Here is a 56,897-nt window from a genome sequence, read left to right as displayed (position 1 = left end):
GATCGGTTTGAAAGCGTTTTCGTCAATCTCCACGTCTTTCATGGCTTTACCAACGCCAGGAATCATGCTCACCAGGTCTTTGATATCGCCCATTTTCTTGATCTGCTCCAGCTGCGAAAGGAAGTCATCGAAATTGAACTGGTTTTTGCGGATCTTCTGGTTAATGCGGCGGGCTTCATCTTCATCAAACGTCTGCTGCGCGCGCTCAACCAAGGAAATTACGTCGCCCATACCCAGAATACGCTGTGCCATCCGGTCAGGATAGAACAGATCCAGGGCTTCCATTTTTTCACCGGTCGAAATAAATTTGATCGGTTTCTCAACTACTGCCCGGATAGAAAGTGCCGCACCACCACGGGAGTCACCGTCTAATTTGGTAAGCACCACGCCATCGAAATTGATGCGTTCATTGAAGGTTTTCGCCGTATTCACCGCATCCTGACCGGTCATGGAGTCAACCACGAACAAGGTCTCAGTTGGGTTAATAGCACGTTTGATCTCGGCAATTTCGTTCATCATCGCTTCATCCACCGCAAGACGGCCGGCGGTATCGATGATCACTACTTTTTTATGGTTTTGTTTTGCGTAAGCAATGGCTTCCTGCGCAATTTTTACCGGGTTCTTTTCTTCGAGATTTGAATAAACATCTACACCAACCTGGCCAGCCAAAACTTTCAGCTGATCGATCGCCGCCGGACGATACACGTCGCAGGCTGCCACCATTACCTGGCGGTTTTGTTTTTTCAGGAAGTTGGCCAGTTTACCGGTGAAAGTAGTTTTACCCGAACCCTGCAGACCAGCTATCAGAATAATCGCCGGATCGCCTTTAATATTAATATCCTGCTTTTCGCCGCCCATCAGTTCGGTCAGCTCTTCGTGCACGATCTTCACCATCAGCTGCCCCGGGCTTACCGCGATCAGTACGTCGCGTCCCATGGCTTCGTCTTTGATCTTATCGGTAACGGTTTTGGCAACTTTATAGTTAACGTCGGCATCTACGAGCGCGCGGCGCACCTCTTTAATAGTTTGCGCAACGTTAATTTCCGTAATGCTGCCCTGCCCTTTCAGGGTTTTAAAGGCGCGGTCTAACTTGGTACTTAAATTATCGAACATCGTGTATAAATCAGTTTAAAGAACAAAAATAAGCATAAAACCGGAAATTTCCTGCAATTTTTAATTAAGCTGCGTATATTCGTTCCTGAATATATGCTACAGAAATTTCCACAGAAAGAAGACCTCGCGCCGGAACCTGAAAAGTCCGCCCAGCCCTTGCTTAAAGTGCTGTTCATCACCTATTACTGGCCTCCATCAGGCGGCGCCGGGGTACAACGCTGTCTGAAATTTGTAAAGCATCTTCCCGAATTCGGCATTGAACCAACCGTGATCACGGTAGACGAAAACGAAGGGTCTTACCCGCTTTTCGACCAGAGCCTGGTTTCTGAGATCCCGGCCGGCGTGCGCGTTTTTCGCACTTCCACTTCTGAGCCTTTCGAATATTATAAAAAGCTTACCGGTAAAAAAGAAATTCCTTACGGCGGCTTTGCCAACGAAAAGAAAACCGGCTTTGTGCAGAAATTGTTCAAGTTTCTGCGCGGCAATCTGTTTATTCCGGATGCGCGCGTGGGCTGGAATAAACACGCGCTGAAAAAGTGCGCTGAACTCCTGAAAACCGAAAAATTCGACGCCGTAATTACCACCAGTCCGCCGCATTCTACGCAGCTTATTGGTTTAGAGCTGCAAAAAAAATATAGCCTGCACTGGATTGCCGACTTGCGCGATCCCTGGACGGATATTTACTATTACAAAGACCTGGCCCACACGTTGCTGGCTAAAAAACTAGACGAAAAATACGAACGGGAGGTGATCGAAAAATCTGATGCGATGCTGGTTACCAGCGCCGACACCAAACGCCTTTTTCTGAACAAATCGCCTAAAGCCGACCCGCATAAAGTACACGTATTACCCAACGGTTACGATGAGGCTGATTTTCATTTCGATTCGGAACCACCGCAGGATATGTTTTGTCTGACGTACACCGGCACCATCACGGACACTTACAACATCAGCACTTTTTTACAAGCTTTTGCCGAAAATGCGCGCCGCCATTCTGATATAAATTTCCGGCTTCGGTTTGTGGGCAAAGTTTCGGCAGAAGTGCATAAACAGATCGAAGAAGCCAACTTACTTTTCTGCACCGAATTCATAGCGTTTGTACCGCACCGCGAATCCATTCAGTATTTAATGCGCGCAACAGCATTGCTGATGGCTATTCCGGACGTGGAAAATAATTTCTGCATTCTGCCAGGCAAACTTTTCGAATACCTGGCTTCCAACAAACAGATCATTTGCATCGGCCCTGTTGCTTCTGATGCCGACGCCATTATTGATGAATGCGGCGCCGGAAGAACATTTACCTACGATGCCTACGACCTCATGCTCGACCACCTCGACACCATGAGCCGCAACTGGAAAGTAAACCCAAATCTGGACCTGCCTTATATTAACTACAGCCGATATTCGCGCCGGGCTTTAACCGGCAAACTAGCTGAACTTATTCGGAAAAATTAGGAAAAATGGTAGGGTTTCGGGGAGAAAAAGTCAATAATATTTAAACCTCACAGGTTTCAGAAAACTGTGAGGTTTTCTTTTAAACTAATTCTTGCAATTTCCGCTCAAACGCTGCCACCGGAATCCCAAAATCCAGCTTTTCATCTGCCTCGCTGCCAATTAAATAGTGGTAATTAAAATCAAGCCCTTTGCTCAATAAAAAGTAATGCGGCTTCACAGCGGTTGCAGGATGCAATTCTAAAACGGTAGCGTTTTGGGCAAAAAAAGTGTTGGTAAAACCGGCACCGTGTGGTCCGGCAATTACGCGGCTTTCATTAAATAACTGTACCTGCTCACGATAACTCAGTAGTTCCGGGTAAACAACTTCAAAACCGAATTTCTCTAAAACCAGCAGTAATTCCTTTTCATTTTTTATGCGGCGTTTGGTAGCCCGGCTCCGGCTGATGTAAATTTTCCGGGTCGGGTTTTTCGGTTCGATCCGATAGCCTTTCAATATTTTATTCCGCAAAAAGCTGCTGATATCCTTGGGCAAATAACCACTTACGTTATTGGCTACAAAAGAAGGCATCAGGAAATTTTCACATTCCCATTTTTCATTTTTTCTTATGTATGCCACGTCAATGTGGGGAAATTTTTTAAGCACGAAATTCAGAGTGTCGTACTGAAATTGCGGCATATTGGCGTTGGCAATAAACGTAAGCGGTTCTTTCACGGTTTTCCCCAGCACATATAAACGCGGCAGGCAATCGAAGAACCAGTGATAATTACTGGTTTCGGCCCATGGAAAATGAAAAATGGCAGCATACAACCCATTCTTTCGCTTTTTCAGCATAAATGCAGGCATACGCCAGGCGGAAGAAAGAGAAAGCCGACGTTGATCCAGCACGGATTCCACCACTACCCTTTCGTGCAGCACTAAAGCTCCGGAATTGCCTAAAAGTGTAGCATTTTTTAAAGTGGTTATGGAAATTTCTTTCTGCCACATTCCCCGCGAATAGTCGGGTTCATGATTAAAAGAAGCTGCGCATTGCTCTAAAAAAATCTGCTCGCTTTCCGGGAAAATTATCATTTCAGGCTCACGAAAAACTTTTTTACCCGGATGATGGAAAACCGAAACGGTACGGTAATAATAATTTACCGCCGAAAGTATTTTCAAGACCGATTTTCGCAGTAAAGCCATAGCAACCTGTTCTGATAGATGAAATTGAAAATGTAAAATTAGGGAATTTATGCGGGCCTGTTATTCAATTTTCAGGTTTTTGAGTAACTTGCTCTCTTAATCCGGCACGGGCAGTTTCTGAGGTCAGAACCATAGCGTTTTGGCAATAGAAAATCCCGGATTCCGGCCACCAACCAATAGAAATGAGCTTAAATCTTAACCAGAAATCCATATTAGTAACGGGCGGCACCGGCTCGTTCGGTAAAAAGTTTGTCGAAACAATCCTTACTAAATTCCCGGAGGTAAAACGATTGGTAATTTATTCGCGCGACGAACTGAAACAGTACGAAATGGCGCAGCAATTCCCGCACAGCAAATATAAGGCTATCCGCTATTTTATTGGCGATGTACGCGATGCGGAACGCCTGAAACGCGCCTGCGAAGGCATCGATATTATTGTGCACGCTGCTGCTATGAAACAAGTACCGGCGGCGGAGTACAACCCGATGGAATGCATTAAAACCAATATTTTCGGAGCAGAAAACGTAATTAATGCGGCTATGGACAACGGTATAACCGATGTGGTAGCCCTTTCTACTGACAAAGCCGCGGCACCGATTAACCTTTATGGTGCTACCAAACTTTGCTCCGATAAATTATTTGTAGCTGCCAATAACATGATCGGTCATCGCAACCTGAAATTCTCGGTAGTGCGTTACGGCAACGTAATTGGTTCGCGCGGATCTGTGGTTCCTTTTTTCATAGACAAGCGCAAAGATGGCGTTTTGCCGATCACGCATCCGGATATGACCCGCTTCAATATTTCGCTGGAAGAAGGCGTTGACCTGGTTTTACATGCTTTGGAACATGCCTGGGGCGGTGAAATATTTGTACCGAAAATTCCTTCTTACAAAATCACGGACGTTGCTACTGCTATCGGCCCGAACTGCGATCAGGAAATTGTAGGTATTCGTCCGGGTGAAAAACTGCACGAAGAAATGATCACCGAAACCGATTCTTTGAGCACCATTGAACTGGATAAATATTACGTGATCGTGCCAACTACCCCGCGCTGGTCGCCGAAAGAATACATGGAAGATTTTAAAGGCAGAATGGTGGAACCCGGCTTCAAATACAACTCCGGCACCAACGACGACTGGCTTACCCCGGAACAGATCCGCGAAGAAATTCGCCTGCACGTAGATCCGAACTTTACTATCTAGTGATTAGTGAATAGTGATTAGTTAATTTGTCTTAGAAAAACTGCTAAACCCCAAGAAATAATTAATCAATCCAAAAATCACTAATCATTATCTTCCTAACTAATCACTAATCATTCTTCACTAATCACTATCAAAATGAAACCCATTCCCTACGGCCGGCAGCACATCACCCAGGAAGACATTGATGCAGTAGTGGAAACTTTGCAATCGGATTTCCTTACGCAAGGCCCTAAGGTTCTGGAATTTGAGCAGAAATTTGCAGCATATGTAGGGGCGAAATATGCGGTGGCAGTAGCGAACGGAACGGCTGCTTTGCATTTGTGCGCGCTTGCTTTAGGTGTTGATGAAAATTCCCGCGTAATTACCACACCTATTACGTTTGCTGCTTCTGCAAATTGCGTGCGTTATTGCGACGGAACTGTAGATTTTGCTGACATAGATCCGGAAACCGGTTTGCTGGATATTGCAAAAGTGCGTCAGAAACTGGAAAGCCAGCCCAAAAGGTATTACAGCGGACTGATTCCTGTAGATTTTGCCGGCATGCCAGTTAATTTAGAGGAATTCCGGAAACTGGCTGATGAATTTGATTTGTGGATCATCGAAGATGCTTGTCACGCGCCGGGCGGTTATTTCATAGATTCTAACGGTGAAAAACAAATGTGCGGCAACGGAAATTATGCCGATCTCGCCATCTTTTCCTTCCATCCGGTAAAGCACATTGCTACCGGCGAAGGCGGCATGATTACCACCAACAACCCCGAACTGTACGAAAAACTGCTGACACTTCGCACGCACGGTATAACCCGCGACCCGGCCAAAATGCACGAAAACCATGGTGGCTGGTACATGGAAATGCAGGAACTCGGCTATAATTACCGGATGCCCGATATGCTTACGGCGCTGGGAATTTCGCAGTTAAAACGAGCCGATGCAGGTTTACAGCGCCGCCAGGAAATTGCCAAACGCTATGATGCTGCCTTCAAAAACGCTTCAAATCTTAAGATCCTGAATCCGGCAGCTTATAAAGAGGCAATTTCAGATAACGTTTTTCACGCCTACCACCTTTATGTAATTCAGGTTGAAAAACGGAAAGAGCTTTACGATTTTCTGCGCACCAAAAACATCTTCGCCCAGGTGCATTACATACCGGTGCATTTAATGCCGTATTACCAGGATCTGGGTTTCAAAAAAGACGATTTTCCACTGGCCGAAGCTTATTACGAAATGTGCTTAAGCCTGCCAATGTACCCAAGCCTGACAAACGAAGAACAGGATTATGTAATTGCGAGCGTGCAGGAGTTTTTGCAACATGCCTGAGATAAATTACCTGAAAAAGATCGCCCTCGGTACCGCGCAATTCGGCCTGAATTATGGCATTAGCAACCAGACCGGACAAAGCAGTTTCGATACCGTTTGCGAAGTGCTGAATAAAGCCCAAACGCTCGGAATTGAAACGCTCGATACCGCCGCTGCTTACGGAAATTCGGAAACCGTTTTAGGTGAAGCATTAACCAAAACCGGAACTAGTTTCAACATCATAACCAAGCTTTCCGGTAAAGAAGGTTCGGTTGAAAAAACGGTAGGAAATTCGCTCAAAAAACTCCAAAGCAAGTCGGTTTATGGCTGTTTATTTCACGATTACAATTCCTGGAAACAGGAACCGCAACTTTTAAATGAGCTGCAAAAACTGAAAGCTGAAGGCAAAATTCAGAAGCTCGGGTTTTCGCTTTATTATCCGCAACAGGCCGAAGAATTACTTGAAAAAAATATTGCTTTCGATCTGGTGCAGGTGCCTTACAGTTTGTTCGATCAGCGGTTCGAAACGGTATTCAAAAAGCTCAAAAAAGTCGGGGTAGAAATACATTCTCGCTCAGTTTTTTTTCAGGGACTTTTCTTTTTAGAACCAGGAAAAACCAGTCCGTATTTTCAGGAAATTCTTCCGCAAATTGCCGCTGTAAAAGCCTTTGCCGAGAAGCAAAATATCTCATTAAATTTACTTTTACTCGGTTTTGCAGTTCTTAATTCGGCTATCGACAAAATTGTAATCGGCGTAGAAAATGCCATGCAATTGGAACAGAATGCTGCGTTTATAAACTACCTGCCGCAAATCGAAAAACTGTATCCGGAATTGCAAAAGTTTGCGCTGGAAAAAGAAGAGTTTCTGTTACCTTTCAACTGGAAATTATAGAAACGCGAAGTTTTTAGTCCCCTTTGGAGGGGTTGGGGGAGGATTTTCACAGTATCAGATTTTTTAATTGATCATGAAACGATTTCCTCCCCCTACCCCCTCCACAGGGGGACTAAGATCAAGCTTACTGAAAACAATTTCCGATTTTCACGTCCGCAAAAATCTTTCTACTTTTATCCTTCATCTTTCCTCTTATAAAAATGGCTGAATCAATTTTTTCCTTAACCGATAAAGTGGTAGCCATCACCGGCGGTTACGGCTACCTGGGCAAAGCCATTTGCGAAGGCCTGGTAGAATTTGGCGCCAGAGTTTACGTGCTCGGACGTTCGCAGGAAAAGTTTGAAGCCGCTTTCGATAAACCCGGAAATCTGCGTTTTCAGCCCTGCGACGTGGCCGATTCTGAAAGTATCCGTGCAGCGTTCGGCGAGATAATAAACCTGGAAGGCCACCTTGATGTGCTCATCAACAACGCTTTTTACAGCAAAGGACAGCACCCCGAAAAAATTACCGACGAAGAATGGGCTTTCGGAATTGACGGAAGTTTGAATTCGGTTTACCGCTGCATCCGCGAAATTATTCCGCATTTTAAAGCGCAAAATCATGGCAAGATCATCAACGTTTCTTCCATGTATGGTTTAGTTTCGCCCGATTTTAAGATCTACGAAGAAGCTCCGCAATCGCTGAATCCGCCGCATTACGGGGCCGCCAAAGCTGCTGTGGTACAACTTACCAAATATTACGCCTGCTATTTAGGGCCGCACAACATTCAGGTAAATGCCGTAACTCCAGGCCCGTTCCCGAGCAAAACCGTGCAGCAAAACGAAGCATTTGTTAACCAATTGAAAGCCAAGAATCCGTTGGGCAGAATTGGCAAACCCGAAGATCTGAAAGGTGCTTTTGTATTACTAAGTTCAAGTGCTTCCGATTATATTACCGGACATAATTTAGTGGTAGACGGCGGCTGGACAGCCTGGTAAATCAAGCTGCGCATTACCGATTTATTCAAAAAGAAAGACTTACATGAGTGTATATAATATTTTAGAAGTAGCCAATACGCACGGCGGCAGCAAAGAATATCTGCTTGCGCTGATCGAACAATTCAAAGAATTTGCCACCGATCACGGCATGAAATTCCAGCCTTTAAAAGCCGACGAAATTGCTACCAAAAGTTTCTCTGCCTACCCGATCTACGAAAAGTTGCATTTCACCGAAAATGAATGGCGCGAGATCCTGGCAAAAGCTGCAGAAACAAAAGAAATCTGGATCGACGTTTTCGACCTGTACGGCATTCGCATCATTGAGCAAAACCTTGAACTGGTTACTGGTATTAAACTCCAGGCATCTGTGTTGCAAAACCAGATCGTGCTGGAAGCTTTGGCAAAACTGAACCTGACCAATAAGCTTCTGATCATCAATATTTCAGCTTATTCTCTCGAAGAAATTCAGGCATTTATTCAAACATTTACCTCGCGCTTAAACCCGAAAGAATTGCTGCTGGAGGTTGGGTTTCAGGCCTACCCTACCGAGCTGCAGGATTCCGGGATCAGCAAGCTTCAAACCTTAAAAGAGTATTTCAGCAACCGCATCGTTTTTGCCGATCATATTGCCGGCACGCACGAAGATGCGCGCTGGCTGCCGGTTATGGCTACCATGCTTGGCGCAGATTTCATCGAAAAGCACATTATGCACGATAGCTTACCGACCGAATACGACCATTTTTCGAGCATGACGGTAGACAATTACCGGTTGTATCTGGAAGCACAAAAACGCTATGCAAATCTCACGAAAAAGTCATTCATCAACCAGCGCGAAATCGAATACCTGGAAAAAACGATCCAGATCCCGCTGACCAGCAAGCAATTAGCAGCTGGAAGTTTGGTAAGCGAAAACCAGGATCTGGTTTTTAAACGCAGCGGCGAAACGGGAATGAATGCGAACCAGATCAAAAAGCTGCAGCAAAATCTGCATGTATTGGCCGTAGCAAAAGCACCCGAAACAACTTTCCAGCCCGAAGATTTTAAGAAAGCTACCATCGGAACCGTTATTGCCTGCCGCCTGAAATCAACCCGCTTAACTTCCAAAGCGTTGCTGAAAATCGGCGAGCTGACTTCGGTGGAATATTGCATTAAAAACTGCCTGAAACTGGAACAGGTAAACCACACCATTCTGGCTACCTCTACGGTAGAGCAGGATGCGCCGCTGGAAAATTATACCTATCGTTCGGACGTTAAATTTTTCCGCGGCCATCCTGACGATGTGATCCAGCGGTACCTGGGCGTTGCCGAAAAATACAACCTCGACGTGATCATCCGGGTAACGGCCGATATGCCTTTCGTTTCAAATGAAATTCTGCAGATCCTGTTAAAGTCGCATTTCGAAACAGGGGCAGATTATACTGTTGGAAAAGATGCGGCGGTGGGCACAAACCTCGAAATTATTAACGTGGCCGCGCTTAAATATGTAAAACAATTCTTCCCGAACGCCGATTATTCAGAATACATGACCTGGTATTTCCAGAATAACGCGGAGCATTTCAAACTGAATTTCGTGGAATTGCCATCGGAACTCGTGCGCGATTACCGCTTAACCCTGGATTTTCAGGAAGACCTCGAAATGTTCAATCTGGTAGAAAAGCATTTTCAGGAAACCAAACAACCATTTGCCTTAAAAACACTATTTAATTTCCTCGATCAAAACCCGGAAGTAGCTAAACTAAACCATAACATTCAGCAGAAATACAAATCGGACCCAGAACTGATCGCAACCCTGAACAAAGTAACGAAAATCACAGAACTTGCATCGTAATAAGATCATTTTTCGTGCCGATGGCAATAGCCGGATCGGTTTGGGTCACGTGGTGCGTTCGCTGGCTTTGGCAGAATTGTTACGCGAAGATTTTTCCTGTTCATTTGCTATTCAGGAACCTTCTGAAGCTTTACAAACCCAGATCAGAACGGTGTGCCAGGAAATTCTATGCCTGCCCGAAAATCAAAATGAAGAACTTTCTACTGAAGCACAAAACCTGGTAGAAACGTTATCCGGTCAGGAAATAATAGTGCTGGACGGGTACCAGTTTCCTGCCGAATATCAACAGATTCTAAAGCAAAAAAACAATATTCTGGTTTGTCTCGACGATTTGCACGACCGTCCTTTTGTTGCCGATGCTATTATTAATATTGCCGGCGGCGTGAAACCTGAAGATTACGAGGCAGCGGCATACACCAAATTTTGCCTGGGCCCGGAATACGCATTGCTCAGAAAACCATTCCGCGAAGCCCAAAAAACGGTAGCTAAAACGCCGGAAAAAGTCACTAGAATACTGATCTGTTTTGGTGGCGCCGATCCGGAAAACTATACGCTAAACTTCGCACAGAAACTCCATAAATTAATCCCGGAACTACAGCTCGAAATTGTAACCGGCAGTGCTTATCTGCATGCAGAAACCTTGCAGCATTTTATGAGCGGAAAACGCTATGCAAAATGGCACCAAAACCTGAACGCCGAAGAAATGTGCGCTTTGATGCAATATTGCAAAGCAGCAGTTTGCTCGGCTAGTTCGGTTGCCTATGAGTATTGCGCGGTAAACGGTATGCTTTACATCGAGAAAACTGCCGAAAACCAATCAGACCTTTACAGTTATTTAATTTCAGCACAATTAGCTTTACCAGCCGAAAAACTTCCTGTTTTTTTAAGCGAAAAAACGGTAGCCTTTCAACCGCAAAAACTCATAGAACAACAACGCGCCATTTTCAACGGACAAGCGGAAGAAAACCTGCGTAAATTATTCCGGCAACTTGCTTTACAGGCACAGCTTTCTTTCCGGAAAGTTGCGGAAGCAGATGCTAGGTTGCTTTTCGATTGGGCTAACGATCCGGTTGTCCGTCAGTTTTCTTTTAATGCAGCACCCATTCCATTCGAAACCCACATTAATTGGCTGAACAATAAACTGAATAGTCCGAATTCCCTGCTGCTCCTGGCAGAAATTCAGGATGAAGCTGTTGCTTTGCTCCGCTTCGATGTAGAAAACCGATCTGCTTTGATCAGTTACCAGATCGGGGCAACTTTCCGGGGAAAAGGCTTGGGGCATCGCGTGCTACAACTTGGTTTACAGGAACTTAAAAAGTATTTTCCGGAAGTTACGCAAGCCATTGGCTATGTGCAGCCGGTTAATATTCCATCGGTAAAGGCTTTTGAAAAAGCGGAATTCGAAAACCTGGGAATTGAAGAAAAACACCAGGCTTATAAATTTACAAAAGTGGTTTAAAACGGCTTAAGAGCTGCCTGTTTAATCTTTCCCAAAATATTTCCTAACTTTGAATAAGCCAGCTTCAAAAATCTGGTTTACTGCTTTATGAATTCCTTCCAAATCGGAAACCATATCATCGGTCACGGCCAGAAACCCTTCATCATTGCCGAAATGTCGGGCAACCACAACCAGAGCCTGGATCGCGCTTTGGAAATTGTGGAAGCTGCCGCAAAAGCTGGGGCCCACGCCATAAAACTGCAAACCTATACCGCCGATACTATGACGCTGAAAGGTGCGCATACCATTCAGGATGAAAATTCGCTCTGGAAAGGCCGGGAACTTTACGATCTGTACCAGGAAGCTTACACACCTTGGGACTGGCACGAACCGATCTTCAAACGCGCCGCAGAACTGGGTTTAATTGCCTTCAGTTCGCCCTTCGATGAAACGGCGGTCGATTTTCTGGAAACGCTAAACGCTCCGCTTTACAAAATTGCCTCCTTCGAAAACACCGACTGGCCGTTATTGAAAAAAGTAGCGCAAACCGGTAAACCTGTGATCATGAGTACCGGCGTTGCCAATCTTTCGGAAATTGACGAAGCAGTTAGGATTTTGCGCGAAAACGGTTGCCAGGATCTGGTATTGTTAAAATGCACAAGCACTTATCCGGCAACGCCCGAAAACACAAATCTGCTCACCATCCCGCATCTCCAGCAAATGTTCAACTGTGCCGTGGGCCTTTCAGATCATACCATGGGCATCGGGGCCAGTGTAGCGGCGGTAGCTTTAGGCGCCTGTGTTATCGAAAAACATTTTACGTTAAGTCGCGCGGATGGAGGCGTAGATTCCGCTTTCAGCATGGAACCACAGGAAATGGCGGCTTTGGTAACGGAATCGGAACGGGCATTTTTAGCGTTGGGCCATATTCAATACGGCATACAGCAGGCCGAAACCAAAAGCCGCTTATTCAAACGCTCCATTTATGTGGCTCAGGATGTAGCCTCCGGCGAAGCATTTACCAAAGAAAACCTGAAAGTGATCCGTCCGGGCGATGGCCTGGCGCCGCGCTATTGGGAACAAGTGTTGGGCAAAACTGCCAAGCAAAACCTGAAAGCCGGCACGCCGCTTACCTGGGAAAATCTGTAAGGGATGTTTGAGAAAACTATTCAGCGTTATGCCAATATATTGCATTTGCGGTTCCAGCCGACGTTTGCAGCTATGCCGGCAGCCACGCTGAATAAAATTTCACCCGGCAGTTTTCCGAAGCGGCTGCTTAAAATTAACCTGTACACGCTCGGCCGGTTAATACCGAATATTTTCAGCCTTTCACAAAAAAATGAAGACCTGCACAGCAAAACCTGGTTGTACGTTGTAAGTCAGAACAATTACGATGCCCTGCATTTCCTGAAAGATCAACTAACCGGCACAGCTTTCGTAGCGGGTCAGAACAAACAGATCGGGCGTTACAACAAACAGGTTAACCGGCTTTCGCTGCGCTGGAAATTCCTGCACACGGCCCGTTATTTTCTCCCGGTTTTCTTCGGACTATATAAAAAGCACGGCAACAAGGCCATTCGTTTTTTCGACCTGATTTTCATTTCCATTGGCTACTACGAAGCGTATCTGAAACACCTTAAAAAGTACCAGCCAAAAGCCATCGTTTTTGCCAACGATCACAACGACGATTCGCGGGCTATGCTTCTGGCAGCTAATAAGTTGAACATTCCCACTGTTTACATTCAGCACGCCACGGTAAGCACCGCTTTTCCGCCGCTGGAATTCCGTTTAAGTTTGCTCGAAGGCCAGGATGCGCTGGATAAATACCGGCAATGCGGCCCGGTTCAGGGCAAAGTAAAACTGATCGGAATGCCGAAAGCCGATAAATTTATGCAGTTCCGGAATTTTAAAACTATGGTAAAAAAAGTTGGCATAGCCGGTAACCTAATGGACAATTACGAAGCTTTAAAAGCTACCATTCTGCAACTGGTTAAGCAATTTCCGGAGCTTCAATTCACTTTCCGTCCGCACCCCGGCGATGCCCGCGATTTTAGTTTTGTGCAACAGACCGGCCAAAACGCTATGTTTTCCAGCCCAAAAAGTGAAGGTGCTTTCGAATTTCTTAAAAACCAGGACCTAATTGTTGCCGCCGAATCTTCCATTCACCTCGAAGCAGCTTTGCTGAATATTCCGGGCATTTATTTCCGCTTTGGCGCCAGCAATTTTTATGATTATTATGGCTTCGTGAAAACCGGTTTAATTACCGAAGCTGCTACTTTGGAAGCACTTTTTGCGCTGGTGCAGCAATACCAGCAAACCAAGCCAAACGTTTACCAAAAAGCAGCTTATTACAATGCCACCATCGGTACCGAAAATGAAGGCAAAAGCGATGCATTAGCTGTACAATACTTACAGGAATTCCTGCAGAAAATGCTATCCTTTCCGGCTTAAAAACTGCCCACATGCTCAACGCTGAAATCATTTTCAAATACGTCTGGTCACACTTCTGTTCCCTTTATCCGAAGGCAAAAAACCTGCGCGTGGCTTACGGTGAAAATGAAAATGCGGCGGTAAAAATCTCGGCTTGCGGCCTTTCTTTTTTCAGTAAAAATCTACCATTTCCCAAAGATATTTGCTGGCAAAACTGGCATGAACAACGTATTCCATTTCTCTTTCAGACCAAACGAACCGAAGTAATTTCCGAAGCGGAGAACACGGTAATCATTAACGCCGATATAATTGCTGCTGCATTTTATTTTCTGAGCGGGTGGCAGGAAATTCATTCCTTAGAACGCGATCGTTTCGGCCGTTTCCCTTATAAAGCGAGTTTGCAGTTCCAGCACCAATTCGTTACGATTCCGGTAGTAAATTATTACTTCGATATTCTGAAAACGGCACTGGAAAAAGGCTATGGAATTTCACTCCAAAACCCGCAAAGCCAGTTCACGACTTTTCTTTCGCACGATGTGGACAGGTTGGAAAGCGCCTGGAAAATTGAAGGGGTAAAGCAACTAAAAAAAGGCAATCTGCTGCAAATCCCGAAGCTTGGCTGGCAAAAATTGATGCGACAAGATCATTGGAACAATCTGAAAACGGTAGCGAAAACAGTAAAAAAAATCGGTGGTGTTTCTACGTTTTTCTGGCTTGCTCAAAAAGGGAAATACCAAAACCAACCCAACGCCGACTACGATCTTACGGCTCCCAAATACCAGCAACAGATAAAATTCCTGGAAGCCGAAGGTTTTGAAAATGCGGTACACGGTAGTTTCGGAAGTTCAGAAAATACCCTGCAACTTAAAAATGAAGCGGCCAAAATTGGCAGTAATGTTTCCGGAAACCGCTTTCATTATTTGTGTTTCGATCCGGTGAAAACGCCGCAGGTTTTGGTTGAAGCCGGTATAAATTACGACAGCACACTGGGCTTTGCCGAACATTTTGGTTTCCGTAATGCGTATTGCTTTCCGTTCCAGCTTTTCGACTTTTCGAGCCTGAAACCCTACCCTTTTCTGGAAATTCCGCTTAACCTGATGGATGCTACCTTGTGGCACCCCAATTACCTGCAGATTACGCCGGAAAAAGTAGCCGAAATCATAAAACCTATGCTGCTGGAAATAAAGAAATTCGGCGGCGTATTTGGTTTGCTTTGGCACAACGAAAACTTTTCTGAACTCAACACGCAAAACGGTTTAACCGCATTCGGGAATATTTTGAATGAATTACAAAAACAAGGGTCGCATTTCAAAACCGGCTCGCAGTTATACCAGCAATTTTCCGAAAAACTGCAATAAAGCATTTTAGTGCTACAGGAATTATCGCAGTACATTACTAATCTCTTCGACAAGTTCCACAAAACCGATCCGGAAATTTGGTGTACTTTTGTGCCTCAAAAAATAAAGAATATACGTGGGTGTAATTAAAAAACAAGGCATTCAGAATACCATTGTTTCGTACCTTGGCATGGTGCTGGGTTTTGTGAACGTGATCTACCTGATGCCCAACTTTCTTTCCCCCGATCAGGTTGGTCTTACCAAGTTACTCATTTCGGTGTCGGCCATGTTTGCGCAATTTTCCGCGCTGGGCTTCGCCAACATGACCTTTAAATTCTTTCCTTATTACCGGAATAAAGAGCAGGAGCACCAGGGTTTCTTCTTCATGCTGCTGCTCATTCCCATGGCCGGTTTTCTGCTCCTCACGCTGCTGGTTATTATTTTTAAGCCTTGGGTGTTGCAATACTACAAAGCCGAAGATGCCGCGCTACTGCTCAAATATTACAACCATATTATTTTGCTGGCTTTTTTCACACTGCTTTACATTCTGCAGGATGCCTACCTGAAATCGCTTTACAAAACCGTGGTTTCTTCGTTTGTGCAGGATCTTTTGCTACGGGTTTTAACCTCGGTGCTGGTGGCACTTTACGCCTTCAATTGGGTCAATTTCGAAACGTTTGTGTACCTGTACATCGGTATAAACTGCGCTATCGCTCTGGTACTTTCTGCTTACATTATTTTCCTGAAACAATTCTTTATCCGCCCGAATTTTCAGGCTTTTAAGGTGCGGCCGTTTAAAGAAGTGCTGGGTTACGGCATGTTCTCTTTTATCGGCAACATTTCTTCAGTGATCATCAACAACATCGATTCGCTCATGATCCTGAATTACCTCACGCTCGATGCGGTAGGTATTTTCATGACGGCGAATTTCGTTACCAGCACCATTCGCATTCCGGCGCAATCTATTCTGAAGATCGTGGTGCCGCAGGTTTCCGATTATTGGCGCGATCATAATTTGCCGGCTTTAAAATCGCTTTACCAGCGGGTTACTTCTATAAACCTGGTTTTAGGCAGCTTGCTTTTCATAGGAATCTGGGCGAATATTGATAATATTTTTGCCATCATGCCGAAGGTTTATAACGAAGGTAAATACGTTTTCTTTTTCCTCGGTCTGGCCCGCCTTTTCGATATTGCCACCGGCCTGAACGGCGTGATTCTGCTTACTTCCGACAAATTCCGCTACGATCTGTTTTTCAATGCTTTACTGGCTATTATTACCATTGGCACCAATTATATTTTCATTCCGCTTTATGGTATAAACGGGGCGGCTTTTGCTTCTATGCTGGCCATCGTTTCCATTAACCTGGCGCGGCTGCTTTTTGTGTGGTATCATTTTAACATGCAGCCTTTTGTATGGCGCTCTTTAACCATTGTAGCCATTGCAGCGTTGGTATTTGGCGTTTCCGAATTGATTCCGGTACTCCCGAATAATTTCCTTGACATTGCGGTTCGCTCTGCTTTCATTTCCATGCTTTACGGCATATTAATTCTGGTATCGAATGCCTCTCCGGATGCAGCCAATTTCTGGAAAAACCTGCTGAAACGCATCCGTTAATAATAGTAGTTTTCGAGCCGAAAACGCTACCATTTTCGGCCTGAAAACTCTAGTTTTAATAGGTTCGGAAGCTGCATAATTGTACTCTTTTTATTTCCATTCTGAAACAAAGCCTTTCAACTTTCGTTACAAACCCCAATTCTGAAATATCAGGATTTTACAATTTAACTTAACGAAAGAACTATGAAACGTAATTTTCAGGGCCAGGCTTTTGCACTGCTCGTAACCGCCGGACTGATCTTCGGAAGTACTGCTTGTTCTAAATCTGAACGCGTAGAAACCGAAACAACTGTAGAAAATACCGGTACCGAAATTAAAAATGAAAGCGAAGAAGCTTACAATAATTTCAAAAACTGGATAGACGAAAAAGAACGCGATACGGCTTACGTGTACGACAGCGACCGCGACTGGACTGAAGAAATTTCTGACCGCGAAGAAGCCTACAACGAACGCGTAGCCGCCCTCGATAAAAATGCCAAATATTATGACGATGCCCGCCGCGCGGAGATCGAGGAAATGAAAACCCGTTACAATACCAGCTGGCAAACCCGCCGCGCTACGTACGCTTCTTACGGAAAAGCCGATTCTCTCCGTCCGGTGTACTTAACCACTCCGGAAAAAGCCGAGGATCTGAATGCCTTAACGCCGGCAAATATCCGGGCAGCTTACGAGAATTTTGTAGCCAAAGTACAGGAGAATAAAGAAACTTACACCAATGCCGACTGGCAGGTTGTAGACGCCATGTGGAGCGATCTGGACGACCGAAAAAACGCCATTCAGGAACAGCTTTCGGCTAAAGATAAATACGAGATCGGCAAGGCCAAAACCAAGTACCAGGCCATGAAAGCAGCCAGCAAAACCGGAAACACCGCTGAGAAAGTTGGTTCTAACGTAAAAGAAGGCGTAAAAACCGGAGCCGAAAAAACCGGCGATGCAGCCAAAGAAGGTGGTTCTAAAGTAGGCAACGCTGCCAGCAAAACCGGTTCCGCTATTAAAGACACTTACAAAAAGGCCGAAGATAAAGTAGACGGCACCAAAGATCGTAAATAAAAACGGTATGTTTTTAAAGCAAAAAACTCCGGCTCAGAAATGGGCCGGAGTTTTTTTTATGATTTCAAATACAGAAAATTAACTTTTCCCAAGCGCCTGACTCGTAAACAAATACAATTTATACAGATCGAAATATTTTAAATTCGGATTAGGTGAACGCAGGTTTTGCAGCATCATGCCGCGCATCGGCCGGAAAGCCAGTAAAAAGGCTTTTGCCATGCCCGTTTTTCGCAGCAATTCATAGCTTTTTATCAGTTTGCTATCCGAAATATTTGGTTGGGTTTGGTAAAGCTGGTACAGGTTTTTTATGGCTTGCCGCGTTTTTCTGAGAAAATCTACGGCCGGCTCCAGCCCCATGTGAATTACCGGGTTATTGATGTGTTTTACAGAAACGGCAGCCTTTTCAAGTTCCCAGCCAAATTTCGTATCCTCGTGGCCGTAACCTAAAAGATCGGTATTAAGCTGGTGCTTTAGATAAACTTCTTTCCTGATCAGCATATTATTCAGCGTCAGGCTCCGGTACGGATTTTTGTTACGAAGCGCGGCTTTCTTTTCTTCCCTCAATTTTCCGTAGTGCCAGCGCAGCATATACATATCCGAAGGCGCTTCCGGTTCGTAAACCGTGCCGCCAATAATCACATCGGCTTCTTCCGGACATTCCCAGTAACGTTTCACAAAATCTTCATCGGGCAAAGCGCTGTCGTTATCCAGGAAAAGCAGGTAACGGTAATTAGCATCCTGCGCCAGGCAATTCCGGATCGCGGCGCGGCCTACATTTTTGCGCATTTCCACGTAACGGATCTCGGGTTCTTCGTTCAGAAAACGGTGCTTATACCGGAATTTTTCTTCCGAAGCATCATCATAAAGCAGAATTTCGAAACGACTGGTAAGGTTGCGGCATTGCTCCAGCAGGCTTTGCACCAGTCTGGTTACATCCTGGTTATAGATCGGTATAAGAACGGATAACTCAGAAACCATTCCCGATCGTAAAATTTTCCTTCGCAGAATCGTGGATACGGCCGTTTTCGCATTTCAGAATGCGCTGCGGATTTTCGTTGATCAGTTCGTAATTATGCGTTGCCATTAAAACGGCGGTGCCCGAACTGTTTATTTCCTGGAATAATTTCAGAATGCCGCGCGTAACTTCCGGGTCGAGGTTACCGGTTGGTTCATCGGCAAACAGAATTATGGGCTCATTTAGCAAAGCGCGGGCAATTACAATGCGCTGCTGCTCGCCGCCCGAAAGCTGGTGTGGCATTTTATTGGCCGCAGCATCCAAGCCAACGCGCATCAAAACATCCGAAATGCGCTGCTTAATCTTCTTTTTATCTTTCCAACCGGTAGCTTTTAATACAAAAGAAAGATTCTCGGAAACGCTTCTATCGAAAAGCAACTGGAAATCCTGAAAAACGATGCCTACTTTTCTTCTTAAATAAGGCACTTTGTTGCGGGCAAGTTTCTGAAGATTATAACCCGCCACGCTCATTTGTCCGGCCGCCAACGGAAGATCGGCATAGAGCGTTTTCAGCAACGAGCTTTTACCGCTGCCGGTACGACCTACCAGGTAAACAAACTCACCCTTTTCAATTTCAAACGATACTTTTTCCAGCACTGTCTGTACGTCCTGCATTACCATTACGTCGCGCAGACTTACTACCGGGATCGCTGAAAATTCGTTGCTCATCAAAAAATATTAAAAACTTTGGAAATGTGAAGATATAAAATTTGTATTTCAGGTAAGGAATTCGGTTCAACTTTATTGCAAAAATACAAAAACAAAAAGTAAAAGTGCACCAGCTCCATGCTAACAACAAAATGCATTCTTTAAACGGAACGAAAAATGAATTTAAAGCCCGAAAAATGCTATGCTTTCAGCTTTAAAAAGTGCTGCTAATTTTTGCCGGAACTAACAAGGCTCTCCTACCGATCCAGCTTCAAAAAAAATGCGAAAACCGGAAAACCGATCTTCGCATTTAATAGGTAAGCATTATAATAAATTACAATTCCAGCTTCTGTAATTTACCAAAACTCAAACTCTCGATCAAAGCGGCTAAAGCTTCTTCCTTTCCATCCAGCCCGTAGCGGTCCAGGTTTTTAAGTGGCCTGTCGGCCCGGAAATACGCGATCAGCACAAAATGGTCGTCGCGCAACTGAATATAATCCGGAATTTTAGCCTTTCCTTTTACTTTGATGATATACATAACTTCAATTATGAATTAAAAATTAGAAATTCTCAGAAACGCCGGAAAATTTCAGGAAAGTAAAAAATCATTTCTAATTTTTAATTTCTAATTAAGGCTGCACCTTAAGCGTTTACTTTTTTGTGGTCGGCCAGGAATTTGGCTAAACCAGAATCCGTTAGCGGGTGGTTCAGCAATGAGGTAATTACGTTCAGCGGGCAGGTTACTACGTCAGCGCCGATTTCTGCGCACTGAATTAAGTGCATTACGTGGCGAACTGATGCGGCTAAAACCTGGGTCTGGTAACCGTAGTTGGCATAGATCGCTACAATCTGCTCGATCAGTTGCATACCGTCGGTAGCAATATCGTCTAAACGGCCCACAAACGGAGAAACGTAAGTAGCACCAGCTTTAGCAGCTAATAACGCCTGACCAGCCGAGAATACTAACGTGCAGTTCGTTTTGATACCTTTCTGGCTGAAATAACGGATCGCTTTTACGCCATCTTTCGTCATAGGTACTTTTACCACGATGTTCGGGTGAAGTTGCGCCAGGTTTTCGCCTTCATTGATCATGCCTTCGTAATCAGTAGCAATTACTTCCGCACTGATGTCGCCGTCCACAATTTCGCAGATCGCTTTGTAGTGAGCCATTACAGCATCGTAACCAGCAATGCCTTCTTTAGCCATCAGGCTTGGGTTGGTGGTTACGCCATCGAGTACGCCCAGATCATGAGCTTCGCGGATCTCGTTCAGGTTTGCGGTATCAACAAAAAATTTCATAAGATTGAAAATGAATGGTTTTTCCGGCCGCAAAGCTACGGTTTAATTTCAGGAAAACGGCAGAAAAAGGAAAGAATTTGCGCGAGGAAAACGCTATGGAAGGGGCAAAAAAAAGTGGCAAACCGAGAATCGCACCGCTACAACCGCCTACCCTTGCTACCTTCCGGTCCTGGGGGAGTTCAGCAGGAGCTGGTCGTTCCGATTTGCCGTTGCAAAGATACGCTAACTTTTAATTGAAATGCAAGAAAAACGGTAGGATTTTGTAAGAAAAAAGCACGATTTCATGCAAGGCGTTAAGAATGAATGGGTTTAGAAATTATTATTACAATACAAGCAAAACGTGTAGGATCTTATAAATTTTAAACCAAACCGTAGAGACGTTGCAATGCAACGTCTCTACACATTAATAATAATAAAACATTAGACTACTTTTGGCAAAAACCGCACACATCTATTACCTTTGCGCATGCCAGAAAAAATTCTAATCCTCGATTTCGGCTCGCAATACACCCAGCTCATTGCCCGCCGCGTCCGCGAACTCAACGTTTACTGCGAGATCCATCCGTACAACAAAATGCCGCCTATCACGGCCAATGTAAAAGGCGTCATTCTTTCCGGCAGCCCCTGCTCGGTGCGCGATGCCGATCACCCGAACCCGTATTTAGGCAATGTAATTGGTAAAATGCCGGTTTTAGGCGTTTGCTACGGGGCGCAGCTTTTGGCTCACGAAAACGGCGGCGAAGTACTGCCTTCCACCATCCGTGAATACGGTCGTGCCAAACTTTCCGAAGTGCACGGCTCCGATAAACTGATGAAGGAAATTACCATCGGTTCTACGGTCTGGATGAGCCACGGCGATACGATCAAGGAAATTCCCGATAATTTTGAAGTGCTGGCCTCTACCGAAAACGTGCGCGTAGCGGCTTATAAAGTACAAAACGAAGATACCTACGGCATCCAGTTCCACCCGGAAGTAACCCATTCTACAGAAGGCAAAACCCTTTTAAGAAACTTCGTAGTTCATATCTGCGGTTGCTCACAAGACTGGACTCCGGACCAGTTCGTGCAAACCACCGTAGATGACCTGAAAAAACAGATCGGCGACGATAAAGTAATTTTAGGATTGAGCGGCGGCGTAGATTCCAGCGTGGCAGCCATGCTTATTCACCAGGCAATAGGTCAAAATCTGTACTGCATTTTTGTAGACAACGGCTTACTGCGGAAAGACGAATTTGAAAGCGTGCTGGAAAGCTACAAACACATGGGCCTGAACGTGAAAGGTGTAGATGCCAAACAACGTTTTTACGACGCTCTGAACGGCCTTACTGATCCGGAAGCCAAACGCAAAGCTATCGGCAAAGTGTTCGTTGATGTGTTCGATGCGGAATCGCATTTGGTAGAAAACGCCAAGTGGCTTGCGCAAGGCACTATTTACCCGGACGTGATCGAATCGGTTTCGGTAAAAGGTCCTTCGGCGACTATTAAATCGCACCACAACGTGGGCGGCCTGCCGGATTTCATGAAACTAAAAGTAGTGGAGCCGCTCAAAACCTTGTTTAAAGACGAAGTTCGTTTAGTAGGTAAAACGCTGCATTTAGACGAAAATATCCTGAACCGTCACCCATTCCCGGGTCCGGGTTTAGCCATTCGTATTCTGGGTGATATTACGCCGGAAAAAGTAGCGATCTTGCAGGAAGTGGATCACATCTTTATTTCAAACCTGAAAAAATCAGGCTTGTATAATGAAGTATGGCAGGCGGGCGCCATGTTGCTGCCGGTACAAAGCGTAGGCGTTATGGGCGACGAAAGAACGTATGAACGCGTAGTTGCTTTGCGCGCAGTTACTTCTGTAGATGGTATGACCGCCGACTGGGCGCATTTGCCTTACGAATTCCTGGCCGATGTTTCGAACGAGATCATTAATAAAGTGAAAGGTGTGAACCGCGTGGTTTACGACATCAGCTCCAAACCACCGGCTACTATTGAGTGGGAATAATTTAAACCACCATTTAGATTTTTTTGTCCCCCTTTGGTGGTAGGGCCGTTTCATTCTAAAATAATGGGGCTCTTTCGGATATATTGATCCGGAAGCGAACTGTGGCGGGTCTATTGACCCGAGTTTGCCGCTCAAATCCCCAATCACGCGGATTAATAAATCCGCTACAGGTGGTTTTCGGATAAAAAATATCCGAAAAAGCATTTTTACTCTTAGAATGAAATGACCCTTCCTTTGGAGGGGGTTGAGAGAGGATTTTTAAATTATTTGATCAAATAAAAATCCGATAATTCTCCTGTCCTCCCCCAACCCCCTCCGAAGGGGGACTTTTTTCTTGGTTGCAAGATCTCAGGTTAAAGCTTTGAGTTTTTAGCATAGAAAGCATAGCGTTTTCAGGTGATCCGGGTTAAATTAATTTGTTAATTTTGCCCGGATTAGCGCGTTTAAAATGGTACAGTTTTTAATAGTCCATTTTAAAAGAAGCACAACATTTTTAGTTTTTGGGATGAAGAAGATACGGTTTTCAACAGTTGTTTTAGGTCTGACGGCAATGAGTTTTCAGGCGCTGGCGCAAACGCCGGAGCAGGATACCCGCTATCAGAACGGCCGCGCTTTGCTGGACCAGAAAAAATATTCGCTGGCTATGGCCGAGTTTCTGCCGCTTAGCAACGTAGCTTCGGGTAACCCGCGGGCCGCTGAAGCCAGTTATTTATATGCCGTGGCTGCTGTAAAAGCCAATAAAATTCTGGAAGCCTACAACATGTTGCAGCAGCTCACTCGCACCGCACCCGACTGGGGCAACATTGAGGAAGCGTATTATCTGCTTGCCAAATTAGATTTCGACCAGCAGGATTATGAAAGCGCCATCCGGAATTTGCAGGTGGTAGAATCTGATTTCATTAAAACCGATGCGCAAAACCTGGAACGATCTTATCTCCTTTCGCTGGGCGATAAAAACCGTTTCAAAAACCTGCTGCAGCAATTCCCCGACGATAAAGTTCTGGCAAAAGCCTACGCCGATAAATTGGTTTCGGGCTGGTACGCGCCCGAAGATCAGGGTACGCTGGAAAATATCGTAAGGAAATTCAAATTAGATACTTCGGTTTATAACCCGGAGAAAATGAAGGCTGGTGGCAAAAAAACGGAATATAATGTGGCGGTACTGCTACCCTTTTCGTTGAATGCCGATGCCGCTTCGAAACGTAAAAACCAGTTCGCGGCCGATCTTTATGCCGGCATGAAACTGGCGCAGGATTCGTTGCTGAAAAATAATGTGAAGCTCAACGTATTTTCTTACGAAGCCGGTACCGATACTACCGAAGTTGGTAAAATTTTCCGGTTGCCGGAATTAAAAACCATGGATCTGGTAATTGGCCCGGTCTATAAAGCTTCCGCCAAACAAACGGCTGCTTTTGCGAATACTAACCATTTAAACGTGATAAACCCGCTATCGGAAGATCTGGAAGTAATAAATGGCAGCCCGAATCTTTTTATGTTCGAATCTTCGGTTATAACCCGAGCGCAGCGAGCCGCCGATTTTGCCTACGATAATTTCCCCGATAAAACCGCGGCCATTATTTTTGAAAATGTTAAAGACGATACCATTTTTGCCCGCGCTTACAGCAAGCAATTTGAACTGCGCGGCGGTAAAGTGAAACTTTTCAAGAAAATAAACACGAAGAAAAGCCCGAATGTGATGGCGATCTACAAGAATGTGGATCTGAAAACTTTCGGGCATTTGCTGGTGGTTTCAGATAATCTGCCGGCCGCCGTTGCCACGGTGAGCCAGGTTCAAAGCCAGAACCCGAAACTGCCGGTAATTACCAAAGAAACCTGGCTCGAAATGCCGCAGCTTTCTATTGCCCAGCTCGACGAGACAGAACTTTACTTTATTTACCCGAAATACGCCGATCTGAAGAATGCATCGGTACGCCAGTTCCGCCGGAAATTTACGTCCACGTATAATGTTCCGCCTTCGCATTACGCCTATGCCGGTTTCGAAATGTTGTTCCGTTATGGTTCATTGCTGAATGCTTACGGCCCTGATTTCGAGACTTTTTTACCGCAAACCAATACCGTTTCCGGCACCTTATTCCCGGCATTTAATCACGCCACGGGCCGCGATAACCAATTTGTTCCGATCTTAAAACTGGAAAACAAACAGCTGATGCTGATGAATCCGGTAATTAAATAAATTATTTATAACGACTTTTCCCATGCAAAACCATAGCATTTCTACTTCCGATTCTTTGTTTCAACGCGCACAAAACCTGATCCCCGGCGGTGTAAATTCCCCGGTGCGGGCTTTTAAAGCGGTTGGCGGCCACCCGATCTTCATGAAATCGGCCAAAGGCGCTTACCTGACCGACGAAGACAATAACCAGTACATCGACATGATCAATTCCTGGGGCCCGATGATCTTAGGTCATGCGCCGGAATTTATTCAGAAAGCCATTGCCGATGCTTTGCAGCATTCTTTTTCTTTTGGTGCGCCAACCCGTCGCGAAGTAGAAATGGCGGAACTGATCATCGAAATGATGCCTTCGGTTGAAAAGGTGCGCATGGTTAACTCCGGTACAGAAGCTACCATGTCGGCAATTCGTGTGGCACGTGGTTTTACCGGCCGCGATAAGATCATCAAGTTTGAAGGTTGCTATCATGGCCACGGCGATTCGTTTTTAATTTCAGCTGGAAGCGGCGCGATCACTTTAGGCGTTCCGGATAGCCCCGGCGTAACCAAAGGCGTAGCGCAAGATACGATTACGGTAGCTTTCAACGATCTGGAAGCGTTAAAAACGGCGGTAGATGCAGCGAAAAACCAGGTTGCAGCTATAATTATTGAGCCGGTAGTAGGCAATATGGGCCTGGTTCCTCCGGCCGAAGGTTTTCTTCAAGGTTTGCGCGACCTGTGTACCAAAGAAGGTATTGTGCTGATCTTCGACGAAGTGATGACCGGTTTCCGGTTAAGCAAAGGCGGTGCGCAGGAATTATACAACGTGATGCCGGATATGACCACCATGGGTAAAATTATTGGTGGCGGCATGCCGGTTGGTGCTTATGGCGGACGCAAGGAAATTATGGATTTCGTAGCGCCGGCCGGTCCGGTTTACCAGGCTGGAACCTTGAGCGGCAATCCGCTGGCCATGGCGGCTGGTCTGGCAATGCTGCGCCACCTGAACGATAATGCAGCCACGCTTTACCCTGAACTGAACCGCATTTCCGATAAAATGGTGAACGGCATGAAAGCAAACATGCAGGAACTTGGTTTGAACTACACCATTAACCAGGTTGGCTCTATGTTCGGGATCTTCTTTACGGAACAACCTGTTACCGATTTCACTTCGGCTAAAACTTCTGATCTGCAACTTTTCGGCAAATATTTTAACAGCATGTTGCAGAAAGGCGTTTACCTCGCGCCGTCGCAATATGAAACGTTGTTCGTTTCTACTGCCATAACCGACGAAGTTGCTGACAAATATCTGGCGGCAAATAAAGCTGCTTTGGCCGAAGTGTGTGGAAAGAATTAATTTTCACTAAGTTTTTGTATAAAAAAAGCTACCGTTTTTCAGAAAACTGTAATTTTGAAGTTAAATCTGCACCGGGCTATTCCGCCCGGTGTTTTTATTGCCGTTTTCTTTTATGAATAAGCTCAGTACCCTTTTATTATTTGTACTCACTTTTGCTGCAGGCTTGGTTTCTGCACAGGATCTTGACCAGAAAAACAAAGATCTTTTCGATAAAACTGTAGATAAACTGAATTTCCGGACCATCGAGTATGTGTATGACCGGAAATATCCGCGAAAAAAATTCCCGGTTACGCAGGCTGATTTTAAAACCCGCAAAACTTTCGATGATTTTGAAGGGAATGCCGCTTTCAAAAAACTGTTCCTGAATTATAACGACGTTTCGGAGAAATTCAAGAAAAAATTCGGTAATGGCCGTTACGATCTGGCGTCTTTCGAAAAAGGCCTGGCCGATATTCTGATCAACAAAGATTTCGAATTTTTTATCAGCAGCCTGACCAAAGACGATAAAATTCAGCTTATTAAATCGCTGCAGCAGATCAATAAAAAAGGCGTGGCGCTTTATGTAGACGCCTCGGGAAAACAACACGGTCTTGATGCTACTGATTCGATTGTTGAAGAAGCCGCTCCTGTGGCGCAGAACAACAAAATAGAAGTGGCAGAAGATGAAACCGCTTTATCCGCCGATTCTACCCAACCAGTTATCAATACAGCAGCTACTCCGGAAGAAGTTTTCCAGGAAAAAGCACCGCGCCGCGATTGGTTAACCTGGCTGGCTTTGGTTTTAAGTGGCACTGCCCTGGCTTTTGCTGTTTCGGCTAAACTGAAAGAGGTTCCGGCGTTACGTAACTACGTGAACAACAATTTTCAGAAAAAGACCGACGGCCCCGTAATTTCCAAAGTTGCGGTTGCCACCTCCACGGAAACGACCAATGACCTGGCCCTGAGAAAGCAACTGGAAAACCTGACCCGCGAAGTGGAAGGCTTGTATGCGCAAATGGATGAATTGCTGCACAAAAATTCAGTATTGGAGCAGAAACTGACAGGTTCTCACCCTAAGCCTTTCGAAGTGCCCAAAACAGCTTATTTTGAACCTGAAACGGAACCGGTTGTAGCAAAAGCTGCGCCAGTGGCTGCTCCTAAACCGGAGCCGGCAAAAGTTATGGTAGCCGATCTGGATGAAATGGAAGAGGAAAATGAAACCGGTTTCACGCCTTTTACCCTGCCGGCAGCCGCTTACAGCACAGATGAAATTACAAACGGAGCCGAAGAATTGCAGGAAGTAACATTTTTCCTTTCGAAACCAGACCGCAACGGCTTTTTCTGGAACGACGAAGTGACCCGCAATTTCACCCCAAACCGCTCGCTTTTTGAACTTACGCTTTCGGATAACGATGTAAAGAAAGGCCGTTTTGAAATGGTGATGGATAAAGCGCAACAGAAACTGGCCTTGGAAAATCCTGATCTGTACCTAAAACCGGTTTGCGACATTTCCGGCGACCCGGCCTCTGGCCAACGCCTGATAACTGAAACGCCCGGCAACATTGTTCTGAACGGCGACCAATGGGTGCTGGTGAAGAAAGCCAAAATAAAAGTAGTTTAAATTAACCCGGAAGCCAGCTAAAATTTAGCTGGCTTTTGCATCTGTACCATACTTTTTTGCCTTAAAGGCATAGCATTTTTATTACCGTAATATGATCCTGACCGATAAACAAATTCTGGAAGAAATGGAAAAAGGCACTATTGTAGTGGAGCCTTTTAACCGCAATTGCCTGGGTACCAACTCATACGATGTGCACTTGGGAAAATATCTGGCTACCTATAAAGATGGTGTGCTGGATGCCCGCAAACACAACCAGATAGAAGTTTTTGAGATTCCGGAGGAAGGTTTTGTATTGCAGCCGAATACGCTTTATTTAGGTGTTACCCACGAATATACCGAAAGTCACGCGCACGTACCATTTCTGGAAGGAAAATCAAGTGTTGGCCGCTTGGGTATAGATATTCATGCTACGGCTGGTAAAGGCGATGTGGGTTTCTGCAATACCTGGACTTTGGAAATTTCAGTAACCATGCCGGTACGTATTTACTTTGGTATGCCGATCGGGCAGCTGATCTATTTTGAAGTGAAAGGCGGCATTGAGAATATGTATAATGCCAAAGCCAACGCCAAATACAACGAACGCACCGCAGTACCGGTGGAAAGCATGATGTGGAAGAATAAATTCTAATGAGTAATGAGTAATGATGAATGATTAATTGTTGATAGCAATTTAGTTTTCCATACTTTTCAGTTTGCAACGGTATAGTTTTTTATCTGAAAACTATACCGTTTTTAGTTTCAACTTATTATAAATTTGAGTCATTAATTAATCATTCAAAAATGAATCTGATCATAAAAAATATTAAAGAGCTGGTGCAGACTGAAACGGAGCCACGCCGCTGGGTTGCCGGTGTAGCAATGGCGCAGCTGCCAACCATCAAAAACGCTTTTCTTATTATTAAAAACGGCCTGATCGAGAACTTCGGAACGATGGAAGAATACCGCGCGCTGGACGATCGTTTTTATAATGGCTTTAGCGAAATGGATGCTACCGGTCGTTTGGTTTTTCCGTGTTTTGTAGATTCGCACACGCATATTGTGTATGCCGGCAGTCGCGAACAGGAATTTGTGGACCGTATTAAAGGCAAAACTTACGAAGAAATTGCTGCCGCCGGTGGTGGTATTCTTAACTCCGCCAAACGTTTGCAGGATACTTCGGAAGAAGAACTTTTTAAGAGCGCGCAAAAACGCCTGCACGAAGTTATTAATATGGGTACCGGGGCCATGGAAATTAAAAGTGGTTACGGGCTTACGCTGCACGATGAATTAAAAATGCTACGCGTGATCAGGAGACTGAAAGACCTGAACCTGATCGAGATAAAAGCTAATTTTCTGGGGGCACATGCAATTCCGAAGGATAAAACCCGGGAAGAATATATAGACCTGATCGTAAATGAAATGATACCGGCGGTGGCAGCAGAAGGACTTGCCGATTATGTAGATTCGTTCTGCGATAAAGGATTTTTCACTCCCGAGGAAACCGATCGCATTTTAAAACAAGGTATTAAATATGGTTTACGTCCAAAAATTCATGCTAACCAATTGGCTACTTCGGGAGGAGTGCAGGTTGGTGTAGCCAATAATGCCATAAGTGTAGATCATCTGGAACACGTGGGTGAAGCTGAAATTGAGGCCTTACTGCATTCGGAAACTATGCCTACCTTATTGCCTGGAGCTGCTTTCTTTCTGGGTTTGCATTACCAGCCGGCCCGCAAAATGATCGAAGCTGGTTTACCAATTGCACTGGCGTCTGATTACAACCCGGGCAGTTCTCCTTCGGGCAGTATGCCTTTTACCATGTCTCTGGCTTGCATAAAACTGAAAATGCTGCCGGAAGAAGTTATTAACGCTTGTACCATAAATTCTGCGTATGCTATAGGGCTGGAGAAAACGCATGGCAGCATTGCTAAAGGAAAAGTTGGCAACGTTTTCATTACGCAGGAAATTCCGGGTTACAGCTTTATGCCTTATGCGTTCGGAACCGATACCATTGATAAAGTGATCCTGAAAGGGAAAGTGTTCCGGGAAGCAAGGCCGCTACTGAACGACTGCTTCTAAATATGAGCATAAAATGGTAGCGTTTTAGAGGTAAAAAGTGGCTTTTCTTAAGAAAGATCCCGGTTTGGCTTAATTTCCATGACCGGGATCTTTATTTTTTTTTAAATTTCTTATTCCGGAAATAATCTAACAAATACCCGAAAATTACCGCTATTTTATAGCTTTAGTACCAATACCAAGCTGGCACTATTTTCGTTAAAGATAAAGGAAGTCAACTTTTTTGAAAAAAGCGCTGTTTACCTATTTAAGAATCTAATTATCACTGAAAAGAAAGGGAAAAACTTATGAAAAAGATGCTGGTAATGTCGAGCCTGGTTTTTGCTACTGCCTTGCATTCTATTGCAGTAGAAGCCGGTATCGCGGAGACAAAAAAAGGTAAAACCTCGGAAAAAGTTTCAGGTGAAACCAAAACTGCGGCCAAATCTGGCGCTACAGCTACTACTGCCCGCAAATCCCTTTCTGCGGTTCAGCGTGCCAACCACCTGACCGATAAAATGATCAGGGATCTTAAATTGAATAACTATCAGGCCCGTACGTTGCGCCAGATAAACCTGGATAAAGTAAACCAGATGATGGCCATTGAGGCTGCTGGCGGCGATGTAACCCAGATCGATAATGATTGTAAAGGCGTTTGTAAAGACCGCGATAAGGAGCTGGAAAACTTGCTGAGTACCGAACAATATTCGACCTATTTTGGCAACCGCCCTTCTTATTACAAATTCGATAAGGACTATGCCAACGGCGGATATCTGGAAGGCGCTACCTCTAAAGTAGAAAAAGATAACTTAGCCGATAACGACGATGACGAAACCGCTGGAACTGAAAATGCAGTTGCGAGCCGTTAATTTGAGCTGAATACCATAAAAAAAGTCCTTCTGCAAAAGCGGAAGGACTTTTTTGCGTTAAAAGGATACCATTTTATTCGGCGGTATCCTGTACGTGCTTCGATAATTCTTCACAAAGCGCGCGCATTTTATTTACCATTACATCGTCGTTCGTAGCCGTTTTCAGGCTTTCGGCCATTGAACCGATGGTATCGATGCAGAAATATTTCATTTCGTTTACCGGCATATCTTTCGTCCAAAGGTCAATTTTCATGGTTCCAGCCTGTTCCCGGTCCCAAAGAGCGATGTTTATGGCTTTAGCAAAATGGATTTTCTCGCCGGCATCGGTAGCTCTCCAGCTAATAGCTTCAGGTACGTTATTCTCGTCCAGGGCAATGCTGAAATATATTTCGGATTTTTTCATAATCGTATCGTTTATTTAATTCCGCCGTAAATTTCGCATATTCGCATCCCGAAAACAAATAACCCATGAAATACCCTGTAAAATTTGCGGCCGGCTGTCTGCTGGCTTCTGCTTTATTTAGCTGTCAGAAAACTCCGAGCACTACTCCTGCCGCTGCACCAAAAGAAATTTCGGTAGCTTTTTATAACCTCGAAAACCTCTTTGATACTGAAAACGACCCGAATAAAGACGACGAAGAATTTTTGCCAGCCAGCAATAGTAATTGGACGCCGGAGCGCTATCAGCAAAAACTGACCAACCTAGCTTCGGTTATTGAAAAGCTGGGCGATGCCGATGGTCCGGAAATTTTAGGCGTTTGCGAAATAGAGAACCGAAGAGTGCTGGAAGACCTGGCCAAACAACCAGCTTTAGCGTCCCGGAATTATAAAGTTATTCATTTTGAAGGCCCGGATGAACGCAGCATTGATGTGGCATTATTTTACAAAGAAGGTATTTTCCGCCCGATCGAGGAAACCGCCGTGCCGGTAACCTTGCCCGATGCCAGCGAAAAAACCCGCGACTTATTGAAAGTAAGAGGAATTGTGAACAACGATACGATAACCATTCTGGTAAATCACTGGCCGAGTAAACGAGGCGGTGCTGAAATCAGCGATCCCAAACGCGAGGCAGTTGCTAAAATTGTGCGCGATATTGTAGACCAGGAACAAATTAAGAACCAACACGCAAAATTATTGCTCATGGGCGACTTCAACGATACTCCTGACAGTAAAGCCATTACCGACATTCTAAACGCTAATAAAAACGCTGAAGCAGAGCCAAACCGTCAGTTATTTAACGCTTTTGCGCAAATGGCCGAAGATAAAAAAGGGAGCTACTACTACAAAGGCGAATGGGACATGATCGACCAGATGATGCTGAGTAAAAGCCTGTTAACCAATAAGAAGTTAAGCTACATTCCTAATTCGGCAACAATTTACCAGGAAGAGCGCATTAAGGAAAAGGAAGGAAAATTTGCCGGGGCGCCATTGCGTACCTACGCCGGCAAAAAGTATTTGGGCGGATATTCCGATCATTTCCCGATCTATATTAAACTGCAGGCACGCTAAAACGCTATGCATTTGCAGTTAAAAAGTAAAACTCCGGCATTATTGCCGGAGTTTTTTTGTTAAATGACTTTTTGAGGCTAAAACCCTACCGTCTTAAGTTTAAGGTTTATCTGGTTTGTAGTTTTACCAATTTTGCTTCAATTCCATTATCTTTTACTAAAGCGGTGGCAAATTTAAAGCAACCGTTCGGTACAAATAACTGCAGAAAACCGCCTTTAATTTTGGCGATTGCTTCCAACGCTTTCCATTTACTGATCAGTTTACGGTTATCGGACTCATCGGTATTTTTAACAACCAATTCAAAATAGAACTTCTTGCCGTCGCGTTGGGCAGTAAAATCTGGCGTGAAGGTAATTTCTTTATTCACCATTGTAAGCGATGCCGGACTTTCATAGCCAACGAAATCGGCTTTAATTTCCTGGTAACCAGATTTTTCAGCGTATTGAATTACCTGTTCGGCCATGGCATTAAATTCCTGATGTTGTTTTTGAGTTTTAAGCATAATCTTATATTTAAGTGAAAAAAAATCCGGCACTACAGGTTGCTCTAATGCATTGCAGTAAATCGGAGTGAGAAATAACAAGACATTAACCTTTAAAAGTTATCCTTCATCAGGTTAATTTAGAGCAGATAAAATGAAATGCCGCCGTAATTGCCAGCGGTATTAAAAGAAAATTCCGGAAAAAGGATTTAGATTGTTTACGGAAAAGAAATAAAAAAGTGCAGATCGCGGTTTTAATCGGAAAGAGGCAATTTACCCTTTTTATTTTTCTTATTTTCTTATCTGCCTCTTTAATAACAAAATTTAAGCTAAAATCGTTTCTCCGGGCCGGAAAACGCACGCTTACTCTTCGAAAGGTTAAAAATAAATATCCAGGTTTGTTAAGTAGATTTCAGCTGTCATTTTGTAACTTAAGTTCTTAAAACTTTTCTTTAAGAAATATGCAATCTACCGCCCCTAACCCACTGGAATACCTGATAGAAGTACCAACAGAACGCAGAACCGCCTTTGAAAGACTTCGCAACACACTTTTGGAGAATTTGCCCGATGGCTTTGAAGAAAGGATGGCTGGTGGCATGATAAATTACGTAGTCCCGCATGCTATCTTTCCGGCGGGCTATCATTGCAATCCCAAAGACCCATTGCCTTTTATTGGGCTGGCATCGCAAAAGAATTTCATTGCGGTGTACCATATGGGCATTTATGCTAACCCGGAACTGCTTGAGTGGTTTACTTCAGAATACCCGAAACACGTAAAAACGAAACTGGATATGGGTAAAAGCTGCATCCGGTTCAAAAAACCTGAAAATATTCCCTTTGAATTGCTGGCTGAATTAGCCCGGAAAATGACACCGCAGGATTGGATCGAAGTTTATGAGGAGCAATTGAATAAGAGCCGGAAGTAAAAAACCTACGGATATAAGGCAGATAACTGTAGTTATGTTGTTTATCCAATAGTTGGCACAAATTTGAATCATAAATGAATAACAAATTTATTTCCCTTATTCTCTTTGCGTTAATCAGCTGCAACGCGAATAATCAATCAAAAAGTAAAAGGGAAGATGTAAAGGCTAACACCTCAAAAATAGAAATCGAATCTGCTCAATGGATTCTTGGGAATTGGGGGATTTACGAAAGAAGTAAGGGAGGCCGTTTAGCAATTCATTGTGATGTATGCCCAATTATCAGTTTTAAAAATGATGGAAAAGGAGAAATAATATATCCAGAAAATAATAAACTTGGAAAAATAATATATCCAGATGTAAAAAAAGAGCAAATTAAATGGATGGTCGATAAGAATATAATAACCTTAATTCATACTAATAAGGGTGCTAACAACACATTTTCTAACGGCGATTATGAAATAAGTTTAACTCCAAAAGCAAGTTTCACTGAATTAAGGTTAACAAACCGAAATGGTGCTGTGTACATTTTAAGAAAATAAAAAAACTTATTGCCAACCACACCTAAACGTCAGCTTCGCCGTCGTTTAGCCCAACCGTTAGCATTAAATAAAAAAAAGGCCTCCGATTTTCATCAGAGGCCTTTTAACTTTTTAGGGCTGAAACCCTAGCGTTTTTATACGTAGTTGTTCAACATTACCGGCATTACCAGCATCAGGATATTTTCATTTTCATCCATTCCGGCTGGCATTAATAAACCGGCGCGGTTTGGTGTGGAAAGTTCTAAGTTCACTTCATCGGCATCGATGTTGTTCAGCATTTCGATCAGGAATTTGGCGTTGAAACCGATCTCCATGTCCTCGCCTTCGTACTGGCAGCTTAAACGCTCACTTGCTTCGTTGCTGAAATCCAGATCTTCGGCAGAAATAACTAATTCAGAACCCGTAATTTTCAGGCGAACCTGGTGGGTGGTTTTGTTCGAATAAATAGAAATACGTTTTACAGAGCTCAACAGATCGTAACGATCTATGAGTAATTTATTCGGATTGTGCTGTGGAATAACGTTTTCATAATCCGGGAAACGCTCATCGATGAGGCGGCAGATCATCCGGATGTTATCGAAGCTGAAAAATGCGTTGGCATTGTTGAACTCTACTTTTACCGAAGTTGGCTCGGCTGGCAAAGTAGCTTTCAGTAAGTTAAAGGCTTTGCGCGGTACGATGATCGAAGTCGTTTCGCCGGTAGAAACATCGTTGCGGCGGTAACGCAGCAAACGGTGACCATCGGTGGCTACAAATGTAATGTTGCCTTCGTTCAGCTGCACAAAAATACCGGTCATAGCCGGACGAAGTTCGTCGGTAGAAACGGCAAAGATAGTTTTGTTAATAGCACGGGCCAACGCGTTGGAAGGAATTTCGATGGCATTACCGCCGCGCACTTGTGGTACTTTCGGGAAATCGGTCGCGTTTTCGCCGGAAAGTTTGTAACGGCCGTTCGAAGAACTGATCTCGATGGTGTACGTTTCTTCGTCGATGGTGAAGGTTACCGGCTGGTCTGGCAGGTTTTTAAGCGTATCGAGCAGAATACGAGCCGGCGCAGCAATGCGGCCATTCTCTTTCGCTTCTACCGGAATTTCGGTTATCATAGAAGTTTCCAGGTCCGAAGCGGTAATGGTAAGCAAACCATCGGTCACATCGAAGAGGAAGTTTTCCAGAATTGGAACTACCGGATTATTGGCTACAACGCCGTTTATGCTTTGCAGTTGCTTTAGTAAAGCAGAAGAAGATACAATAAATTTCATGCCCAGGGTCTTATCTTAATGAAAGCAAAGTTATAAAGAAATGCTTTTTTTCCTACGAATTTTATGGTAACTGGCTAATTTTTTCCGAGACCTTCTTTCCGAATGAGCAAACGGTTAAAAACATAGGTCTGAACCGACATAACTTCCTTCTTTTTCTCGTTCAGCGCGATCAAATAGTCTTCGGTTTTCGGGTACAGTTTGATCGTCCGGGACTTTTCAGGGTTAGAATCGGTAAGGGTAATAATGGCTGCGGGTTTACTTATTGCCAACGAATCAGAAACACGGTTCTGTGGGTTCGGCAGGAAATATTGGCCGTTTATAAATGCGTAATTATCGAGGTAAGCTTTTACGTTTTCCTGGTCGGTTTCTTTCAGGCCGGCTATAGCATATTGATCGTTGTTCTGTTTGATGTTCAGAGTAGCCTTCGGATCGCCAACGTATTCGATGTTTAGTTCCTGAATACTCTGCGCATTGCTGCGGAAAACCGGTACGCTGCGCCAGTTAGCTTCCGCAATGTCGAAGCGGGTATTGATGAAACCGTTGAACCCGGGAATATGTAGCACATACGGATTTTCGGAACCTTCCATGATGAAGTAAGTGCCTAAGTTATCGTCAGTGGTTTGGCCTACGTAAAAAACCTTGCTCAATTCGCCATGCTGGTACACTTCTACTTTCTTACCCAACGTTGCAAAATCGCGGATAGCCAGGTTGCGGGAAGCTTTATCGGCAGGGCGTTTTACTTCCATGCGGTGCATGGTTGCGAGCAAGGAGTTTATTTTATCCTGTCGGGCTTCATATTTATCGTTTAAAAGCCAGCGGCCGTTCTTCTGCCGGGTTAAGGTGTTGCTTGCGCCAGTTTTAGCAGCAATAAAAATTTTATCTACAGAAGCGGTGTCGGTTACGGTAAAAGCAGTTTCTTTGGAATTTAAGGTAGATTTTTCGCTGCCTTTATTGGTGAAAAAATAAGCAGCTGCACCAACCAGTACCAAAAGCACAACTAAAAGCAGGGTATTCTTCGATTTCATATTTTCAGTATTTCTTAAAATACTATGCCGGCACATTAGTTTTCAGGCCGAAAAGTATAGCGTTTTTTTTCTCTAAAGGTCGTAAAGTTTCAACACTTGTCCTCCCCCTACCCCCTCCAAAGGGGGACTAAAAACTAAACTAAATAAACCTCACAGGTCTAAGAGACCTGTGAGGTTTTAAAAATTCTTATCTGGCGTATTTGCGTTTGCGCAGGTAGAATCTTACGATGCCATAAAGACCTAACAACATAAGTGGAAGCACAATATTAATGAGCTGCCAGCGGGTGCGTTCTTCTTTCAGCTTTACTTTATCCAGCGGACGCAATACAATTTCTTTGGTACGCACCACGATCAGGCCGCTTTCATCGAGCATATAATCAAGCGCGTTCATGGCAAATTCCTTATTACCGAATTGAACGCCGGCAAAACGGTCGTAACCCAGTTCTAAAGGCGTATTAGTCTTTTTATTAATGTCGTTTCTGATCAGGTCGCCGTCGGAAACAATAACCAGCTTACCCGGCTTGCCAACTTCCACGAAACCGACCTGCTGCTGTTTTTCAGGCGCCAAACGGTTTTTGTATAGTGAGCGGAAAGAACCTTCCAGGATATAAGCTACAGGCAGCGGACCTTTGGTAAACACCCTCGGATTTACATCTAAGCGGGCTTCGTTGAAATTAACCCGTACAGGAGCCGGCAAAATGCGGGAATAACGCGAGGTAAACATCAGAGGCGTTTTCCGGATGCCATCCGCTTTAACGGTGTCGATGGTGCTTACGAATTTGGTGTAAACGGCATCAAGATTTTTGGTGACCGGATGCTTGCTGAAATTATTAATGAGTGGGAAATAGCGCCACGGTGTCATTTGCGTTTGCGGCTGATTGCCTACAAAACCAACCACCATCGGAATAAAGCCTGAGCTCAGATCCTGGATCATGTCGCCGTTCATCCGGAAACCGAAACGGAAAAACAGATCGTCTAAATTGGTATTGTACGGAAAGGAAAAAGTGCCTTTCTCGCCAATGCTGTCGAGGCTGATATTCATCGGGTCATACAACAAAAACACGTTGCCGCCTTTCACCAGGAACTGGTCGATCTTGAATTTATCGGGTTCGCCAAAACGTTCAGTTGGTTTGGCCAAAACAATAGCATCGAAATCTTCCAGCGTATTTCTGGTGGTCAGGTCTACGCGGTCTACGTCGTAATATTCGCTCAGCGCGTTCATCAGGCTCGAAACTTCCAGCACGTTCAGTTCGCCGTGGCCTTCCAGAAAAGCAATTTTTTTACGTTTTTTAACGGTAAGCTTGCGGATGGCCGAAGCAAGTTCGTACTCCACCCCTTCCACGCTTTGGTTGAGGCGTTGCTCAGGCGTTGCAGCCTGGTTTCCTTTCAGCAATAAAACCGGAATTTCCTTGCCTTTGTAAGAAACGATCGCGCCCGGAAAAATGATCTTCTCCACGCGTTTATCGCCTTCCATGGCATTCAGGTTGGTTGGCTGCAGGCCTTTTTTAGCCAGCTGCATATAGAATTCGTTGCGAGCTTTAGCGTCGGGGCTGGCACTTGGGTCTACGAATTTGTACTGAATATTCTGGCCGGAATAAATGCGGAACTCGTCGAGCTTTTCTTTAATAGAACTCTGTAAACGCTTGAAACCCGCCGGGAATTCGCCTTCCAGGTAAACTTCTACATAAACCACATCGTCGAGGTTTTTCAGCAGTTTTTTAGAAGCCGGGGAAATGCTGTACCGCTGATCTTCGGTAAGATCTAAACGGTAGAAAACCTGCGTGGCCAGTACGTTCAGTAATACAATGATACCAGCCAGAATAAAGAACCGGATAATTTCGTGGGTTTTCCGGTTACGGACTTTTTTGGTGTTTTCTGCTACCATTTTCTGCTCTCCAAAACCAGTTTAGTGGCTACAATCATCAAGGCACTCACGCTTACAAAATACAATACATCGCGCGAATCGATCAGGCCTTTGCTGATAGTTTCGTAATGATACTGAATGCCCAGGTAAGAAATAAAATAAGAAAGCGGGCCCCAAACATCTATGGAAGCCAGCATATCGAAACCGGTGTAAACGATGAAACAAAGCAACACCGCCACGATAAACGAAATGATCTGGTCTTTACTGATGCTGGATGCGAAAATGCCAATTGCTGTAAAAACCGCCGCTAATAAAACCAAACCGATGTAAGAGCCGAACACGCCGGCTGAATCGATGTTTCCTTTAGGCTCGCCTAAGTAATAAACCGAAACATAGTAAATAAGTGTAGGCAACAGGGCGAAAAGTACCAGCAGCAAACAGGCAAAATATTTACCCAGAATGATCTGCAGATCGGTTACGGGGCGGGTTAAAAGCAACTCAATGGTGCCGGCTTTCTTTTCTTCGGCAAACGAACGCATGGTAATAGCCGGAATAAGAAAAAGGAAAACCCAAGGCGCAATGGCGAAAAGCGGCTGCAGATCGGCGTAGCCAAAATCTAGTATATTGCTTTGAGGCAAAAACCAAGTATAAAGCCCGGTAACCACCAGAAAAACCCCGATCACGATATACGCGATCAGGGAATTAAGGAAGCTGTTTATTTCTTTGCGAAGAATTGCAAACATGTATTTTTAGTGAATAATGATTAGTGATTAGTGATTAGTAAATTGCGCAAGGCATTTTCTTAAAACTTATCATCTTATTACTTTTTATATTCAAATCCATAGCGTTTCGTGATTATATAGTTAGCGATAACTAGTCACTAATCATTATTCACTAATCACTATTTCGTTAACTGCTGGAATACTTTTTCTAAGGAATTTTCTTCCTGGCGCAGGCCTAATAAGATCCAGTTTTGTTCGGCGGCCAATTTGGATATAGCAGCGCGCGGATCTTCGGTTTTGGCGGAAACGATGCGGTAGCTGTTGCCTTCCAGCTTCTTCACTTCTTTTACCTGCGGCAAAGCCTGCAGTAAACGTTCATCGGCTGCACTTTCAAATTCTGCAATGGTTACGCGCTGGCCTTTGGTGTTGCTTTCCAGGTCGGCAACGCTGCTATCGGCTACCAGTTTTCCGCGGTTTATGATCACGACTCTATCGCAAATGGCGGCCACTTCCTGCATGATGTGCGTGGAGAAAATAACCGTTTTTTCGCGGCCGATATTTTTGATAACCGTGCGGATCTCCTGGATCTGGTTCGGATCGAGACCGGTGGTTGGCTCATCGAGAATTAATACATCGGGGTTATGCACCAGCGCCTGCGCCAGACCAACCCTTTGACGGTAACCTTTACTTAAAGCGCCGATCTTTTTGCCTTGTTCCAGTTGTAAACCTACCAGATCTACCATTTCCTTAACCCGTTTCTGTAAGGCTGAACCCGACAAATTATGCAGCGAACCGATAAATTCGAGGTATTCTTTCACATACATATCGAGGTAAAGCGGGTTGTGCTCCGGCAGGTAACCAACGTGTTTGCGTACTTCCACCGGGTTTTCCTCTACATCGAAACCACACACTTTTACCGTACCCGAAGTTGGCGGCACATAACAGGTCGCAATTTTCATGGTAGTAGATTTGCCGGCGCCATTTGGCCCCAGGAAACCTACGATCTCGCCGCTTTTCACCGTAAAGGAAATATCATCTACGGCGCGTTGCGAACCATATATTTTGATCAGGTTTTTTACTTCAACAGACACTGAACTAATTAAAAATTAGAAATTAAGAATTAGAAATTTTCTAAATCTGTTATTGAAACGCTTAATTCCGTCTGCAAGTATTTTTTACCTGAAAACGGCATGCATTCAAAAAGCGAAATTACGAGTTTTTTCGTGCTTTTCCCTACCGTTTTTGTTTGCCTTTGGGCATTAACGGGCGCACTTCAATATCTACGTGATGATAATTCGGCGAAGATTGGAGCACGTGCAGCATGGTGGAAGCAATGTCTTCGGGCTGCATCATATTTTCGTTGGCCGTAACGGAATCAATGTTATCGAAGAAATTGGTTTGCACCGAGCCCGGATAAATGCAGGTAACTTTAATGCCGAAATTGCGCACTTCTTTATAAAGCGACTGCGAAATACCGCGAACTGCATGTTTGGTGGCACAATATCCGCTCATTTCCTCGATACCGGTGGTACCTGCAATAGACGATATATTGATAATATGGCCGCTTTCCAGCCGTTTCATTTCCGGCAAAACCAGGCGCGTGCAATAGAAAATTCCATCGACATTTGTCCGGAACATGGTATGCCAATCTTCCACCGAAAGTTCTTCGAATTTGGCAGTAATTCCCAATCCGGCGTTATTTATTAAGCCAAAAAAATCGGAACCCAGCTTTTGGGTTGTTTCTTTAAAAGCATCTTCCACCGAGTTCTGATCCTGCACATCGGTTGGGAAAAAGTGAAAATTTGCGTGGCTGAGTTGCGGCTTGCTTCTGCCCCACCCCGCTACAATGGCGCCATTTTCCAGCAAGGCTTTGGCGGTGGCCAGGCCAATGCCTTTGCTCACGCCGGTAATAATGATTAACTTTCCTTCCAGATTTGTATGCATAGCTTTAATTTTTGGGTGAAGTTAGAAACTCGCTTACGATAAAAAAAATGCGCTTACCCTTCACCTCCGGCAGCTATAAACACTGAAATACCCTGAAACGCTGCTTGCTCCGGAAACAAATATTGACTTTTTGCATCCAAACCCTACCGTTTTTGCCGGTAAAAATCAGCCTGGCTGACTTAACAAAACCGTAATATTTCAAAAGAATTTCCTTTCCCGATCATGCATTTTCAGCGGCTCCTGACTTTCTCCCTGCTTTTCCATACCGTTTTACTGAATAGCTGCCAACAGGAAAATGCTTTCGATTGCGTGAAAAGTACCGGCAAGATCGTTACTGAAACCCGTAGCCTTCCGGAATTCCGGAGACTGAAAGTTTCCGACAACCTGAACGTAAAGATCGTGGCCGACACCGCGCATTTTGTGGAAGTAAGGGCCGGCGAAAACCTGCAGGAAAATATTCAGGCGGAAGTAAAAAACGGCGAACTCTGGCTACAGAATATCAACAAATGCAACTGGGTGAGAAGCTATAAAAAGCCGCTCGAAGTTACTGTTCACGCATTAAAACTCACCGATATTTTCCAGGATGGTTTTGGTACTATTTCAAGCGAAGGTACATTACCATCCGACTCCTTATTTCTGCACCTGACCTCGGCCGGCGACTACGACTTAACCCTGAAAACCAGAACCCTCTGGCTCGATATGTATGAAACCGGCGACATGAAACTGCAGGGCACCAATGGTAAACTGAACGCCTTTAATTACAGCATGGGCCGCCTTCAGGCTTCCGGTCTGCAAAACAAAAAAGCCAATATTCTTGTTACCCATTTAGGCGATGCTTACATAGAAGCCACAGATCTTTTAAGTGCCACGATCGAAAATAAAGCCAATGTTTACTATAAAAACCAGCCTGACAAAGTGTCAAGGCAAGGTAACGGTGAAGGCCAGCTTATTCAGGTAAAATAACGGTATCGTTTTGGCTGCTAAAACTATTTGCTAAAGATTTTAGCCTTGCCATTTTAAAGACAATTTCAATAGTTTATAAAATTTAAAATCAGATATTTATAAACAATTACTTCACCCTATAGTTTAAGCACTTTTTTAAACAATATCGCCTAATTGAGGCCGGATCAGGATCTCTTCCACCACCGAATTCTTTGACAATATATAGGTTGCATAAACCACTTCAGCTACGTCTTCGGACTTCATAAAACGTTCCACGGGCAGATCTACCCCTTCCCAGCTGGCCGTGTAAGTAGCGCCTGGCAGGATGGCTGTAACTTTCACCCCAAACTCTTTCACTTCTTCGCGCAAACACTTGGTCATGCCGTACATAGCAAATTTGGTAATGCTGTAAGAGCCTCCGTTCGGGTAAGCGCGAATGCTGGCGGTGGAACAAATATTGAAGATGTGGCCGTGTTTGCGCTTGATCATATCGGGCAAAACGCCTTTGGTAAGATAGTATGCAGAATACAAGTTTGTAGCCATCATGGTTGGCAAAACATCATCGGCTTCGTCTATAATTTTTCCGGGAATAAAAACACCGGTGTTGTTTACCAGCACTTCAATTTTTACGTGCAGGTTACTCACAAATTCCAGGAAAGCCTTGCGTTCATTTTCCATCCCGAGGTCAGCGGCAAAGTAATGCACTTTGGAGAAAGTGTACTTCCTTTCGATTTCCAGTTTCAGGTTTTCGAGATCTTTTTCGCCCCGCGCGCAGGTAATGATATGGAAGCCTTCGGTGGCAAATTTTTCGATAATGGCACGACCAATTCCCTTGGTTCCGCCGGTAACTAAAATATATTTTTGCATCTTTGAGCGTTTGATCAAATTTCAACGTAATATAAGCAATTCTAAATTATTGAACTCTTAACAAAGCACTTTTAAACTTCTGCATGAAGACCCTCGGTAACTACCTTTTATTTTTATCTTCCCAATTTATTCGCGGCGAATCGCTTAAAATTCTTTCCCGCCGTTTTATCGACGAAGCGGTTTTGATCGGGATCAGCTCAGTTTCCATTGTAGCCATTGTATCTACTTTTATTGGCGCCGTAACCTGCGTACAGATCGCTTATAACCTTACCAATGCCTTAATTCCGCGTTCCACTATCGGATTTATGGTACGCGAAATGACGATCCTGGAACTAGCTCCTACCATTACTTCTATTGTACTAGCCGGTAAAGTTGGTTCTAATATTGCAGGCGGTTTAGGAACCATGCGTATAACAGAACAAATAGATGCGCTGGAAGTTATGGGCATTAATTCTACATCGTACCTGGTGCTGCCTAAAATTCTGGCGGCAATTGCCATGTTCCCGCTGCTGGTAATTCTAGCCATGACGCTTTCTATTCTGGGGGGTTACGTAGCCGGAACGTTAACCGGTTCTTTAACCCCGCAGGAGTACGTAGAAGGTCTGCGCGATGCTTTTATTCCTTACAACATTACTTTCGCGCTCATAAAATCGGTGGTTTTTGCCTTCCTGATCGCTTCTATTTCTGCCTACCAGGGCTTTTTTACGAAAGGCGGCGCGCTGGAAGTTGGTGAAGCGAGTACCAAAGCGGTAACGAACAGCATTATCGGCGTACTGCTGGCCGATTACGTTTGCGCACAAGTTTTACTTTAGTGATTAGTGATTAGTGAATAATGATTAGTTTTTCAGAAATTAATTTTTCAAAAACACTTTATTTACTAATCACTAATCATTATTCACTAATCATTAGTAATGATCGAAATTCATAATATTCATAAATCTTTTAATGGCGTGGAAGTGCTGAAAGGCATTGACGGCGTTTTTGAAACTGGCAAAACCACGCTTTTACTGGGTGCTTCCGGCACGGGAAAAAGCGTTTTATTGCAATGTATTGTCGGGCTGTTAAAACCAGACCTGGGAAGCATTACTTACGATGGCAAAGTTTTTACCAATAACCGCCTCGACCTGAAACAGGAAATCCGCCGCAAGATCGGTATGCTTTTCCAAGGCAGTGCACTTTTTGACTCCATGACAGTGCAGGAAAACGTAGAATTTCCGCTGAAAATGCTAACGCCAGATATGACCCGCGAAGAACGCCTGGAACGGGTAGATTTCTGCCTGAAACGGGTTGGCCTGGAAGCAGCGCATAAAAAGATGCCTTCTGAACTTTCCGGTGGGATGAAAAAACGCGTGGGCATTGCCCGTGCCATTGCTCCTAACTGTACCTACCTTTTCTGCGACGAACCAAACTCCGGCCTCGATCCGCTAACGTCCATTAAAATTGACGAACTGATCTATGAGATCACCAAGGAATACAACATCACCACCATAATTGTAACCCACGATATGAACTCGGTGATCGAGATCGGCGACCATATTATGTTCCTACACGACGGTTTAAAGCTTTGGGAAGGTACCAAAGACAATATCATGGATACGAACGTAAAGGAGCTGAACAATTTTATTTTCGCCAACAGCCTGATGCGCGCCGCTAAAAAAGTGGAAGACGAAGGCGGCGACCTGGAAGAATTATAAACGTTAAAAACGAAACCCGAAAAAGTCAGACTGCACGCGCGGCCTGACTTTTTTGCTTTATTTGCCTACCGTTTTCAGCCCTTCGATAAACAAGCAAGCAATTAAATATTACTCCAATTATTTTCAGACCTTATTTTAAATCATTAATTTTCAGCATTTCACTCTCTTAAAAGCTAAAACTATGACCAAAGAAATCTGGATCAACCTGCCGGTAAAAGACCTTACCAGATCGCGGGAATTCTTCACGAAAATAGGCTTCAACGTGCATCCGCACAATGAAAATAACCCGAGTATGGCTGGCATGTCTATCGGGGAAAAGAAGGTGATGATCATGTTGGTGCTGGAAGAAACGTTTAAAACTTTTATCCGCGCCGAGATTGCCGATGCATCCCAAGGTTCCGAAGTCATTCTCTCCTTCGATGCTGAAAGTCGCGAAGAAGTAGATGAAATTGCCCGCAAAGCCGAAGCCGCCGGCGGCACCCTTTTTGGCAAACCCGAAGAAATTCAGGGCTGGATGTACGGCTGCGGCTTTATAGATCCGGACGGCCACCGTTGGAATGCGCTTTATATGGATTTCAGCAAATTGCCGAAGTAGAAAAATGCTATGGTTTTGAAGTGAAAAAGTCAGGCAGCGGAAGTGGCCTGACTTTTTTGTGTGGTTTGAGTAGCGTTTTGCTAAACTTAAATTAGGACGGCAACGTTATTGTAATAACTTTGTAATTACAATTCTTAGATCATGGAAGCGAACATCATTCAAATAGGCAACTCTAAAGGTCTACGGCTCAGCAAGGCTATTCTGGAGAAATATAATATTCAGGATAAGGTAGAACTGATCCTGGAAGAAAACCAGATCATTCTGAAGCCGGTGGAAGAACCGCGCAAAGGCTGGGACAAAGCTTTTAAGAAAATGCACGCCGCCGGCGACGACCAGTTATTAATGAATGATGTGTTTGAAGACGAAAGCTTCGAAGAATGGAAATAAACCAGTACGACATTTTGCTGGTCAACCTGGACCCAACTTTAGGCAGCGAAATTCAGAAAACCCGGCCTTGTGTAGTTGTTTCGCCAAACGAAATGAACCATAACCTGCGCACGCTGGTAATTGCACCCATGACCAGCGCCAGCAAGCTCTACCCTACCCGCTTAAAAGTAAAGCACAATAACCAAACCGGCTGGGTGGTAATAGACCAGATCCGGACGATTGATAAAGTGCGCGTGGTAAAGAAATTGGGGCAGCTGAATAGTTCGGAAGTTGCTGCTTGTAAGAAGATATTGAAGGAAACGTTTGTAGATTAAAACGATAGGGTTTTGAGGTGGAAAAGTCAGGTTGCGGAAGTGGCCTGACTTTTTTGTGCGTTTTGAGAGGTGCTTTCTCTAATTAAAGCATTTTTAACAACGCTCTCTTTTATGAATAGAAATTTTGCTATATTGCTAAGGATGTTTTAATTACCACTTAGCTATCGAATGTTATTCAATTAAATGATTCATGATTCCAGTAAGCCATAACGATGTCAAGATTTACCAAATAAATACTGAATTCTTTGAATTAGCAGATAAAGGTTCTGGTGATAAAAAAATTGAACATATCATAAACTATCATAAAGATAAATTCAAAAACCATTATACAATAAGTAGTAAACTGACTAAATTAATAATTGATAAGGTAACATATTCCTTATATGTTTTTAATGCTATTGAGCAAGAGTCCACTTGGAAAAACTTCTTGCCAAAACCTATTACGGAAGGATATGATTTTATAGTCCAAAGCACTTCCTTCGTACTTTTTGCCCAAATTGAAAATCACATTTTTGCTATAATTGGAGGCAAAGGGATTTCAGCAATTAAGAGGTTTATAAACCATTCTTTTGGATTAGACCTCTATGAAAAATTAGCTGAACCAGAAAATGATGTATTATATTCCGTAATGTCCCGAGGAGTAACAGGAAACCTAACTTCCGAAACGATTACTTATAGAAACGAGCAGAAACTTTTAGACTCCTTACAAATTGGAAGAGTACCTAATAAATTAAATCTTCAGTTACGGCAGGAATTAAAAGATTCAGTTTTTGACTTTATCAATTTTGACACAAATGAGAATGTTTATTTGGAGGTTGGAACATCGTTTTCTTTAAAATGGAAAATTTCGTTTGAACAAACTCATGCATTGCTTTTGAGAATAGTAGAGGTATTAAAAAGTAAACAAGGAAACCCGCTTAGTAGATTTGAAAGAATTCAAGACCAATACTTTTGTGAACAAAATTTAAAGCAAGCGTAATATACACACTTAAGAGATGACATGGTTAGATTTAATACACCTGGCTCAAATAAGTCAATGCAGTTGGATTATGATTTTGTGCATCCGCAAAAGCTGACAGCATTTTATGAATGTGACATCTATAGAGTATATGCAAAAGGTGCTAAAAATCCATTTTATGAGACAAGGGATAGAAGTACCATCTACTATGAAACCTTAAAAGCACTTTATGAAAATGTAGATCCAAATGACCCTTGGGACTTTATAAAAAATATATCTGGTATCAGAGTTCGTGGCTATGTAGGGGAATTAAAAAAAACTGAAGCGCCCTTTATTAATCATATTACATGTGAAATATCGATACTAAATTCTCCATACTTTTTAATTGATGATAATTGGTATAAAGTTCGTGGGGATTTTATCAAAGCTATAAATGATCAATGCTCAACCATGATAAAAATTAATGAATGGTCCTCACATCCATTGACTACGCCATGGCCACTTGATGAAATGGATGAAGGTGAATATAATTTACAATACATAAATACTGAAGGATTCATTGTAATGGATAAAATCTTAGGCCAACATATTGAACTTTGTGATTTACTTTATGAATCTGATGATAAGATATATTTAATTCATGTAAAGGAAGGATTTGATGCAAAAATTAGAGACTTAACCAATCAAGTTTCAATATCTTCAAATCGACTTTGGAACGATTTAAAATCGGATTCGAAATTTTTAACTGAAGTCTTTGAAAGATTATTAAAAAGCGGAAATTTAAAACAATCGATTAGTAAGGATGAATTCTTAAAAAAATTCGAAAAAGAAATAATTTACGTAATTGCTTTTTGCCATAAAAAGAACAATAAAAAGGTTTCAGAAAATATCGAAGACTTCAAATCAAACATTGCTAAATTTTCAATTATCCAAAGCATGAGGGAAATGCAAAGTAATAGTTACCCTTTAAAAACAATTGAAATAAAAGCTTCAATTAAATAGAAGAAATTGTATAATTAATACCTTAACAACTTTACCCCAATAAACAAAAAAAGTCAGGCCTTACAGCCTGACTTTTTTATATCAAAACGATAGCGTTTTATTTACCGCGTTTTTGTATTTCATCCCGGATCTTGGCGGCGCGTTCGTAGTCCTCTTTTTCCAGGGCTTCGGCCAGTAGTTTGTTCAGGTCTTCTACCGAAGTTTCGGCAATTTTCTCCTTCTTTTCTACCGGTTTGCTTTCTGAACTTACCGAGGTTTCGTCGCTTTCCTCTTCTTCGTCTTCCAGGTCGCTCAAAATTATGCCGGCTTCTGAAAGTACGCTTTCTACGGTGTAGATCGGTACGTTAAAGCGCAGGCCGATGGCAATGGCATCCGAAGGGCGCGCATCGAGGTCGAATTGCTTGTCGCCGTCGTTGCACACGATCTTGGAATAGAACACGCCTTCTTTCAGGTCTGAGATCATTACTTCCTGCACCGTTACCCCTACCTGCTCGGCAAAAGATTTGAACAGGTCGTGCGTGAGCGGACGGTTCGGGTTTATTTTTTCTATCTGAATGGCAATGCTTTGCGCTTCAAACATCCCGATAATAATCGGTAAACGGCGGTTGCCGTCTTTCTCCCCCAGCACCAACGCGAACGAACCTGATTGGCTCTGGCTCGACGAAAGGCCTAAAATTTCCAGCTGAATTTTTTTCACAGTTTTTCTATCTTCTCTACTAACGCAAGTTTTTTGCCGCTTCTATTAACTTCGGAACTACCTCGAAGGCATCGCCCACGATGCCGTAATCGGCTGCCTTAAAGAACGGCGCTTCCGGATCTTTGTTAATAACGACAATTACTTTAGAAGAGTTAACCCCGGCCAAATGCTGGATTGCACCCGAAATACCGATGGCAATGTATAAATTAGGAGAAACCGTGATCCCGGTCTGGCCTACGTGCTCATGATGCGGTCTCCAGTCTACGTCGGCAACCGGCTTAGAGCAAGCGGTAGCAGCGCCCAACGCTTTCGCCAGGTCTTCTACCAAATGCCAGTTTTCCGGCCCTTTCAAACCACGACCACCCGAAACTACGATGTCCGCTTCCGGTAATAAAATATCGCCGGTCTGCTGGATCACTTCTTTCGGGGCAACGGCTACGTCAGCATCGGTGAGCGAGGCAGAGAAATTCTCTACCGTAGCTTCGCCGGCTTCGTGGCCAACTTCAATGGTATTTTTCTTAACCGCAATAATTTTTACGTCCGCAGTCAGGTTTACATCAGCAAACGCTTTGCCTGAATAAACACCGCGCTTCACTTTAAACGTATTGCCTGAAATCTCCGGTAACGAAACCACATTGGTAGCCAACGAAGCGCTTAAACGCACCGCTAAACGCGAACCAATGGCCGAACCGATATTGGTATTAGATAAGATAATTACTTTGGAAGACTCTTTCTGCGCCGCGGCCGCAATCACTTTTACGTACGCCAGGTTCACGAAATTCTTCAGGCGGGCATCGTTATCGAAAAGCACTTTTTTAATGCCCTGCGCGCCTAAATGCTTCAGGTTTTCTTCCGAAATATCGCCGATGGCAACAGCCGTTGCCGTGGTTCCCATTTGTTGTGCAACTTTGCTGCCGTAGGTAGCCGCTTCTAAGCTAGATTTTTTAACCTCGCCGTTCGCACATTCAATTACAACTAAAACTGACATATATTATATAACTTTAGCTTCGTTTCTTAATAAGGTAATCAATTCGCCGGCATTTTCCGGAGCGATCATCTTCACACCGGTTTTCTGCGGCGGCAAGGCAAAGGTTTCGATCTCGGTTTTGGTTTCAGAGCCGGTTGGTTCTACCACTTTCAAAGGCTTGGTACGGGCCGTCATGATGCCGCGCATGTTCGGGATTCTTGGCTCAGACATAGGCTGCTGGGCAGAAACCACAATTGGCAATTGCGCATCGATGATCTCATGTCCGCCTTCAATTTCGCGCTGAACCGTAGCCGTAGTGCCGTTTACATCAAGCTTTACGCCCGGCGTAATAGATGGAATACCCAGCATTTCAGCTACCATGCCGTGCACCTGGAAACCGTTGTAATCAACCGACTCTTTACCCATCAGGATCAGGTCGAAGTTTTCGGCTTTGGCGTAGTTGGCAATTTGCGTAGCTACAAAGTAAGCGTCGGTTGGCTTGGCGTTGATGCGAACCGCATCGTCGGCGCCAATGGCTAATGCTTTCCGGATGTTGGCTTCGGTATCGGCTTCGCCTACGTTGAGTACGGTTACGCTGCCGCCTTGCGCTTCTTTTAGCTCAATGGCGCGGGTTAACGCGTATTCGTCGTAAGGGTTTATTACAAACTGCACGCCGGCGGTGTTGAACTGCTTGTTATCGGGCGTGAAGGTTATTTTGGTAGTGGTATCGGGAACGTTGCTGATGCAAACTAAAATCTTCATTTTTCGCTCTGTATGCTTAGAAGGTTTAACTTTGGGGCGAAGTTAGCAATTATTTAAAATAATGGAAACCAACAACCCGCGATTAACCCAACTTTTAGCGTTTTATCAGGAAGACCCTGCCGATGCTTTCACCATTTACGCCCTGGCCACCGAATACCGCAAGTTGGACGTAACGGAATCGCGGAAATATTACGAAATTTTACTGTCCGAACACCCGAATTACGTGGGCACGTATTACCACGCCGCCAGCCTTTATAACGAGCTCGGCCTGCCAGAAAAAGCCGAAGAAACTTACCAGAAAGGAATGAAAATTGCGCGCCAGGAAGGAAATATGCACGCTTTTTCGGAGTTGCAGGGGGCGTTTAATAAGTTTAAGGGGTTGGATTATGAGGATGAAGATTGATTTTAACTGTTTAATTGCTTAATGGTTAAATTGTTGAATAGTTTTTAGGCACAAAACCATACCGTTTTTCGTCATCTCGACGTCAGGAGAGATCTCTTCCAGCTAGTAGTTTGGTTTGCTAATGAGTTTTTAGGCTGAAAAGTATAGCATTTTGCTGTCATCCTGAGCACAATTGAGCGCGGGAGCGCGAAGATTGCGAGCGTAGCTCTGAAGGTCCTCATCGGCGGGCAGCAGTTTTTCAACTAAAAGTGCTAGCATTTTTGAAACACCTTTTCTGCTAAACAGCTGACTTTTAACTTTCATCAGCAATTTTCTCCCTCAAGCCGGTCGGGCTTCGTTTCTGCGTTCGCGGCTGCACCCTTTCCTTTGCTTGCGCAATTTTGCTAAAGCAAAAGTCGGAAAGTGCGGAGGCCGCTCTCACAGAAACTGGTATGGCTTTCCTCAGTATTCAGCTTCTTTTTAGTTTAGCTTTCTTAATAACGTGATTTTCGCGCGACGCTGCGCTGGCGATATGCGTGAAATTGTTATATAGTGTATTAATTGTCAATGGATTTAACCATCTTAGTTAGCTGTTCTGCTATCTTTTCATCTGAAAATTTGAGAATCCTGTCAGAACTTTGCTAATTTCAGGAAGGATCCGGGATTTTTGAGTTTTCAGGAAACTGGCGATGTTTGATTTTGCGATAAGTTTTCTGCTACTTGATCGAATCTTCGGGTTACTTTGGTTCGTTAAATCTGGAATCAGAAACGGTATGGTTTTCAGCTAAAAAACTGCTTTATGGTACACACGGTTGCTTCTCATTATTCAGATAATTTAAAGTTCCGGTCGGAGAAAAGCCGGCAGGCTGCATTTTTTATCTTCTTCCCTACTACGCTGGTTTTTATTATGCTCGGCTACTTATTATTGAGCAGCGAACAAAGCTGGGGTAGTTATTTTATCAGTTTCCTGTATGCCATTATTTACGGTTACCTCATCTGGATGTGGTTCGATACGGGTTATGCCATCAGCGAAAACGCGGTTGCTTACCATTCCGGGGCTATGAAAGGGAAAATTGCTATTAGCTCCATTCGGAAAATTGAACGCAAAAAAGAACTTTTCGGCGGGTTGAAACCGGCTTTGGGTACGCACGGCATTATTGTGCATTACAATAAATTCGACGATATTTATTTTTCGCCGGAAAACCAGGAACAATTCATCCAGGAATTAAAGGTCAGGAATCCGGATATTGTACTGGATCTGTAAAATTAAAAAGCCGGAAAGTTTCAGTTGAAAATTTCCGGCTTTTTTGCTCCTAAAGCATAGCGTTTTTAGTTCAGGTCTGAGGCAATGCCCAACCCGGTAAGTACGCGGGTTTTAACAGATAAGGCCCCGATGATCCGGGTTTCCGGCAAGGGCCATTTCCGCACCAAAGTAGGAATAGCCAGAATGCCGGCTTCTTCGGCTTTATCCGGTTCCACCTGAATATCAATAATTTCGAGCTCGCAATTCCCTTTCAGGTTTTCTTTACAAATAGTCTGCAGCATTTCAACAGCCTCCATAGAAGTAGGACTATTGCCATTCACGTAAAGCTGTAAAACGTATTTGTTCATGTTTCCTTTAAAGGCCGAAAATCTGCTCAATTCTTTAAATTCTTTCAACTACTCTTCCCTGCTTTCCTAAAACTAATCTTTCTTAATAACGACCGGGTTACCCGTTAAAATGCCGCTGATCCCCTCGAAGGGCTCACCAATATTCATGCCCTGACTATCGATGGTAAACCGGCGGATGGCGGCATCGTGGCGGGAACCGCGCATTTTCAGTACGGTTATACTGCGCTGCATTTCGCCGGAAACCTCCACGTAACGGAGCAGAATAATGGTATCGGTAATGGTAGAAATATTACCTTCGGTAACCGAAGAACCGCCGGTTAAAAGCGGCGTGGTAGCAGTAAACATGCCTGTAATTTCCTTGTGTTTCAGAAAAGAAGTAAGCGCAATTATAAACTCGCGGAAACCTTTTTCGGAGGAAGTGCGGGTTAAGGCCGAAAGGCTGTCGATGGCGATGCGGTTCGGTTTAAAATCTTTTACAATTTGCTGGATGTTAATAAAATGATCTTCGAGCGAAGAAACTTCCGGGTAAATGCAAACCACTTTCAGCAAACCGTCTTTTTCGAGTTGTTCAAAATCTTCGCCCCAACCTTTGGCGTTACGGAATAACTGTTCGCGGCTTTCTTCAAAAGCCATGAGCAGGCAACGTTCTTTTTTCTCGCGGATGCCGTTAATAAAATTGGCCACCAACAGCGTTTTACCAGCGCCAGTAGCGCCAGAAACCAGGATTATAGAATCCCGGTAGAAACCGCCACCGCACATTTCGTCGAGTTTTGCAATGCCAGAACTTACCCGAACGTTAGAAGACCGTTGCTTCAGTTCCATGGCCGAAAGCGGAATAATAACAATGGCCTCGTTGGGTATGATCGTAAACGGGTTTTCGCCTTTTACGTGGTTGCTGCCCCGGAATTTGAGGATCTCGATGGTGCGCCGGCGTTTTTCGTTGGCCAGCACGTTGCGCAGAATAATTACGTTGTCGGTCAAAAACTCTTCTACACCAAAACGGGAAATATCGCCGTATTCTTCGGTGCGTTCGGCGGTAATTATGGAAGTGGTGTGCAAGCGGCGCAGCGTCATGGCTACTTTAAAAAGCTCCCGGCGGATGGTGTGCAGCTCCGGAAATTGCGAAAACACGCTACCGATAGAATCGATTACTACCCGCTTGGCATTGCATTTAATAATGGCCCGTTCCAGCCGTACCCGGAAAGCACTCAGATCGTATTCCCCGATCGTTACGGAATCTTCATCTTTCGGCGAACCATCCAGAAACACCCATTTGCCTTCTTTTTCCCACTTATCAATTTCCCAGTTAAAGCTGCGCAGGTTCTGACGAATATCGTCCACCTGTTCTTCGAAGGTAACAAACACACCTGCCTGGTCGAAAAGCCGGATGCCCATGGCCAGGAACTGCGCCCCGAACAACGTTTTTGCACTACCCGATGTACCGGCTACCAGCGTAGTTCTGCCTTCAGGTAAACCGCCATCTGAAATATGATCGAATGCGGCAATGCCGGTTACTAATTTTTTAATATTCATGAATAAAAAGGGAGCACTGTAAAAACAAAATAAATCACAATACTAACCTTGCCTGGGAAGTTTTGCTTAAAGGTAAGCGGGCCGGAAAACACTTTTTTTTTGAAATTGGAAGAAAAACGTTAATACCAATTCCCGAAAACGAAGTCTTTTGACGTAGGAATGTATTAAAGTTAACAGAAAAACTGAGTAAATTGTTTTTTAAGAAATTACTTCAGAAAAAAAATAATGGATGACAACAATTTTCCAGGCGAAAACCTTTAGCACCAATTTATGGTGAACCTGCTTACTTGTAATAAAAGGCCTGAGCAAAGAGTTTTCAGGCCTAAAACCATAGCGTTTTAAAGCGAAATCTCGTTTTGAAATTCGGGATTAGATAGAAAATTATTGAATTTAGAAATTACAGTTAAGCGAAACAGCTGCACGGAAAGCAGTTTTTACTGCCAAAAACCTAGCCTTTTTTCAGTTGCTGCTGCAAACGTTCGAGCTCCATGTTTTTCCTTACCAGTTCGCGTTTGGTATTAATCAGCTCGTTATTTAAGCGGCTCATTTCTTCCAGCAGATCCCAAACAGTTACTTCTGTTTGTTTTTCAGGTTCCGTAATTTCAGTGGTTTCGGCAATGGAATTTTCAACTTCTTCGGCTACCATTTCAGTGATCGGTAAATCATCAGACTGCTTATCGGGAACTGTATGCTGCGCTACAATAATAATATGATCGCGGAGCATTACGCCGGAAAAGGTGAAAAGGTATTTTTTGTTATTAAGCAGAATTTCGAGATCGAAGTTTTCGGCTTTGCCAGACCAGCGGATAGCTTCTATAAAACGTCGGCCGGCTTCCAGATATTCGGGTGTGAGACAAAACAGTAGCGGCTGGTTCAGTAAGGCTTCAGCATTTAGCTTTTCCCTTACGTACATCACCTGCTCAATAAAACTATTTCGGTTGCATTGCAGAATAAATTCGGTTTCCGCTTTCATCGGTTTATTTTATAGGCAGTACGCGTAGCAGATCGTTCGCTTTTTGTATGGCTCCGGAAGCATTATTTGCAAAGGCATCGGCACCAATAGCCTGCCACAGTTCCGGTGCCACATTAAACGGGTAACCGCCAACCATTATTTTTACGCTGTTCAGGGTTGTGTCGCGGCGCACGGCAGCAATAAGATCGGCTACGGCGCGCACGTGGTAAGCCATGGTTGCAGACACGATCAGTAAATTAGCTTCCTGCTCGCGCAAGGTACGAATAATACTTTCAATTGGCGTATTGGCTCCCAGGTAAAAAGTATCCCAGCCTTCCATTTCAAAGAAATCGGCTACCATCCTAATGCCCACTTCGTGCAGATCGCCGGAAATACAGGTGGCTACCAGCCGGTAACCGTTGCGTTCCGAATTAAAAATGTGCTCATACAACTGCGACATGATCATTTGGGTAGCGGCGGTACAATAATGTTCCTGGGCCACCGAAATTTTATTGAGCTGCCAAAGCCTGCCTATTTCGTGCTGCACCGGCTGAAAAACTTCCAGGTACAGATCTTTTACCGCCGCACCTTTTTCAACTTCCTGCAAAATAAGCTGGCTGGCGAGGTTGCGTTTGCCTTGCAAAAGCAGCTGCAAATATTTTTCGGAGGTAGCTTTTAAAGTGTGTTCGCTTTTCAGAAAACTTTCAAGCGGCTCAAAAGCTGCTTCCAGCTGATTCATGGCGCTGTTCACGTATTTGGCAGCAACCACAAAACTTTCTATGGGCAGGCGTTGCGCCAGCGCTTCTTTAATGCAGTTCAGATTTACAGCCAGATCTTTGGCCGGAATGTTACGCGCGCCCAGCATTTGCTGTGCCCAGCCAATATAATCGCTGAATAATAAAGGGCTTTCCGATAAAATGGCTTCGGCCAAGTACGATAAATGATAACCGGCATCCTGCAGACATTTTTGGCGGCCAATTTTACCGTAGCGGGCTTCAAGTTCAGGCATGCGTTTATATTGCAGCTCGGTTGCAACCTGGGCAATTTCCGCGGCAAGATTATAAACCAGCTCGGCTGTTCTTTTATTTGGCATTTCTTCCCTTCTGAACTATTTACTTATATGCGAGAAAAAGCGGACTTTGGCGCTGCGCGGAACAAGTTTCAACCCTTTCGGAATTTGAGAATGCGATTCTTTTAAATGGTTTTTATGCCATACCTGGTAACTTTCCTGGTCAGTCCAGTAAGTGATAAGCCAGATCTCGTTTGGTTCGTCGTGCGGACAGATAACTTCCATCCGTTCGAAACCGGGAGCATTGTCAACAAGGTGCGGCCGGTCGCGGAAAGCCTGTTTCACTTCCGGCGCCATATCGTTGGCAATGGTAAATGTACTTAGAGCAATAAACATAAAAAACATACTTAAACCGGAAAGCACTGAAATTCAGCCTGAAAAACCATACCTAACAGGGCCACCGGTATTAAAAAAATCCTGATTGCAGAAATGGTGCATACCTGCACGCAAATGGTTACCGCATTCTTAATAATCCTTACAACGATTGAGCCAGGTAACCACGCATAAAGTTAAAATAAAGCAATTTCAACTTAAAAAACTAAAATTCCGGGTTTAATCTTTTCTTCCGTTATTTAAACGAACGCAACTTTAATATTAGTATAATTTTCATTTTCAGCCATTTACAATCTAATAACAATTCCTGATTTTTAAAGATGAATAAAAATGAAAAACTAGCCAAAAGCTGCTTTTATTAAAAAAATTAAGGGTTCAAAATTCAGCTCCTAACTACCAGTTTTTAACCGAACACGTAAATAACCAAAACGCATCAAGCTGAAATAACCTTAACCGGAATATGAAAAAAATTTTAACGCTGGTCTTCGCCTGTATTACTTTAAACGCCGCTTTTGCTCAGACTGAAAATGCTACTGAAACTGAAGAAATGGAAACAGACCGGCCCGGCGTTGGCGACGGATCGCGGATAGTACCTCAAGGTTATTATCAACTTGAAACCGGATTGCAGTATATTAAAGATGAAACCAACTTTGTTAACGTACGGGAGCTGCATTTGCCGGAAATAATATTGCGCGCGGGTGTATTGTCTTTTGCCGAATTGCGCGTACGGGCCCAATACACACGCGTAAGAACCAAGATCAT

At 44.0% G+C, this 56,897-nt stretch carries 56 protein-coding genes and 1 other RNA gene (2 of these 57 cut by a window edge); 33 read left to right on the top strand and 24 right to left on the bottom strand.

Going from position 1 to position 56,897, the window contains the following annotated elements; translation table 11 throughout:
• Window positions 1–1,113, bottom strand: partial view of a signal recognition particle protein gene (gene ffh / locus ACFPIB_RS14085; protein WP_378018102.1) — the 5' portion only. 225 nt of this gene lie to the left of the window's left edge; the window shows 1,113 of its 1,338 coding nt (coding positions 1–1,113); its start codon is at window positions 1,111–1,113; its stop codon lies beyond the left edge, outside the window.
• Between the two features lie 93 nt (window positions 1,114–1,206).
• On the opposite strand from ffh, the gene ACFPIB_RS14080 reads away from it, so the two are divergent.
• Window positions 1,207–2,568, top strand: a complete 1,362-nt coding sequence (locus ACFPIB_RS14080) for a glycosyltransferase family 4 protein (RefSeq protein ID WP_378018101.1) — start codon at window positions 1,207–1,209, stop codon at window positions 2,566–2,568.
• Window positions 2,569–2,647: 79 nt separating this feature from the next.
• Here the strand turns inward: ACFPIB_RS14080 and ACFPIB_RS14075 are convergent, their stop codons facing one another.
• Window positions 2,648–3,748, bottom strand: a complete 1,101-nt coding sequence (locus ACFPIB_RS14075; RefSeq protein ID WP_378018100.1) for a glycosyltransferase family 61 protein — start codon at window positions 3,746–3,748, stop codon at window positions 2,648–2,650.
• Window positions 3,749–3,930: 182 nt separating this feature from the next.
• On the opposite strand from ACFPIB_RS14075, the gene pseB reads away from it, so the two are divergent.
• The 11 genes from pseB to ACFPIB_RS14020 all read left to right on the top strand — a co-directional run bounded on the left by pseB (window position 3,931) and on the right by ACFPIB_RS14020 (window position 17,813).
• Entirely contained in the window at window positions 3,931–4,950 is a 1,020-nt protein-coding gene (pseB, locus tag ACFPIB_RS14070) for a UDP-N-acetylglucosamine 4,6-dehydratase (inverting) (protein WP_378018099.1), read from the top strand.
• Window positions 4,951–5,085: 135 nt separating this feature from the next.
• Window positions 5,086–6,267: a UDP-4-amino-4,6-dideoxy-N-acetyl-beta-L-altrosamine transaminase gene (gene pseC, locus ACFPIB_RS14065; protein ID WP_378018098.1), complete on the top strand. Its 1,182-nt coding sequence runs from the start codon at window positions 5,086–5,088 to the stop codon at window positions 6,265–6,267.
• On the top strand, window positions 6,260–7,138 hold the full coding sequence (locus ACFPIB_RS14060; protein WP_378018097.1) for an aldo/keto reductase: 879 nt from the start codon (window positions 6,260–6,262) through the stop codon (window positions 7,136–7,138). The genes pseC and ACFPIB_RS14060 overlap by 8 nt, the downstream gene beginning before the upstream one ends.
• Before the next feature lie 200 nt (window positions 7,139–7,338).
• Window positions 7,339–8,115, top strand: coding sequence for an SDR family NAD(P)-dependent oxidoreductase (locus ACFPIB_RS14055; protein ID WP_378018096.1), 777 nt, complete (start codon window positions 7,339–7,341; stop codon window positions 8,113–8,115).
• A 43-nt stretch (window positions 8,116–8,158) separates the two neighbouring features.
• Window positions 8,159–9,943: a cytidylyltransferase domain-containing protein gene (locus ACFPIB_RS14050; protein WP_378018095.1), complete on the top strand. Its 1,785-nt coding sequence runs from the start codon at window positions 8,159–8,161 to the stop codon at window positions 9,941–9,943.
• Entirely contained in the window at window positions 9,933–11,402 is a 1,470-nt protein-coding gene (pseG, locus tag ACFPIB_RS14045; protein WP_378018094.1) for a UDP-2,4-diacetamido-2,4,6-trideoxy-beta-L-altropyranose hydrolase, read from the top strand. The genes ACFPIB_RS14050 and pseG overlap by 11 nt, the downstream gene beginning before the upstream one ends.
• 87 nt (window positions 11,403–11,489) lie before the next feature.
• Window positions 11,490–12,530, top strand: a complete 1,041-nt coding sequence (pseI, locus tag ACFPIB_RS14040; RefSeq protein ID WP_378018093.1) for a pseudaminic acid synthase — start codon at window positions 11,490–11,492, stop codon at window positions 12,528–12,530.
• A gap of 3 nt (window positions 12,531–12,533) precedes the next feature.
• Window positions 12,534–13,832: a hypothetical protein gene (locus ACFPIB_RS14035; protein ID WP_378018092.1), complete on the top strand. Its 1,299-nt coding sequence runs from the start codon at window positions 12,534–12,536 to the stop codon at window positions 13,830–13,832.
• An 11-nt stretch (window positions 13,833–13,843) separates the two neighbouring features.
• Entirely contained in the window at window positions 13,844–15,169 is a 1,326-nt protein-coding gene (locus tag ACFPIB_RS14030; RefSeq protein ID WP_378018091.1) for a DUF7033 domain-containing protein, read from the top strand.
• A 115-nt stretch (window positions 15,170–15,284) separates the two neighbouring features.
• A complete protein-coding gene (locus ACFPIB_RS14025) occupies window positions 15,285–16,763 on the top strand; it encodes a lipopolysaccharide biosynthesis protein (RefSeq protein WP_378018090.1) in 1,479 nt (492 codons plus the stop codon).
• 183 nt (window positions 16,764–16,946) lie between these two features.
• On the top strand, window positions 16,947–17,813 hold the full coding sequence (locus ACFPIB_RS14020) for a DUF6565 domain-containing protein (protein WP_378018089.1): 867 nt from the start codon (window positions 16,947–16,949) through the stop codon (window positions 17,811–17,813).
• A gap of 78 nt (window positions 17,814–17,891) precedes the next feature.
• On the opposite strand, the gene ACFPIB_RS14015 is transcribed toward ACFPIB_RS14020, so the two are convergent.
• The 5 genes from ACFPIB_RS14015 to ffs form a co-directional block, all read right to left on the bottom strand.
• Entirely contained in the window at window positions 17,892–18,791 is a 900-nt protein-coding gene (locus ACFPIB_RS14015; protein ID WP_378018088.1) for a glycosyltransferase family 2 protein, read from the bottom strand.
• Complete coding sequence (locus ACFPIB_RS14010; protein ID WP_378018087.1) at window positions 18,781–19,497, bottom strand: cell division ATP-binding protein FtsE; 717 nt, start codon at window positions 19,495–19,497, stop codon at window positions 18,781–18,783. The genes ACFPIB_RS14015 and ACFPIB_RS14010 overlap by 11 nt, the downstream gene beginning before the upstream one ends.
• 313 nt (window positions 19,498–19,810) lie before the next feature.
• On the bottom strand, window positions 19,811–20,014 hold the full coding sequence (locus tag ACFPIB_RS14005; RefSeq protein WP_378018086.1) for a fructose-6-phosphate aldolase: 204 nt from the start codon (window positions 20,012–20,014) through the stop codon (window positions 19,811–19,813).
• A gap of 104 nt (window positions 20,015–20,118) precedes the next feature.
• Window positions 20,119–20,775, bottom strand: a complete 657-nt coding sequence (fsa, locus tag ACFPIB_RS14000; RefSeq protein ID WP_378018085.1) for a fructose-6-phosphate aldolase — start codon at window positions 20,773–20,775, stop codon at window positions 20,119–20,121.
• Between the two features lie 113 nt (window positions 20,776–20,888).
• Window positions 20,889–20,983, bottom strand: an RNA gene (ffs, locus tag ACFPIB_RS13995) — signal recognition particle sRNA small type.
• Between the two features lie 258 nt (window positions 20,984–21,241).
• Between ffs and guaA the strand changes: the two genes are divergently transcribed.
• The 7 genes from guaA (at window position 21,242) to ACFPIB_RS13960 (ending at window position 30,801) form a co-directional block, all read left to right on the top strand.
• Window positions 21,242–22,771, top strand: a complete 1,530-nt coding sequence (gene guaA, locus ACFPIB_RS13990) for a glutamine-hydrolyzing GMP synthase (protein ID WP_378018084.1) — start codon at window positions 21,242–21,244, stop codon at window positions 22,769–22,771.
• Window positions 22,772–23,276: 505 nt separating this feature from the next.
• Complete coding sequence (locus tag ACFPIB_RS13985; RefSeq protein ID WP_378018083.1) at window positions 23,277–24,965, top strand: ABC transporter substrate-binding protein; 1,689 nt, start codon at window positions 23,277–23,279, stop codon at window positions 24,963–24,965.
• Between the two features lie 22 nt (window positions 24,966–24,987).
• The gene (gene hemL, locus ACFPIB_RS13980) at window positions 24,988–26,298 is read left to right on the top strand and encodes a glutamate-1-semialdehyde 2,1-aminomutase (protein WP_378018082.1); all 1,311 of its coding nucleotides are present in this window, start codon (window positions 24,988–24,990) and stop codon (window positions 26,296–26,298) included.
• A gap of 112 nt (window positions 26,299–26,410) precedes the next feature.
• Window positions 26,411–27,898, top strand: coding sequence for a hypothetical protein (locus ACFPIB_RS13975; RefSeq protein ID WP_378018081.1), 1,488 nt, complete (start codon window positions 26,411–26,413; stop codon window positions 27,896–27,898).
• 91 nt (window positions 27,899–27,989) lie between these two features.
• Window positions 27,990–28,526 carry a dCTP deaminase gene (dcd, locus tag ACFPIB_RS13970; protein WP_378018080.1) on the top strand — a complete coding sequence of 179 codons (537 nt, stop codon included), beginning with the start codon at window positions 27,990–27,992 and terminating at the stop codon, window positions 28,524–28,526.
• A gap of 152 nt (window positions 28,527–28,678) precedes the next feature.
• Window positions 28,679–29,956, top strand: a complete 1,278-nt coding sequence (gene hutI, locus ACFPIB_RS13965; protein ID WP_378018079.1) for an imidazolonepropionase — start codon at window positions 28,679–28,681, stop codon at window positions 29,954–29,956.
• Between the two features lie 284 nt (window positions 29,957–30,240).
• Window positions 30,241–30,801: a hypothetical protein gene (locus ACFPIB_RS13960; RefSeq protein ID WP_378018078.1), complete on the top strand. Its 561-nt coding sequence runs from the start codon at window positions 30,241–30,243 to the stop codon at window positions 30,799–30,801.
• Between the two features lie 73 nt (window positions 30,802–30,874).
• Here the strand turns inward: ACFPIB_RS13960 and gldC are convergent, their stop codons facing one another.
• A complete protein-coding gene (gldC, locus tag ACFPIB_RS13955; protein ID WP_378018077.1) occupies window positions 30,875–31,204 on the bottom strand; it encodes a gliding motility protein GldC in 330 nt (109 codons plus the stop codon).
• Window positions 31,205–31,269: 65 nt separating this feature from the next.
• Between gldC and ACFPIB_RS13950 the strand changes: the two genes are divergently transcribed.
• Window positions 31,270–32,310 carry an endonuclease/exonuclease/phosphatase family protein gene (locus ACFPIB_RS13950; protein ID WP_378018076.1) on the top strand — a complete coding sequence of 347 codons (1,041 nt, stop codon included), beginning with the start codon at window positions 31,270–31,272 and terminating at the stop codon, window positions 32,308–32,310.
• Between the two features lie 106 nt (window positions 32,311–32,416).
• On the opposite strand, the gene ACFPIB_RS13945 is transcribed toward ACFPIB_RS13950, so the two are convergent.
• Complete coding sequence (locus ACFPIB_RS13945) at window positions 32,417–32,812, bottom strand: hypothetical protein (RefSeq protein ID WP_378018075.1); 396 nt, start codon at window positions 32,810–32,812, stop codon at window positions 32,417–32,419.
• Window positions 32,813–33,252: 440 nt separating this feature from the next.
• Between ACFPIB_RS13945 and ACFPIB_RS13940 the strand changes: the two genes are divergently transcribed.
• Together ACFPIB_RS13940 and ACFPIB_RS13935 are read left to right on the top strand one after the other, a co-directional pair.
• Window positions 33,253–33,717 carry a DUF1801 domain-containing protein gene (locus ACFPIB_RS13940; protein ID WP_378018074.1) on the top strand — a complete coding sequence of 155 codons (465 nt, stop codon included), beginning with the start codon at window positions 33,253–33,255 and terminating at the stop codon, window positions 33,715–33,717.
• A 74-nt stretch (window positions 33,718–33,791) separates the two neighbouring features.
• The gene (locus tag ACFPIB_RS13935; RefSeq protein WP_378018073.1) at window positions 33,792–34,256 is read left to right on the top strand and encodes a hypothetical protein; all 465 of its coding nucleotides are present in this window, start codon (window positions 33,792–33,794) and stop codon (window positions 34,254–34,256) included.
• A 134-nt stretch (window positions 34,257–34,390) separates the two neighbouring features.
• Here the strand turns inward: ACFPIB_RS13935 and dnaN are convergent, their stop codons facing one another.
• From dnaN to ACFPIB_RS13905, 6 genes are all read right to left on the bottom strand, one after another.
• Window positions 34,391–35,515 carry a DNA polymerase III subunit beta gene (gene dnaN, locus ACFPIB_RS13930; protein WP_378018072.1) on the bottom strand — a complete coding sequence of 375 codons (1,125 nt, stop codon included), beginning with the start codon at window positions 35,513–35,515 and terminating at the stop codon, window positions 34,391–34,393.
• Window positions 35,516–35,589: 74 nt separating this feature from the next.
• Entirely contained in the window at window positions 35,590–36,540 is a 951-nt protein-coding gene (locus ACFPIB_RS13925; RefSeq protein WP_378018071.1) for a DUF4340 domain-containing protein, read from the bottom strand.
• 187 nt (window positions 36,541–36,727) lie between these two features.
• Window positions 36,728–38,425, bottom strand: a complete 1,698-nt coding sequence (gldG, locus tag ACFPIB_RS13920; RefSeq protein ID WP_378018070.1) for a gliding motility-associated ABC transporter substrate-binding protein GldG — start codon at window positions 38,423–38,425, stop codon at window positions 36,728–36,730.
• Window positions 38,419–39,147 carry a gliding motility-associated ABC transporter permease subunit GldF gene (gene gldF, locus ACFPIB_RS13915; protein ID WP_378018069.1) on the bottom strand — a complete coding sequence of 243 codons (729 nt, stop codon included), beginning with the start codon at window positions 39,145–39,147 and terminating at the stop codon, window positions 38,419–38,421. The genes gldG and gldF overlap by 7 nt, the downstream gene beginning before the upstream one ends.
• Before the next feature lie 158 nt (window positions 39,148–39,305).
• Entirely contained in the window at window positions 39,306–40,217 is a 912-nt protein-coding gene (gldA, locus tag ACFPIB_RS13910) for a gliding motility-associated ABC transporter ATP-binding subunit GldA (RefSeq protein ID WP_378018068.1), read from the bottom strand.
• Window positions 40,218–40,359: 142 nt separating this feature from the next.
• The gene (locus tag ACFPIB_RS13905) at window positions 40,360–41,070 is read right to left on the bottom strand and encodes an SDR family oxidoreductase (RefSeq protein WP_378018067.1); all 711 of its coding nucleotides are present in this window, start codon (window positions 41,068–41,070) and stop codon (window positions 40,360–40,362) included.
• 222 nt (window positions 41,071–41,292) lie between these two features.
• Here ACFPIB_RS13905 and ACFPIB_RS13900 point away from each other — a divergent pair, with 222 nt between their 5' ends.
• Window positions 41,293–42,033: a head GIN domain-containing protein gene (locus ACFPIB_RS13900; protein WP_378018066.1), complete on the top strand. Its 741-nt coding sequence runs from the start codon at window positions 41,293–41,295 to the stop codon at window positions 42,031–42,033.
• A gap of 135 nt (window positions 42,034–42,168) precedes the next feature.
• On the opposite strand, the gene ACFPIB_RS13895 is transcribed toward ACFPIB_RS13900, so the two are convergent.
• A complete protein-coding gene (locus ACFPIB_RS13895; protein ID WP_378018065.1) occupies window positions 42,169–42,879 on the bottom strand; it encodes an SDR family NAD(P)-dependent oxidoreductase in 711 nt (236 codons plus the stop codon).
• Window positions 42,880–42,962: 83 nt separating this feature from the next.
• Here ACFPIB_RS13895 and ACFPIB_RS13890 point away from each other — a divergent pair, with 83 nt between their 5' ends.
• The 7 genes from ACFPIB_RS13890 (at window position 42,963) to ACFPIB_RS13860 (ending at window position 47,829) form a co-directional block, all read left to right on the top strand.
• On the top strand, window positions 42,963–43,691 hold the full coding sequence (locus tag ACFPIB_RS13890; RefSeq protein ID WP_378018064.1) for an MlaE family ABC transporter permease: 729 nt from the start codon (window positions 42,963–42,965) through the stop codon (window positions 43,689–43,691).
• A gap of 99 nt (window positions 43,692–43,790) precedes the next feature.
• Window positions 43,791–44,573 carry an ABC transporter ATP-binding protein gene (locus ACFPIB_RS13885; protein ID WP_378018063.1) on the top strand — a complete coding sequence of 261 codons (783 nt, stop codon included), beginning with the start codon at window positions 43,791–43,793 and terminating at the stop codon, window positions 44,571–44,573.
• A 181-nt stretch (window positions 44,574–44,754) separates the two neighbouring features.
• Window positions 44,755–45,168, top strand: a complete 414-nt coding sequence (locus tag ACFPIB_RS13880) for a VOC family protein (protein WP_378018062.1) — start codon at window positions 44,755–44,757, stop codon at window positions 45,166–45,168.
• A gap of 141 nt (window positions 45,169–45,309) precedes the next feature.
• The gene (locus ACFPIB_RS13875) at window positions 45,310–45,555 is read left to right on the top strand and encodes an AbrB/MazE/SpoVT family DNA-binding domain-containing protein (RefSeq protein ID WP_378018061.1); all 246 of its coding nucleotides are present in this window, start codon (window positions 45,310–45,312) and stop codon (window positions 45,553–45,555) included.
• Window positions 45,546–45,869, top strand: a complete 324-nt coding sequence (locus tag ACFPIB_RS13870; RefSeq protein WP_378018060.1) for a type II toxin-antitoxin system PemK/MazF family toxin — start codon at window positions 45,546–45,548, stop codon at window positions 45,867–45,869. Before ACFPIB_RS13875 ends, ACFPIB_RS13870 begins: the two co-directional genes overlap by 10 nt.
• 190 nt (window positions 45,870–46,059) lie before the next feature.
• On the top strand, window positions 46,060–46,848 hold the full coding sequence (locus ACFPIB_RS13865) for a DUF6119 family protein (RefSeq protein WP_378018059.1): 789 nt from the start codon (window positions 46,060–46,062) through the stop codon (window positions 46,846–46,848).
• 21 nt (window positions 46,849–46,869) lie between these two features.
• On the top strand, window positions 46,870–47,829 hold the full coding sequence (locus ACFPIB_RS13860; protein WP_378018058.1) for a DUF6119 family protein: 960 nt from the start codon (window positions 46,870–46,872) through the stop codon (window positions 47,827–47,829).
• Between the two features lie 97 nt (window positions 47,830–47,926).
• On the opposite strand, the gene ACFPIB_RS13855 is transcribed toward ACFPIB_RS13860, so the two are convergent.
• From ACFPIB_RS13855 to ACFPIB_RS13845, 3 genes are read right to left on the bottom strand one after another with little or no spacing between them, the layout of a single operon-like run.
• Window positions 47,927–48,526, bottom strand: coding sequence for a bifunctional nuclease family protein (locus tag ACFPIB_RS13855; RefSeq protein ID WP_378018057.1), 600 nt, complete (start codon window positions 48,524–48,526; stop codon window positions 47,927–47,929).
• Between the two features lie 19 nt (window positions 48,527–48,545).
• Window positions 48,546–49,514: an electron transfer flavoprotein subunit alpha/FixB family protein gene (locus ACFPIB_RS13850; RefSeq protein ID WP_378018056.1), complete on the bottom strand. Its 969-nt coding sequence runs from the start codon at window positions 49,512–49,514 to the stop codon at window positions 48,546–48,548.
• A gap of 3 nt (window positions 49,515–49,517) precedes the next feature.
• Window positions 49,518–50,255 (bottom strand): electron transfer flavoprotein subunit beta/FixA family protein, encoded by a 738-nt coding sequence (locus tag ACFPIB_RS13845; RefSeq protein WP_378018055.1) that lies wholly within the window; start codon window positions 50,253–50,255, stop codon window positions 49,518–49,520.
• A gap of 61 nt (window positions 50,256–50,316) precedes the next feature.
• Between ACFPIB_RS13845 and ACFPIB_RS13840 the strand changes: the two genes are divergently transcribed.
• Window positions 50,317–50,658: a tetratricopeptide repeat protein gene (locus tag ACFPIB_RS13840; RefSeq protein WP_378018054.1), complete on the top strand. Its 342-nt coding sequence runs from the start codon at window positions 50,317–50,319 to the stop codon at window positions 50,656–50,658.
• Between the two features lie 778 nt (window positions 50,659–51,436).
• Window positions 51,437–51,901 carry a PH domain-containing protein gene (locus ACFPIB_RS13835; RefSeq protein ID WP_378018053.1) on the top strand — a complete coding sequence of 155 codons (465 nt, stop codon included), beginning with the start codon at window positions 51,437–51,439 and terminating at the stop codon, window positions 51,899–51,901.
• A gap of 65 nt (window positions 51,902–51,966) precedes the next feature.
• Here ACFPIB_RS13835 and ACFPIB_RS13830 read toward each other — a convergent pair whose 3' ends face one another.
• The 5 genes from ACFPIB_RS13830 to ACFPIB_RS13810 all read right to left on the bottom strand — a co-directional run bounded on the left by ACFPIB_RS13830 (window position 51,967) and on the right by ACFPIB_RS13810 (window position 56,138).
• Window positions 51,967–52,248: a circadian clock KaiB family protein gene (locus ACFPIB_RS13830; protein ID WP_378018052.1), complete on the bottom strand. Its 282-nt coding sequence runs from the start codon at window positions 52,246–52,248 to the stop codon at window positions 51,967–51,969.
• Between the two features lie 72 nt (window positions 52,249–52,320).
• The gene (gene kaiC, locus ACFPIB_RS13825) at window positions 52,321–53,781 is read right to left on the bottom strand and encodes a circadian clock protein KaiC (RefSeq protein WP_378018051.1); all 1,461 of its coding nucleotides are present in this window, start codon (window positions 53,779–53,781) and stop codon (window positions 52,321–52,323) included.
• Between the two features lie 448 nt (window positions 53,782–54,229).
• Window positions 54,230–54,754 (bottom strand): hypothetical protein, encoded by a 525-nt coding sequence (locus ACFPIB_RS13820; protein ID WP_378018050.1) that lies wholly within the window; start codon window positions 54,752–54,754, stop codon window positions 54,230–54,232.
• A 4-nt stretch (window positions 54,755–54,758) separates the two neighbouring features.
• Window positions 54,759–55,826 carry a cobalamin-dependent protein gene (locus tag ACFPIB_RS13815; protein ID WP_378018049.1) on the bottom strand — a complete coding sequence of 356 codons (1,068 nt, stop codon included), beginning with the start codon at window positions 55,824–55,826 and terminating at the stop codon, window positions 54,759–54,761.
• Window positions 55,827–55,841: 15 nt separating this feature from the next.
• On the bottom strand, window positions 55,842–56,138 hold the full coding sequence (locus ACFPIB_RS13810) for an antibiotic biosynthesis monooxygenase family protein (protein ID WP_378018048.1): 297 nt from the start codon (window positions 56,136–56,138) through the stop codon (window positions 55,842–55,844).
• Between the two features lie 457 nt (window positions 56,139–56,595).
• Between ACFPIB_RS13810 and ACFPIB_RS13805 the strand changes: the two genes are divergently transcribed.
• Window positions 56,596–56,897: the 5' end (the start) of a transporter gene (locus ACFPIB_RS13805; RefSeq protein ID WP_378018047.1), read on the top strand. Its footprint extends 517 nt past the window's final position; 302 of the gene's 819 nt are visible here — the first part of the coding sequence; it begins with the start codon at window positions 56,596–56,598; its stop codon lies off the right edge, out of view.

It is taken from the genome of Adhaeribacter terreus, from assembly GCF_042657365.1.
In the GTDB taxonomy this organism is placed as follows: Bacteria; Bacteroidota; Bacteroidia; order Cytophagales; family Hymenobacteraceae; genus Adhaeribacter_A; species Adhaeribacter_A terreus.
This window is presented reverse-complemented; position numbering and strand designations above follow the sequence as displayed.

Excerpts from the sequence above, each read along its gene's own strand:
- ACFPIB_RS14080 (WP_378018101.1), top strand. The coding sequence starts at position 1,207 with ATGCTACAGAAATTTCCACAGAAAGAAGACCTCGCGCCGGAACCTGAA.
- ACFPIB_RS14075 (WP_378018100.1), bottom strand. The coding sequence starts at position 3,748 with ATGGCTTTACTGCGAAAATCGGTCTTGAAAATACTTTCGGCGGTAAAT.
- pseB (WP_378018099.1), top strand. The coding sequence starts at position 3,931 with ATGAGCTTAAATCTTAACCAGAAATCCATATTAGTAACGGGCGGCACC.
- pseC (WP_378018098.1), top strand. The coding sequence starts at position 5,086 with ATGAAACCCATTCCCTACGGCCGGCAGCACATCACCCAGGAAGACATT.
- ACFPIB_RS14060 (WP_378018097.1), top strand. The coding sequence starts at position 6,260 with ATGCCTGAGATAAATTACCTGAAAAAGATCGCCCTCGGTACCGCGCAA.
- ACFPIB_RS14055 (WP_378018096.1), top strand. The coding sequence starts at position 7,339 with ATGGCTGAATCAATTTTTTCCTTAACCGATAAAGTGGTAGCCATCACC.
- ACFPIB_RS14050 (WP_378018095.1), top strand. The coding sequence starts at position 8,159 with ATGAGTGTATATAATATTTTAGAAGTAGCCAATACGCACGGCGGCAGC.
- pseI (WP_378018093.1), top strand. The coding sequence starts at position 11,490 with ATGAATTCCTTCCAAATCGGAAACCATATCATCGGTCACGGCCAGAAA.
- ACFPIB_RS14035 (WP_378018092.1), top strand. The coding sequence starts at position 12,534 with ATGTTTGAGAAAACTATTCAGCGTTATGCCAATATATTGCATTTGCGG.
- ACFPIB_RS14030 (WP_378018091.1), top strand. The coding sequence starts at position 13,844 with ATGCTCAACGCTGAAATCATTTTCAAATACGTCTGGTCACACTTCTGT.
- ACFPIB_RS14020 (WP_378018089.1), top strand. The coding sequence starts at position 16,947 with ATGAAACGTAATTTTCAGGGCCAGGCTTTTGCACTGCTCGTAACCGCC.
- ACFPIB_RS14015 (WP_378018088.1), bottom strand. The coding sequence starts at position 18,791 with ATGGTTTCTGAGTTATCCGTTCTTATACCGATCTATAACCAGGATGTA.
- ACFPIB_RS14010 (WP_378018087.1), bottom strand. The coding sequence starts at position 19,497 with ATGAGCAACGAATTTTCAGCGATCCCGGTAGTAAGTCTGCGCGACGTA.
- ACFPIB_RS14005 (WP_378018086.1), bottom strand. The coding sequence starts at position 20,014 with ATGTATATCATCAAAGTAAAAGGAAAGGCTAAAATTCCGGATTATATT.
- fsa (WP_378018085.1), bottom strand. The coding sequence starts at position 20,775 with ATGAAATTTTTTGTTGATACCGCAAACCTGAACGAGATCCGCGAAGCT.
- guaA (WP_378018084.1), top strand. The coding sequence starts at position 21,242 with ATGCCAGAAAAAATTCTAATCCTCGATTTCGGCTCGCAATACACCCAG.
- ACFPIB_RS13985 (WP_378018083.1), top strand. The coding sequence starts at position 23,277 with ATGAAGAAGATACGGTTTTCAACAGTTGTTTTAGGTCTGACGGCAATG.
- hemL (WP_378018082.1), top strand. The coding sequence starts at position 24,988 with ATGCAAAACCATAGCATTTCTACTTCCGATTCTTTGTTTCAACGCGCA.
- ACFPIB_RS13975 (WP_378018081.1), top strand. The coding sequence starts at position 26,411 with ATGAATAAGCTCAGTACCCTTTTATTATTTGTACTCACTTTTGCTGCA.
- dcd (WP_378018080.1), top strand. The coding sequence starts at position 27,990 with ATGATCCTGACCGATAAACAAATTCTGGAAGAAATGGAAAAAGGCACT.
- hutI (WP_378018079.1), top strand. The coding sequence starts at position 28,679 with ATGAATCTGATCATAAAAAATATTAAAGAGCTGGTGCAGACTGAAACG.
- ACFPIB_RS13960 (WP_378018078.1), top strand. The coding sequence starts at position 30,241 with ATGAAAAAGATGCTGGTAATGTCGAGCCTGGTTTTTGCTACTGCCTTG.
- gldC (WP_378018077.1), bottom strand. The coding sequence starts at position 31,204 with ATGAAAAAATCCGAAATATATTTCAGCATTGCCCTGGACGAGAATAAC.
- ACFPIB_RS13950 (WP_378018076.1), top strand. The coding sequence starts at position 31,270 with ATGAAATACCCTGTAAAATTTGCGGCCGGCTGTCTGCTGGCTTCTGCT.
- ACFPIB_RS13945 (WP_378018075.1), bottom strand. The coding sequence starts at position 32,812 with ATGCTTAAAACTCAAAAACAACATCAGGAATTTAATGCCATGGCCGAA.
- ACFPIB_RS13940 (WP_378018074.1), top strand. The coding sequence starts at position 33,253 with ATGCAATCTACCGCCCCTAACCCACTGGAATACCTGATAGAAGTACCA.
- ACFPIB_RS13935 (WP_378018073.1), top strand. The coding sequence starts at position 33,792 with ATGAATAACAAATTTATTTCCCTTATTCTCTTTGCGTTAATCAGCTGC.
- dnaN (WP_378018072.1), bottom strand. The coding sequence starts at position 35,515 with ATGAAATTTATTGTATCTTCTTCTGCTTTACTAAAGCAACTGCAAAGC.
- ACFPIB_RS13925 (WP_378018071.1), bottom strand. The coding sequence starts at position 36,540 with ATGAAATCGAAGAATACCCTGCTTTTAGTTGTGCTTTTGGTACTGGTT.
- gldG (WP_378018070.1), bottom strand. The coding sequence starts at position 38,425 with ATGGTAGCAGAAAACACCAAAAAAGTCCGTAACCGGAAAACCCACGAA.
- gldF (WP_378018069.1), bottom strand. The coding sequence starts at position 39,147 with ATGTTTGCAATTCTTCGCAAAGAAATAAACAGCTTCCTTAATTCCCTG.
- ACFPIB_RS13905 (WP_378018067.1), bottom strand. The coding sequence starts at position 41,070 with ATGCATACAAATCTGGAAGGAAAGTTAATCATTATTACCGGCGTGAGC.
- ACFPIB_RS13900 (WP_378018066.1), top strand. The coding sequence starts at position 41,293 with ATGCATTTTCAGCGGCTCCTGACTTTCTCCCTGCTTTTCCATACCGTT.
- ACFPIB_RS13895 (WP_378018065.1), bottom strand. The coding sequence starts at position 42,879 with ATGCAAAAATATATTTTAGTTACCGGCGGAACCAAGGGAATTGGTCGT.
- ACFPIB_RS13890 (WP_378018064.1), top strand. The coding sequence starts at position 42,963 with ATGAAGACCCTCGGTAACTACCTTTTATTTTTATCTTCCCAATTTATT.
- ACFPIB_RS13885 (WP_378018063.1), top strand. The coding sequence starts at position 43,791 with ATGATCGAAATTCATAATATTCATAAATCTTTTAATGGCGTGGAAGTG.
- ACFPIB_RS13880 (WP_378018062.1), top strand. The coding sequence starts at position 44,755 with ATGACCAAAGAAATCTGGATCAACCTGCCGGTAAAAGACCTTACCAGA.
- ACFPIB_RS13875 (WP_378018061.1), top strand. The coding sequence starts at position 45,310 with ATGGAAGCGAACATCATTCAAATAGGCAACTCTAAAGGTCTACGGCTC.
- ACFPIB_RS13870 (WP_378018060.1), top strand. The coding sequence starts at position 45,546 with ATGGAAATAAACCAGTACGACATTTTGCTGGTCAACCTGGACCCAACT.
- ACFPIB_RS13865 (WP_378018059.1), top strand. The coding sequence starts at position 46,060 with ATGATTCCAGTAAGCCATAACGATGTCAAGATTTACCAAATAAATACT.
- ACFPIB_RS13860 (WP_378018058.1), top strand. The coding sequence starts at position 46,870 with ATGGTTAGATTTAATACACCTGGCTCAAATAAGTCAATGCAGTTGGAT.
- ACFPIB_RS13850 (WP_378018056.1), bottom strand. The coding sequence starts at position 49,514 with ATGTCAGTTTTAGTTGTAATTGAATGTGCGAACGGCGAGGTTAAAAAA.
- ACFPIB_RS13845 (WP_378018055.1), bottom strand. The coding sequence starts at position 50,255 with ATGAAGATTTTAGTTTGCATCAGCAACGTTCCCGATACCACTACCAAA.
- ACFPIB_RS13840 (WP_378018054.1), top strand. The coding sequence starts at position 50,317 with ATGGAAACCAACAACCCGCGATTAACCCAACTTTTAGCGTTTTATCAG.
- ACFPIB_RS13835 (WP_378018053.1), top strand. The coding sequence starts at position 51,437 with ATGGTACACACGGTTGCTTCTCATTATTCAGATAATTTAAAGTTCCGG.
- ACFPIB_RS13830 (WP_378018052.1), bottom strand. The coding sequence starts at position 52,248 with ATGAACAAATACGTTTTACAGCTTTACGTGAATGGCAATAGTCCTACT.
- kaiC (WP_378018051.1), bottom strand. The coding sequence starts at position 53,781 with ATGAATATTAAAAAATTAGTAACCGGCATTGCCGCATTCGATCATATT.
- ACFPIB_RS13820 (WP_378018050.1), bottom strand. The coding sequence starts at position 54,754 with ATGAAAGCGGAAACCGAATTTATTCTGCAATGCAACCGAAATAGTTTT.
- ACFPIB_RS13815 (WP_378018049.1), bottom strand. The coding sequence starts at position 55,826 with ATGCCAAATAAAAGAACAGCCGAGCTGGTTTATAATCTTGCCGCGGAA.
- ACFPIB_RS13810 (WP_378018048.1), bottom strand. The coding sequence starts at position 56,138 with ATGTTTATTGCTCTAAGTACATTTACCATTGCCAACGATATGGCGCCG.